Below are 40,784 nucleotides of genomic sequence, written 5' to 3' on the forward strand. Positions count from 1 at the left end.
AAGGCTGCGATCTTTTGATCTTGTCGTTAAAAATCAAAAGATCGCAGCCTTCGGCAGCTCCTACAGGGGGTTTGTGGAGTGTCAGATAAACAATTCAGAGGCCAGGCTGGCCGCCGACATTTCCTCGGCAAACGTCAGCAACAGCGGCGCCAGTTCATGCAAGCGCGCCCCCGGCATCCGCGCACTCGGCCCGGCAATACTCAGTACGCCGATCACGCGACCATCCGTTGGATGTTTCACCACCGCCGCAATCGCCGAAGTCCCCACCGCTGAACTTTCCTCGACACACGCATAGCCCTGCTCACGAGCCAGACGCAGGCGTTCCAGCAACTCGATATTGGAGCGCGGCGCATTCGGCCCAACGCCCACCGGCACCTCTGCTGCCTGACGCTCGACCAGCGATAACGCCTCGGCATCACTCATGCACGCCAGCCACGCATGCCCGGATGCGGTGTAAAACAGCGGTGCATCGCGGCCCATGTCCGGGTCATAACGCAGACCGTTGCGCGCGCCTTGAGCCTTGGCAATCCAGGTCTGCCGCTCGCCCTCGATCACTCCCAGGCGCACCAGCTCACCGGTTTCCTGCGCCAGTCGGTCAAGCACCGGCTGGACGATATCGGCACCGCTGCTCGACAGATATTGAAAACCCATCGCGACCAGTTTGGTCGACAGGTGATAGCGCAAGGTTTCCGGATTCTGTCGCACGTAACCGAGACGAATCAGCTCGGCGAGCAGACGGTGCGTCGCGCTTTTCGGGATATCCAGTTGCTCGGCCAGCGCCTGCATCGGCAGCCCGCGCGGATCACTGGTGAGGCTCTCCAGCACGCTGAAAACCCGTTCGATTTGACTGCCGGCCATGGGGAAATCCAATTTAAATTTCGCCGATTCTAGAAGACATCCGCAGTAAAGCGAAATCTGGAACCAGTTGTTCGATAACCGCCCGCTTTGTTGGGTTAAAGCTTGTAGGCCAATGGCAGCAATGGTTATTTTCTGGAATCAAATTCCAAAAAAAATCCAGCGCTGGAGCCTTGTTTGATGCCTGCCGAACTTCCCGCTATCGACTGCGACGTTTTGATCGTCGGCTCCGGCGCCGCCGGATTTTCGGCAGCCGTCACTGCTGCATGGCATGGCCTGAAGGTCATCGTCGTTGAAAAGGATGCGGTGTTCGGTGGCGCCACCGCGTGGTCGGGTGGTTGGGCGTGGGTGCCGTGCAATCCGCTGGCCCGACGCGCCGGCATCATCGAAGACGTCGAACAACCGCGTACGTATTTGCGCCATGAACTGGGCGAGCATTTTGACCCGGCGATGATCGACGCCTTCCTCGAAGCCGGGCCACGCATGGTGGCGTTTTTCGAGCAAAACACCGCCCTGCAATTCGCCGACGGCAACGGGATTGCCGACATCCATGGCGACACACCGGGCGCGGGCACCGGCGGACGATCGGTGATTGCCGCCCCCTACGACGGGCGCAAGGTCGGACGCTTGCTCAAGCGCCTTCGTACAACCATGCGCGAAACGTCCTTCATGGGCATGCCGATCATGGCGGGCGCGGACCTGTCCGCATTCCTTAATTTGACCCGTTCGCTGAAAGCCGCATGGCACGTGACGCGACGGTTCACCCGGCACCTGTTCGACTTAGCGCTACATGGCCGCGCGCTGCAACTGGTCAACGGCGTGGCGCTGGTCGCGCGATTGGCGAAATCGGCCGAGGACCTTGGCGTGTTGCTGTGGGAGTCGGCGCCGGTAACTGAATTGCTGCGCGACGAAAACCGCGTTTGCGGTGCAGTGATCAACAGCAAAAAAGGTCCGATCCGCGTTCACGCACGCAAAGCCGTAGTGCTCGCGGCAGGTGGTTTCGCCAACGACATCGAACGGCGCAAAGCCCTGTTCCCACGTACACCCACCGGCCACGAACATTGGGCGTTGCCGCCGCTGGCCGTGAATGGCGATGGCTTGCGTCTGGGCGAAAGCGTCGGCGCGCGGGTCAACAGCGACGTTGCGTCACCGGTCGCATGGGCACCGGTTTCGCAAGTGCCTCACGCCGACGGCAGCATTGGACATTTCCCACACATCATCGAGCGTGGCAAACCGGGCATCATCGGCGTGCTCAGCAACGGTCAGCGCTTCGTCAATGAAGCCAACGGTTACTTCGACTACGTCAGCGCGATGGTCAAAACGGCGCCGCCAGATGAAGAAGTCGCCTCATGGCTGATCTGCACTCATGCCTTTCAGCGCCGTTATGGCCTCGGCATGTCCCGGCCGTTTCCGGTTCCGTTGTCAGAATTCGTCCGCAGCGGCTATCTGAAAAGCGGTAACAGCGTTGAGGAGTTGGCCAGCGCTTGCGGTATCGATCCGAATGGTTTGCGCCAGACGGTGGATCACTACAACCGCCATGCCCGCCACGGCGAAGACCCTTTGTTCGGGCGCGGCAGCACCCCTTACAACCGCAAACAGGGCGATCCGGCGAACCTTCCCAACCCCTGCGTTGCCCCAATAGAAACCGGCCCGTTCTATGCCGTGAAAGTACAACCGGGATGCTTCGGCACCTTCGCCGGCCTCAAGGTCAACCCTCACGCGCAAGTCCTCGACGCCAACGAACAACCTATCGCCGGGCTGTATGCCGCGGGTGGCGACATGGCCAGCATCATGGGCGGCCACTACCCGGCGGGCGGAATCAACCTCGGCCCGGCGCTGACCTTCGGCTACATCGCCGCCCGGCACATTGCCGGCATTACTGCTTTCGAACAGGAGATCGACCATGCAGCACATCGTTAACGCCCAGGGTTTGAACATGCCGAAACTCGGCCTCGGTACATGGCCGATGCTGGGCGAGGAATGCACCCGCGCCGTGGAGCAAGCGCTGGAACTGGGTTATCGCCACATCGACACGGCAGCGGCCTACAACAATGAGGACGCCGTCGGACAAGCGTTGGCGAATACGCCGACGCCGCGCGAGCAGATTCACGTCACCACGAAAGTCTGGTGGGACCAGTTGCAACCCGATGCAATGCGTCACTCCATGGATCGCAGCCTCAAAGCGTTGCGCAGCGACTACGTCGACCTGTTCATGCTGCACTGGCCCACCACCGATTGGGACTTGCCGCGTACCCTCGCCACGTTGGCCTCGTTCAAGGAACAAGGTCTGGCGCGCAATATCGGTGTGGCGAATTTTCCGCTGCCGCTGCTGCGCAAAGTCGTCGAGGAATACGGCATTGATCTGTCCGCCATTCAGGTCGAGTACCACGTCCTGCTCGGACAAAACGCCCTGCTCGACTACGCTCGCCAACACAATCTGGCGCTGACGGCCTACACACCGCTGGCGCGCAACAAGGTTTCACACATTGCCGAGATCCAGCAGATCGCCGCCAAGCATGGCGTGCTGCCGACACAGGTCGCGCTGAAATGGCTGCTCGATCAAGACAATGTGGCGGCGATTCCCAAGGCAAGCAGCAAAGCCAATCAACTGGCCAATCTTGCGGCACTTGAGGTCGATCTCGACGATGAAGACCGTGCGCTGATTGCCAGTCTGTCGAAGCGCGAACGTCAGGTCAGCCCGGACTTCGCTCCGGTGTGGGATGCGTTTGATCAGTGAGTAGGAAAACAGCGTTCGCACGGTTCGAAACGTCAGTAGCAAGATCGGTCTTACGCGCTCTTACACATCTGCCCTGCAGAATTTGAGGCGTGCGGTTATTCATAGGCGAGGCGAAAACGCCCCATCAACCTATGAGAGAACCAACATGCTATGGAACAAGGCAAGACGCAGCGACAACGTCAACGACACGCGAGAGGGCAAGGACGCCCGCACCCTGACAGGGAAAAAAATCGGCGCAGGACTGGCCGCCGCTGCACTGACAGGTGTGGCGCTCTACTCGGGTTTCAACACCGCGCCACGGCCGCCTGCCAGTGACAATTACATCAGTCAGGAGATCGCGCCGGTCGACGACCCCCAACTCAGATTCATCGAATCAATACTGGGCGACACCGAAGACACCTGGAAACAGGTGTTTGCCAGCACCGGGCAACATTACCCCGCGCCCACATTGACCCTGTTCAGCGATGGCATTGGGTCCGGTTGCGGCTTCGCCAGTGCGTCAAGCGGCCCCTTCTATTGCCCCGACAACCAGCAGATTTATCTGGATCCGGCGTTTTTCGAACAAATGGCCGAGCGCTTTTCGGTGGTCGGTGACTTCGCTCAGGCTTACATCCTCGCCCACGAAGTCGGCCATCACGTTCAAATTGCCCTGGGTATTTCCGCACCGTTTGAACGCGCGATGGCCGCCGGGCAGCCCGTGACCGGCGGCTCAGGACTAGAGGTGCGCGCCGAACTGCAGGCCGATTGTTTGGCCGGTGTCTGGGCGCACCATGGGCAACAACGCCACGCGTGGCTGGAACCGGGCGACATCGACGAAGCACTGAACGCTGCCAGCGTGCTCGGCGACGATGCGCTGCAACGCGCGCGGCATCAGACGGTTCGCCCCGAGACCTTCAGCCATGGCACATCGCAGCAGCGCAGCGACTGGTTCACCGCAGGATTCGATAGCGGCCGCGTCGAAGCGTGCGATACCTTCAACGCCGCGCAGTTGTAACCTTGGCAATATCAGCATCAGCGTCAGAACCGGCATCGATCACGATGGTCTGACGACCGGACTGGCGCCGTTGTCGTGCACCAGCAACACTCATCACCACGTACAACAGAGGATTCCCACATGCTATGGAAAAAAGGCCGACGCAGTGACAACGTCGTCGACGCCCGTGGTGATGATGCCGGCGGTGGCGGCGGCATGCGCTTCGGCGGCGGCAAAGGTCTTAGCCTGGGAGCTATCCTGCTGATCGTCGGCATCGGCTGGATCACCGGGCAGGATCCGCTGCAAATTCTCGGGCAGCTCACCGGGCAATCCACACAGCAAGCGGCGCCGACCTCGCAAACCCGCCAGGCGCCACCGGCCAACGACGAACAGGCCGAGTTCGTCCGCTCGATCCTTGGCGACACCGAAGACACCTGGGGCACGATTTTCCAGCAGGCCGGTCGCCAATATAAAGATCCGACATTGGTGCTGTTCAGCAATCGGGTGAATTCCGCCTGCGGTCTGGCGACCTCCGCCACGGGCCCGTTCTATTGCCCGGCCGACCAGAAGGTCTATCTGGACATGGCGTTCTTCCAGGAGATGTCGCAACGCTTCAAGGCTGCCGGCGACTTCGCTCAGGCCTACGTGATCGCGCACGAAGTCGGACACCATGTGCAGACGCTTCTTGGCGTCTCGGCGAAAATTCAGACAGCCCGCCAGCAAGGTCGGCAGATGGAAGGCGCCGGCGGTTTGCTGGTTCGTCAGGAATTGCAGGCCGACTGCCTGGCCGGCGTCTGGGCCTACAGCGCGCAGAAGCGCCTGAACTGGCTGGAACCGGGCGACATCGAAGAGGCCTTGAACGCGGCCAACGCCATCGGTGATGATCGCTTGCAACAACAGGGTCAGGGCCGTGTGGTCCCGGACTCGTTTACCCACGGTACGTCGGCGCAAAGGGTGCGCTGGTTCAAAACCGGATTCGCGCAGGGCCAGGTCGGCCAGTGCGACACCTTCGCGGCGAAAAACCTGTAAATGCATAAATGGCTTCTGGCTTTACTGATCATTGGCAGCACCGCGCAAGCCGCCGGCGTCGACGCAATCAGCCCCGGTCGCCTGCAACTCAAGGCCGGGGAAATGGCGGTCGGCATCGGCCCGGCACCAGAGAAAATCGAGCGTGTGCTAATTGTCATTCATGGCCGACTGCGCAACGCCGAGACCTATCGCAAAAGCGCCGAAAGCGCGGCCGAACTGGCGGGACAAAGCGCCCACACTCTGGTGATCGCGCCACAGTTTCTCAATGAGAGTGATGTCGCCCTCTACTCGTTGCCCGCCACGGTGTTGCGCTGGCAAGGCAACGAATGGATGGGCGGTGGGTTATCCACAGGGCCGAATCCGTTGAGTTCCTATGCCGCGCTTGATGAGATCGTTGCGCGGATCAGCGATCGCAAACAGTTTCCCGAGGTGAAGCAAATTGTGATCTTCGGCCACTCCGGTGGCGGCCAAGTGGTGCAACGTTACGCGCTGCTCGCCAAGGATCAGCCGGCGCTGAAGGCCAACGGTATTCGTCTGCGTTACGTGGTCGCCAATCCTTCGTCGTACGCCTACTTCAATGAGCAGCGACCGGTGGCGTTTGATCACGCCAAGTGCCCAGGCTTCAATCGCTGGAAGTATGGTTTGGCGGACATGCCGGTTTATGCCGGTGGGCTAACGCCGCTGCAACTTGAGAGCAGTTACATCAAACGCGAGGTGATTTATCTGCTCGGGCAGCAGGACATCGACCCGCAGCATCCGGCGCTGGACAAGGGTTGTGAAGCCGAGGCGCAAGGTGCGTATCGTCTGGAACGCGGGAAATTGTACTTCGGCTATTTGCTGCGCCGGCATCCGGAGGGCGTCAATCAGCGGCTGGTGGAAGTGCCCGGGGTTGGGCATAACGGCGACGGCATGTTGACGTCGCCGGAGGGGCAGAAGGCGTTATTCGAATAAGTCCTGTATTGAATGATCTGCCGCCATCGCTGGCAAGCCAGCTCCCACAGTGGGTTGTGTCGCACACATTTTGCATCCACTGAAAATCCCTGTGGGAGCTGGCTTGCCAGCGATGAGGCCATATCAAACAACTGAAATGTCAGGTAAACAACATCTTGCGCAACTCGACACAATCTTTCGCATGCCAATCCGTCAACTCCGGCCAAGGATTATCCGGCAAATTCACCAACACCGTCCGCGCCCCCGCCGCTCGCCCGCAATCCAGATCAAAACGGTAATCGCCGACCATGACCATCTCGCTGGCCGGCACTTCCCAGGCCTCTGCCAACTTCAACAGTCCACCCGGATGCGGTTTAGGTGGCGCTTCGTCGCGGCCCAAAACGTCTTCGACGGCAAAGCAGTCAGCCAGACCAATCGCCTCCAGCGTCACATGCGCCAGCTCCCGCGCATTGCGGGTCAGAATGCCGAGGCGATAGCCGCGCGCGTGCAGATCACGCACCAGTTCCACCGCCCCGGCCGCCGGGATCGAACCCAGCGCCAGATCGCGCTCATGCTCAAGCAACCAGGCATGTTTCGCTGCGGCTTCATCTGCGGGTAACGCCGCGAGATAGGTCAGGATGTCGTCCTCCGGCGGAATCGCCAGCGCCACGCGAATCGCCGCAAAGTCATGCACAGCGACGGTCAGCGTGCCGTCCATGTCGAACACCCAGTGCTTCACATCGCTGAGGCTCATGCCCAATCCTTGCGATGACGAATCAGGCCTTCCTGCGTCACCGACGCGACCAGTTGCCCGGCACGGTTGTACACACTGCCACGGGAGAATCCACGGGAATTGCCGGCCCATGGGCTGTCCATCGCGTAGAGCAACCAGTCATCGGCGCGCAGATCGTTGTGGAACCACAGCGCGTGATCGAGGCTGGCGACCTGCATGTCTTTCTGCCACACCGATTTGCCGTGGGGCAGCATCGAGGTGGTCAGTAGACCGAAGTCCGAGGCGTAGGCCAGCAGGTATTTGTGCAGCGCCGGGATATCGGCCAAGGCGCCGTCGGCGCGGAACCACACATATTTCACCGGATCCGCCGGTTGCGGGTTGTACGGGTCTTTTTCGGTGACCGGGCGTACTTCGATCGGTTTCGGGCACAGCAGTTTTTCGCGCATGTGCTCGGGGATCAGGTGCGCGCGCTGCTGGGTCAGTTCCAGCTCCGAGGGCAGGTTTTCCGGGCCTACCACCACAGGCATCTGGCTCTGATGCTCGAACCCGGCTTCGTCGTACTGGAACGATGCACTGCAGGTGAAAATCGGATGGCCCTTCTGGATCGCCGTGACGCGGCGGGTGCTGAAACTGCCGCCATCGCGCACGCGATCAACCGAATAGACCACCGGCAACTTGGCATCGCCCGGGCGCAAAAAATAGCCATGCATCGAATGCACATGGCGCGCTTCTTCAACCGTCTGACTGGCCGCCGACAGCGACTGACCGAGCACCTGACCACCGAACAACTGACGGAAGCCCAGATCCTGGCTACGGCCACGGAACAGGTTCTCTTCGATCGGTTCCAGGGTCAGCAGGTCGACCAGATCTTCCAACACTTGGCTCATTCAGACTCTCCTCACACAACGCTATATGCCGCGCAGTCTTGGCTGCGGCGGCCGATTCAGATTCTGGCGCGGGCCAATGATATGGCGGCCATTGTAAACGTCCGTGTCGGCTTAGCCATGCAAGGTTTGCAGCCATTGTTCCCGGGTGATGCGGTACAGCAGATGCCGGCTCAACGGGTCGGCAGCGGCGAGCTTGGGGTGATCGAAATCGTCCTCTGGCGCGTGATGCATACCGATCGCCTGCATGACTTTCTCCGAGGGCAGATTGGCTTGCGCGGTGAAAGAGACGATTTCCTTCAGGGCCAACCGGTCAAAGCCGCAACGCAGAGCGGTCCACGCCGCTTCACTGGCATAGCCCAAGCCCCAATGCTCTTTGGCCAGACGCCAGCCGATTTCCACCGCCGGCGTGAATGGCGCATCAAAGCCGACCACGCCGAGCCCGGTGAAACCGATGAACTCACCGCTGTCCTTGCGCTCCAGCGCCCACAAGCCGAAACCGTGCTCGGCAAAATGACCGCGCACGCGACCAATCATCGATGCACTTTCCAGTCGACTCAGCGGCGCCGGAAAATAGCGCATCACCTGCGGATCGGCGCACATCGCCGCAAATGCCGGCAAATCTTCGTCCTGCCATTGACGCATCAGCAAGCGCGCGCTTTCGAGTTCCAGTATCGGCTCCATCATGCCCCTCCGTTTCCATGCCGCAAGTCTACATCGCTGGTAGGATCCTTCACTCTTTCCTACGTTCCCACATGAAATCGCCATGCCACTGCCGCTGATCTACCACGAAGACTACAGCCCCGAGTTTCCGGCGGATCACCGCTTCCCGATGGACAAGTTTCGTTTGCTGCGCGATCACTTGGTCGACAGTGGCTTAACCCGCGATGCCGATCTGCTGCGGCCCGAGATCTGCCCCAACGACATCCTCGCCCTCGCCCATGACCGTGCGTATATCGAACGCTACATGAGCGGCGAGTTGTCCCGCGAAGACCAGCGGCGTCTCGGCCTGCCGTGGAACGAAGCCTTGGCTCGGCGCACGGTGCGCGCGGTCGGCGGTTCGATTCTGGCGGCGGAAAAAGCCCTCGAACATGGCCTGGCTTGCCACTTGGCTGGCGGCACCCATCACGCGCATTACGCTTACCCGGCGGGTTTCTGCATCTTCAATGACCTGGCGATCATCAGCCATTACCTGCTGCAAAGTGGTCGGGTCAATCGCGTGCTGATCTTCGATTGCGATGTGCATCAGGGCGATGGCACGGCGCGAATTCTTCATGACACGCCGGAGGCGATTACCGTTTCCCTGCACTGCGAGAAGAATTTTCCTGCACGTAAAGCGCAAAGTGACTGGGACATACCGCTGCCCAAAGGCATGGGCGATGGCGATTATTTGAAGGTGGTCGACGACACGCTCAACTACCTGCTGCCGCTGTATCAACCGGATCTGGTGCTGTATGACGCCGGTGTCGACGTGCACAAGGACGACGCCCTCGGTTATCTGCAACTCACTGACGAAGGCGTCGCCGCCCGCGATGAAAGCGTGATGCACCATTGCCTGGGCCGCGACATCCCGGTGATGGGCGTGATCGGCGGCGGCTACAGCAAGGATCGCCACGCCCTCGCCCGCCGCCACGGCATCCTCCACCACAGCGCGCAACGGGTCTGGCAGTCACACGGTTGTCACTGAGTTGTGCTGCGTTACCCACAATCGCTGTGGAACTGCCTGTGGATAACCTGAGTGAAAGGGACTGCAGGCCATACTATTCATGGGCTGCAGGGCACTGATCATTTTTCAACCAACATTTCAAGCCAACCCTAATCCCTTGTAGGAGTGAGCCTGCTCGCGATAGCGGTGTATCAGTCAACGCTATGTTGAATGTGCTGACGCTATCGCGAGCAGGCTCACTCCTACAAAGGATCACGGCTGTTAGAATGCGCGCCTTATCCCGCCATACCGCAGCGCACGCCATGACCCAGAACTCCGCCTCCTCCCCCGCTCACGTCGCCATCATCGGCGGTGGCCCTGCCGGCCTGATGGCCGCTGAAGTGCTGAGCCAGGCTGGAATCCGCGTCGACCTGTACGACGGCATGCCCTCGGTAGGCCGCAAGTTCCTGCTGGCTGGCGTCGGCGGCATGAACATTACCCATTCCGAAGCGTACCCGGCGTTCCTCTCGCGCTACGCCGAACGCGCACCGCAGATCGCGCCGTTGCTGCGCGGTTTCGACGCCGATGCGCTGTGTAAATGGATTCACGACCTAGGTATCGAAACCTTTATCGGCAGCTCTGGCCGGGTTTTCCCTACTGATATGAAAGCCGCGCCGCTCCTGCGCGCCTGGCTCAAACGCCTGCGCGACAGCGGCGTAGTTATCCACACCCGCCATCGTTGGCTCGGTTGGGATGAACGTGGCGCACTACGCATCGACAGCCCGGAAGGTGAGATCACCGTCAAACCTGACGCCACCCTGCTCGCCCTCGGCGGTGGCAGTTGGTCGCGCCTCGGTTCCGACGGCGCGTGGATGTTGCCACTGGAACAGCGCGGTGTAGGACTGGCGCCGTTGCAGCCGAGTAATTGTGGCTTCGAGGTGCAGGCCTGGAGCGATTTGATGGTGAGCAAATTCGCCGGCGCGCCGCTGAAAAATATCGCCATCGGTTTATACGACGACATTCCGCGCTTGGGCGAATGCGTGATCACCGCGACCGGGATTGAGGGCAGTCTGATTTATGCGCTGTCGGCGCCGATTCGTGAGGCGATCAATCAACATGGCGCGGCGGTTATTCACATCGATCTGCTGCCCGGCCGGCCTGTGGATAAATTGCAAGCGGCGTTGAGCAAGCCACGCGGCTCGCGTTCGATGGCCAAGCATCTGCACAGTCAGGTGGGGATCGATGGGGTGAAAGCGGCGCTGTTGCGTGAACTCACTGATGCCGCAACCTTCGCCGATCCGGCGCTCCTGGCCCGGGCGATCAAGGCGTTACCGCTGACGTTGGTGAAAACCCGTCCATTGGACGAAGCGATCAGTAGCGCTGGCGGCGTGACGTTCGAGGCGATGGATGAGCGTTTGATGCTCAAGGCATTGCCGGGGGTGTTCTGCGCGGGCGAGATGCTCGATTGGGAAGCGCCGACGGGCGGCTATTTGCTGACGGGATGTTTTGCCAGCGGGCGGGCGGCAGGGCTGGGGATACTGCAATGGCTCAAACAGCCCTAACCCGGTAGGAACTGACGAGTGAAACGAGGCTGCGATCTTTTGATCTTCGGCAATCAAGATCATAAGATCGCAGCGTGCCGCAGCGCCTACAGGCGTTACGGCTTGCGCTTGCGCGGCCCAGTGTTAAACACCGGCACCTTGCGCACAGGCTTGACCGAAGGCTCCGGCGCCTGGGTCTCGCCGCTGTCGACCCACTTGCCCAGATTACGCTTGCCGCCACCGCCCGAAGCTTTTGGCTTCTTCGGTTTCTTCGGCTTCTTGATCACCTGGCCGCTGGCATCGGTGTCCGGCACGCGGTGCTCTGGTTCGAAGTCCGGCTCGTTCTGACGCTTCAGCGTCTGGCGCGTCAGCATTTCGATCGCCGACAACATGTTCACTTCATCCGCACACACCAGCGAGATCGCCTCACCGGTCGCGCCCGCACGGCCGGTACGACCGATACGGTGGATGTAATCTTCCGCCACAATCGGCAGATCGAAGTTGATCACCAACGGCAAATCTTCGATATCCAGACCCCGAGCCGCCACGTCGGTCGCGACCAGAATCTGCACTTCACTGAGCTTGAAACGATCCAGCGCGCGCTGACGGGTGGCCTGCGGTTTGTCGCCGTGGATACCGTCGGCATTCACACCGAGGCCCTGAAGTTTTTCCACCAGCGCATCGACACCGTTGCGAGTCTTGGCGAACACCAGCACCTGCTTCCACTTGTTCTTGCGCATCAGGTGCACGAACAGTTCGGCCTTGCGCTTCTTGTCGACCGTGACAATCCACTGCTTGACGGTGTTGGCGGCAACGTTGCGCGGGCTGACTTCGACGGTCAAAGGGTCGTCGAGCATTTGTCCGGCGAGCAAGCGGATGTCATCGGAGAAAGTCGCGGAGAACAGCAGCGTCTGACGTTTCTTCGGCAGTGCGCGATAGATGTTCGACAGCTCCTCGGAGAAACCCAGATCAAGCATGCGATCGGCTTCGTCGAGCACCAAGGTTTGCAGCTGATTGAATTTCAGCGCTTTCTGGCGGAAAAGGTCGAGCAGACGCCCCGGCGTCGCAACCAGCAGATCAACACCGCCGCGCAGCTTCATCATTTGCGGGTTGATGCTGACACCGCCGTACACCGCGTAGGTGCGCAGCGGCAGGTTTTCGGCGTACTGGCGCACGGCTTCGTGAACCTGTTCGGCCAGTTCGCGGGTCGGCACCAGAATCAGGGCGCGCACCGAATTGGCGGCGACTTTCGGCCCTTCCATGGCCAGCAACTGCAACAGCGGCAAGGCGAAACCGGCGGTCTTGCCGGTGCCGGTCTGGGCCGCTGCCATCAGGTCACGACCGGCCAGTACGGCCGGAATGGCTTGCGCCTGAACCGGCGTCGGGGTCTGGTAGCCGAGCTTCTCAAGGGAGCGCAGCAAGGGTTCGATCAGGCCAAGGGTGGCGAAAGTCATGGAAGTACCGTAGGAAAAAATAACGCAGGCATGCAATGCCGCGCAGTTTACCCTAATTCGTACGCGTTTCTGTGGGAACGGCGGTCGGCGCCACGACTGGCGGCTGAGCAGGCCGACGCCACTGCGGCAAGCCAATCAGCACCACGGCACTGATGATCACCAACATCGCCAGCGCCTCTTCGATCCCGATGGTCTCGCCGACAAACACGATACCCAGCAACACCGCCACCGCCGGGTTGACGTAGGCATAACTGGTCGCCGCCGCCGGACGCACGTGCTTGAGCAGGTACATGTAGGAATTGAAGGCGATGATCGAGCCGAAGAAAATCAGATAAGCCAGCGCCAGCCAGCCCTCAATCGGCGGCACGGCTTGCAGGCGTTCGCCACTCGCCGCACTGCCGATCAGCAGGACAACCCCGCCGACCAGCATTTCCACCGCGCTGGCCATCGCGCCCTGGGGCAACGGCAAATGTCTGCTCCATACCGAGCCGAACGCCCAGGTCGCCGCCGCGAAGATCAGCAATGCCGCGCCCAGCGGACTCGATTGCAGATTGGAGCCCATGTTGAGCATGGCGATGCCGACAATCCCCAATGCCACCCCGGCCCACTCCAGGCGAGTGTTCCGCGCGCCCCAGAAATAACCGAACAGCAAAGTAAACAACGGCACCGTCGCCACCGCCAATGCCGCGACACCCGAAGCCACGCCCGTGTGCTCGGCCACACTCACCGCGCCGTTACCGAAACTGAGCAACAAAATCCCGATGATCCCCGCCGCTTTCCACTGCGCCCAAGTCGGCGCCGGTGCCCCGCGCCAGCGCAGGAACGCGTACATCAACGTGCCGGCAATCACAAAGCGCACACCACCGAGCATCAACGGTGGCCAGTATTCGATGCCGAGGCGGATCACCAGATAGGTCGATCCCCAAATCACATACAACGCAAAAAACGCGGCGATCAGCGGCAAGGAAAAACGGCGCAAGGCAGGCATGGGGGGCTCAACAGTCAGAGTCTTGGGATTGGATATTCTAGAAAGGCTGGCAGGCAAAAATAAGTTACAAAACCCGTTTAACGCGCCGGTACACTTTTGATAAATCAGCACTGAACCCATGTAGGAGCCAGCCCTGCTGGCGATGGCGGTGAGTCAGTTGATCGTTCCCATGCTCCGCGTGGTAACGCAGCCCGGGACGCTCCGCGTCCCATCCAAAGCCGAACGCGGAGCGTCCGCTGAGGCATTCCCACGCAGAGCATGGGAACGATCAGTAGCGGGGATCAACGATAACGCTGCAAATGCTCGCTGACTTTCGCAGCAGGTACTTTCTGCAGTTTGCACAGCAGGTCGTGCGATAACTCACTGACGCCGTGCTTGTGCCGCAACTCATCAGCCAGATGCGCCATCAGGTTGGCCGCCATTTCGGCATCGGCCATGGCCCGGTGAGCCTGGCCGGTGTGCGGCAGGCGCGCGAAGGTGGTGAGGGTGCCGAGTTTGTGGTTCGGCGCTGCCGGCATCAAGCGTCGGGCCAGCAGCAACGAACAGGCAAAGTTCTGTAGACGCGTACGTTTGATTCGGCCCAGCTCAAAGTCCCAGAACTTCTGGTCGAATGAGGCGTTGTGCGCCAACAGCGGCGTGCAGCCGACAAACTCGTTGACCTCGTTCATCACCTGCTCGGCCGGCGGTGCGGTGCGCAGCATGGCGTTGCTGATGCCGGTGAGTTGTTCGATGAACGCAGGGACGCGCACGCCGGCGTTCATCAGGCTCTGGTAACGCTCGACGATGCGGCCGTTTTCCAGCATGACCACGGCGATTTCCGTGGCGCGGCAGCTGCTGTTCGGCGAGAGGCCGGTGGTTTCAAAGTCGATGACTGCAATGCGTTCCAAACCGGGTTCAACTCCGTTCAAATCAATTCTTGAGCAACAGCGCGCCTTCAATCGGCACGTAACGGCTGGCGGCGCGGATCAGCGAGTTGGCAGTCAGGCCGGGCACGCCATAGGCGACCGCTTGCACGCCGTGTTTGCTGATGATGCGTTCGAGTAGCATGTCGAAATCACCGTCACCGGAAGCCAGGACGACTTCGTCGACGTGGTCGGCGGCGTCCATGATGTCGAGGGTGATGCCCACGTCCCAGTCGCCCTTGGCCGAGCCATCGCTGCGCTGGATGTAGGGCTTTAGCTTCACGGTGAAGCCGAGGTTGCGCAGGATCTGCTGGAACTGCTGCTGCTTGCTGTCGCCACGATCGATCGCGTAGGCGTAGGCCTCGACGATCTGCCCGTCCTTGCTGATGTCCGCCCACAGTGCGGCGTAGTTGAAGTGGCAACCATAGGCCTGACGCACGGTGTAGTAGAGATTCTGCACGTCGGCGAACACTGCGATTTTTTTCACCGGAGTTCCTGTGGGCGCGCAAGCGCTCGAAGCGGGATCGGGCACGGGGCCCGAAAAAGGCGCTCAGTATGCCAGTCCGAAGGAAGGTTCCGCGAATAATCGGCCCGAAGCCCTCAGGGGCTCCGGACGAATGGTGAGTCAGACGAAGGAATCGTCATCATCGAGGAACGATGAGTTGTCATCGCTGTAGTCGGCGTCGGTGAATCCGCTCTGGTCATTGCCGGAGAAGCCGTTATCCGCGACACGCTGGTCATCGCCCCAACCGTTGTTGCTCTGGTCGGCAACCTGCGCCGGTTCTTCCTTGATCACTTCAACGATTTCTTCCGGCTGCTGATTGTGATGGAACAGGCTGCTGATGCCCTGCGCCAGCATCACGCCACCAGCTACACCGGCGGCGGTTTTCAGGGCGCCACCGAGAAAACTGCCGCCGGCCGCCGGGGCCGCTTGTTGCGCATAGTTGGGTGGGGCGGCGCCGAAATTCTGTTGTGGCGCGGGATTGCTGAAATTCTGCTGCGGTGCCGGTTCGCGCCAGCCGCCAGTCGACGCTGGAGCGGCACTCTGGGTCGGCGCCGGACGCGGGCTGCCGCCAAAGATGCTGGAGAGGAAACCGCCGCCACTGCTTGACGCCGGTGCGGCGTTTTGGGCCTTGGCCGATTGCAGCTCAGCCTGCAGACGCTGGACTTGCTGGGTCAGTTGCTTGTTCTGCTCGTCGAGGCTCTTGAGCGCAGCCTCTTGCACCAGGATCGCCTGGGTCATGAAATAACCCGCCGCCGGTTGGCGTGTCAGGTGTTCCTTGATCCGCGTTTCAGCCTGGGCGTCGCGCGGGGCTGCCTCCGTTTCGGCCTGTTGCAGCCGGGAAAACAGTCCATCGATCAGGGTTTGCTCTTCGCTGTTCATGGCGACCTCGTAGATTGCCGGGGATAACGTTGCCCTCGCCCACGTTGGTCGAGGTGCTCTCCTGTAATGGAGACAGCGACAAGATGTTTCAACGACCTTTACCGAATGTTTACGTTTGTGTCCCCGCGCACATCATCGGTTAAAGTGAGCCACTGTTTTCGACCTGCGATACCGACTGATGAATGCCTTCGAAGTACTGCGCGACTCTTTGTATTTTTTCAAACGCCATTTGGCCAGCATCGTGCAGCTGTGCCTGCCGCTGGTGGTCTTCGAAGCGCTGCTGCTGCAACTGGTCGATCACAACACCGACCCGGACAGTTTTTCTTCGGTCAGCGTGGTCGTCGGCCTGCTGGTCTATCCGCTGTACACCGCCGCACTGATCCTGTTTCTCGACGCCCGCACCCGTGGCGAAGCCCCACGCACGCTGGACTTGCTGGCGATGTCGGCGCGGCTGTGGCCGCGTTTCGCCCTGCTCACCGCACTCAATACCTTGCTGATCCTGCTCGGCCTGTCGCTGTATTTCCTGCCCGGTCTGATGCTGATGGTGATGCTCGCGTTCGGCGAATACCTGCTGGTGCTGCGCGGCCTCGGCCCGTTGCAGGCGATGAAGGAAAGCCTGCGCCTGACCCGTGGGCATTTCTGGCGGATCCTGCTGTGCATTCTCTGTGTGATGACGCCGTTGTGGTTGCTCAAAGGCGCAACGCTGGCGGTGTATCCCGAGCCGCAGAACCCGGCGATCGCCGTGCTGATCGACAGCGCTCACAGCTTCCTGCAACTGTTCACCAGTGTGGTTTTGTTCCGGCTTTTCATGCTGATCAGCGAATCGCCTGACAAACGTGACAGAGCGGTCTGACACCGCCGCACTTGGGTACGACGACCGCGCTCAGGTATGCTCGGGGCCACTTTCTGTAACGCTATAAGCCGAGCCATGACCCGTCTACTGCGCTACACCCTGCTGCTCGTTGTGCTCGCCATCATCGTGATCGGCGGGTTGATCTTCAGCCTCACTTGGCGCCCCGACGCCCGCGAAACCCTGGCAGTCAGCTGCAGCGGTAATCCGCCGACGCTGGTGCCCGGGCAGGCACTGAAAATCATGACCTGGAACGTGCAGTTCCTCGCCGGCAAGCGCTATGTGTTCTGGAATGACCTGGCGCAGGGCGATGATGAAGCGCCGACGCAGGAAGACATGGCGTTCAGCCTCGACGAAGTGGCACGAGTGATTCGCGATGAGCAGCCTGACCTGGTGTTGTTGCAGGAACTGGATGACGGCGCCAAGGCCAGTGATTATCAGGATCAGCTCAAGCTGTTGCAGGAACGCGTCGCCGACCTGTATCCGTGCAGCGCCAGTGCATTCGACTGGAAAGCCGATTTTGTCCCGCAACCGCATATTTTCGGCAGCGTCGGTCGACAACTGGCGACCCTCAGCCGCTACCGCATCGAACATGCTGAACGCCTGCAATTGCCAGTGGCGCCGGGCAATTTCATCAGCCGTCAGTTTCGGCCCAAAGATGCGTTGCTGGCGACCAAACTGCCGCTCAGCGATGGCGGGCAACTGACCGTATTCAATACCCATCTGGAGCGCGCCAGCCAGCCGGATGGCACCCTGCAGGGGCAATTGAACGCAGTGACCAAGGTGCTCGACAAGTATGAAAGCCAAGGTCTGCCGTGGCTGATCGGTGGTGACTTCAATCTGCTGCCGCTGGGTCAATATCGTCGCCTGCCCGCCGAACAGCGCACGCCCTACTCCGCCGACAGCGAATTGCATCTGCTCTGGGACAAATACCCGATGATCCCCACGAACAACGAAGCCAGCGGCATCGACCGTGCGCAGTGGCTGACCCACTACCCCAACGATCCCGGCCTCAATGGCCCGGATCGCACGGTCGATTACCTGTTCTACAGCCCGAAAATCAGACGCGTTGAAGCGATGGTGCGCCAGGACGATACCTTGCGCATTTCCGATCACTTGCCGGTGATTGCGCGGTTGCTGCTTCCCGCTGCCCCATGATCACCAATCTTCTGAATACCAGAGATCCCTGTGGGAGCTGGCTTGCCAGCGATAGCGGTGGATCAGTCAACATTGATATCGACTGTGCCGACCTCATCGCTGGCAAGCCAGCTCCCACAGGGATTAGTGGTGGCCATTGGATCAATGCACTTCTTCCAGATCATCATGCAGCAGGCCGAAGATCTGCCGTTTCATGTCGATGAACGAGCGTTCCATCACCATATCGAGTGAGCGCGGGCGTTCGATCGGCACGTCGAGAATCTGTTTGATCCGCCCCGGTTTGGCGCCCATCACGTAGACCCGGTCACCGAGCAGAATGGCTTCGTCGATGTCATGGGTCACGAACAACACAGTCTTCTTAGTGTTGCCCCAGACCCGCAGCAACAACTGCTGCATCTGCAAGCGTGTCTGGCTGTCCAACGCGCCGAACGGTTCGTCCATCAGCAGAATTTGCGGGTCGTTGGCCAGCGCCCGGGCGATCGCCACTCGCTGCATCATCCCGCCCGACAACTGTTTGGCGTAGTTGTCGGCGAACCCGGCGAGGCCAACTTCGTTGACGTAGTAATCGACAATCTCCTTGCGCCGCGCCGCCGGCATGCCGCGACGCTTGAGGCCGAACTCGACGTTCTGTCGCACGGTGAGCCACGGGAACAGCGTGTAACTCTGAAAGACCATGCCGCGATCAGCGCCAGGGCCCTGCACTTGCTGGCCGCCGACGTAGATCTCGCCGGAGGTCGGCTCGGCCAGGCCAGCCGTCAGATACAACAGACTCGACTTGCCGCAACCCGATGGCCCGACCAGCACGGCAAACTGCTGATCCGGCACCTCGAATGAAACCTCTTCCAGCGCAGTAAACGTACCGCCGTCAGGCTTCTTGTAACGCAGGCTGACTTTGTCCACCTGCAAGCGCGGCGCTGCTTGTGCGGGAGTCGCGACAGGTTCGATGAAACGATGATTGGCAGCAGTCACTGAGCCCATGCGGCAACCCTCAGTCGAAGAAAACGGAACAGTTGATCGGTGACCAGACCGAGCAGGCCAATGATCGCGATGGCGAGGAAAATCACGTCGACCTGAAAACCGCGCATGGCTTTCAGGCTCAGGTAACCCAAACCACTGGAAGCCGCGACCAGTTCAGCCACCACCAGATAGGTCCAGGCCCAGCCCATGGTCACGCGTAAGGTGTCGAGCACGCCCGGCACCGAGGCCGGCGCAATCACATGCAACACCGCATCACGGCGGCTAGAACCCAAGGTGTAAGAGGCGTTGATCAAATCCTTGGAAATGCCCTTCGACACGTCGGCGATCATCACAAGTTGCTGGAAGAACACACCGAAGATAATCACCGACACACGCTGCTCCAGACCGATGCCGATCCACAAGATGAACAGCGGCACGAACGAGGTCACCGGCAGATAACGAATGAAGTTCACCAGTGGTTCAAGGAATGCCTGGACGATGCGGAAGCTGCCCATCAGCAACCCCAACGGCACCGCCACCAGCGACGACACAATGAAACCGACCATCACCACTTCGACACTGGCCCAGACATGCGTGCCGAGGGTGCCGTCGCGGCTCAGGCGCACGGCGGCTTCAAGCACCGCGCCGGGTGTTGGCAGAAACATGCCCGGGACGATGCCGCCATAGGAAAGCCCGGCCCACAGGCCGACCAACAACACCCAGGCCAGCGCGCTGGCACTCCACACCACTGGCACCGGCAACGCGGTTTTCGGCGTGAGGCTGCGGCTCAGCCACGAATTGCGCTTGAACATTGCAGACCTCCTAGAGCGGGCTGACGAAACGGTTGTCGACCAGATCGTCGTTGCTGACGTTGTACGGTTTGCCCTGCAATTCGCTGGCGGTTTCGTTGGCCAGTTTGATCAGCGGCGCGCTGTCGCCCGGTTTGCCCGGCGAGCCCAAAAGTTTCTCGCTCATCGCCTGATCGTAGAAACGCACGCCTTGCGCGGCGGCGGCCAGTTCCTTCGGATCGGACAAGTAACCGCCGACGCCTTTGGCCATGATTTTGTAGGCATCTTCCGGGTGATCCTTGGTGTATTGCACGGCTTTGTACAGACCGGCGACCAGTGCCTTGACGTCTTCCGGTTGTTTCTCGATGACGCTGCAATTGAGCGCGACTACGTCGACGATCACGCCGGGAGTGCTGCTGCTGTCGATCAACACTTTGCCCTGCTGCTTGTCGCGCACCATCGACAGGTGCGGTTCCCAGGTCACGGCGGCGGGCACGCGACCGGCGATGAACGCGGTGGCGGCATCGTCAGCGGTCATGTTCTGCACGGTGATGTCGCTCATGCTCATGCCGTTCTTTTTCAGCAGGTACGAGAGCCAGAACTGTGAGGTTGAACCCTCGTTGACCGCCACGGATTTGCCCTTGAGTTCTTGCAGGCTCTTGACGTCCTTGCCGACCAGCACGCCATCGCCGCCGTGGCTGTCATCCAGCGCCGCGACTGCTTTGAAGCAGAACTGCGGGCGATACTTGAGCACCTCATCGATGGTCGACGCCGAGCCGGACAATTGCCCGGAGGCCTGCGCGGCCATGTACATCGACGCCTCTTCGACCACTGGCAATTCGACGGTCAGGCCGTTTTCCTTGAAGTAGCCCAGGTCCTGAGCCAGATAGAGGGTGCCGTAGCCGACCCACGTGGTATGGCCGATGGACAAGGTGCCAGCCTGGGCGCTGGTCGCGACCGTGGCGGCCAGAGCGGTGATTGCCAGAGGATGAGTGAGACGGAGACACAAGGACTTGATCATGGAGCACTCCCGACGCTGTTGATTTAGTTTTGTCATGGGCAGTACGGTCGCCGGCCGTTGTGCAGTTGCTGCCGTTGGTCTCTCGCGGACGCTTGGGCGGACAACATTCGGCTGGCGGGCAAGATCGATGGTGGCCCATGTGCGCGGTGAGGAAAATCAGGAAATTGTTGGCTGCAAATGATGAAAAAACTGGCTAGTGCGCACTGCCAAGGGGCGGGGTTGGCGGGGATGCTCGACGAGGGTGCAGATCGGCGATTTTCGGTGGATGGGCGAATGTCATCGCTGGCAAGCCAGCTCCCACAGGAATCTCAGTGGTACCCCGGTTTTTGTGAACACCGCTGAAAACTGTAGGAGTGAGCCTGCTCGCGATGGCGGTGTGTCAGACACGGATGTATTAACTGACAGACAGCTATCGCGAGCAGGCTCACTCCTACAGGGGATCTTCGGTGTGACATAGATCCAGTGTGGGAGCGAGCTTGCTCGCGAAGGGCGCGACTCGGTGTCAGCGCAACTGAAACCAGGTGGTTTTCAGTTGAGTGTATTTGTCGAACGAATGCAGTGACAGATCGCGGCCAAACCCCGATTGCTTGCCGCCGCCAAACGGCACCGTCACATCCAGCGCGTCAACGGTATTCACCGACACCGTACCCGCCCGAAGCTGCCGCGCCACGCGGTGCGCGCGGTTGAGGTCATCGGTCCACAGCGAGGCCGCCAGTCCGTAGACGCTGTCATTGGCCAGCCGCAGCGCCTCTTCCTCGCTGTCGAACGGCACCACCGCCAACACCGGGCCAAATACCTCTTCGCGAAACAGCGGCATCTCGGCTGTCACACCGGTAAAAATCGTCGGCTCAATAAAATTATCCGACCCATTAATTCGCCGCTGCTGCCCGCCACAAATCCGCGTCGCACCCGACTGCTCGGCACTGCGAATAAAACGCATGATGCTCGCCGTCTGCTGGCTATCAACAATCGCCCCGGCGCTGCTCTGCGGATCCAGCGGATCGCCCGGCAACCAGCGTTCAGCCTGCGCCTTCAGCCGTTCGACAAACTCATCATGAATCGAACGCTCCACCAGTAACCGCGAGTTGGCCGAGCAAACTTCGCCCTGATTGAAGAAGATCCCGAACGCGGCTTTTTCGGCCGCTAGATCGAGATCCTGACAGTCGGCGAACACCAGATTGGCGCTCTTGCCGCCGCACTCCAGCCACACCTGCTTGAGGTTCGACTGCGCGGAATACTCCATGAAATATTTGCCAACCTGAGTCGAGCCGGTGAACACCAGACAATCGACATCCGCATGCAAACCCAACGCCTTGCCGGTCTGTTCGCCAAGCCCCGGCAATACGTTCAGCACACCCGGCGGCAGCCCTGCCTCCAGCGCCAGCTCGGCCAGACGCAACGCCGAAAACGGTGACTGCTCGGCGGGTTTGAGGATCACTGAGTTGCCTGCCGCCAACGCTGGCGCAAGTTTCCACGCAGCCATGTCCAACGGGAAATTCCACGGCACTACTGCCGCAACCACACCGAGCGCTTCACGGGTAATCGTCGCCAGTACATTCGGCGCACTCGGCGCGACTTGATCGTAGAGCTTGTCGATCGCTTCGGCGTACCAACGGAACACGCCGGCAGCGCCGGGCACGTCGATGTTGTAGGCGTCCATCACCGGTTTGCCCATGTTCAGCGAATCAAGCAAGGCCAGTTCTTCACGATGGGTCATCAACAGATCGGCCAGACGCAGCAGCACTTGCTTGCGCTCGGCAGGTGCGCGTTGCGACCAGATGCCAGCCTCGAATACCTGCCGCGCATTACGCACGGCGCCGTCGACATCCGCCTCGCCACACGCGGCGACGTTGGCCAGACATTGCCCGGTCGCCGGGTTGATCGCGGCGAAGGTCTGCCCCGATTGCGCGGCGCAATGCTTGCCGTCGATCACGGCTTGATCGGGAAACTTCAATGCAACGGCGCGGCGCTGCCACTCTGCAAGCTCGAACACGACGGATGCTCCTGAGACGTTATTGTGAATCGATGGTCGCTCAGGCCCGCGCGGGCTAAAAATAGTAAAAATATCTTCGCAGGCAATAAAAACACTGGGCAACGACTTCCCCCAAACGCTGCGCAGGTGACTATGGTTGAAAGATAAAAACATCGTCGCGCAACGGACGTGGCGGCGCACAAATTGCTTTGAAGTCGAGTCCGCTCGTCCTGAGGTTTGCCGTGGCCGCCTACAATTTGCGTCAGTTGAAATACTTCATCACCACCGTCGAATGCGGCAGCGTTGCCGAAGCCTCGCGCAAGCTGTACATCGCGCAACCGGCGATCTCCACCGCGATCAAAGGCCTGGAAGACAGCTTCGGCGTGCAACTGCTGATCCGTCACCACGCCCAAGGTGTGTCGCTGACCCCAAGCGGTGCGCGGTTTTTTCGCAAGGCTCAAGAACTGCTGCGCATGGCCAAGGAGTTCGAACAGAACGCCCTCGCCGACAACGACGTGGTTTCAGGCCAGATCGATATCGGCTGCTTCGAAACGGTTGCGCCGTTGTATTTGCCGCAGTTGATTGCCGGGTTCTCGGCGTTGTATCCGGGAGTGAAAATCCGCATACGCGATGGTGAACAGCAAGAGCTTGTGCAAGGCCTGACCGCCGGTGCGTTTGATCTGGCCATCCTCTACGAACACGACCTCGATGCGACTATTCAGACCGAGCCGTTGATGCCGGCGCAACGGCCCTACGCGCTGCTGCCCGCCGACCACCGCTTCGCCGAATACAAGCAGGTTTCGCTGAGGGATTTATGCTTGGAACCGATGATTTTGCTGGACGTACAACCGAGTCGAACCTACTTCGTCAGCCTGTTTGAAGAGTTGGGCCTGACCCCGCGCATCGAATTCAGCTCGCCGTCAATCGAGATGGTGCGCGGGATGGTCGGTCAGGGGTTTGGTTTTTCGATTCTGGTGACCAAACCTCACTCGGAATGCACCTACGATGGCAAGAAAGTGGTGTGCGTGGACATCGTCGAGGACGTCACTGGTTCAGGCCTGGTGGCGGCGTGGCTCAAGCGCGGGCAGTTGACCAAACCGGCGCAGTTGTTTGCCGATTATTGCCGCGAACACCTGACGGCTAAAGCCGCGGGCTGATGCCCCAAGCCCGCGCAGACTTCAACTGCGGCGCTTGACTACTCGACGGTGGCAATCCGCCGGGCCCAGCACCTTACCCGCCCGGGAACGCACAGCAATGGTCTCGACCGGCTCCGCGTGATCATTGTCCAGAAGCACTGAATAGCTCTCGCCCTTGCTGAACAAGTAACGCTCACCCCACTGACGCATGCTGATCACGATGGGAAACACCGCACGCCCCATCTCGGTCAGCACGTATTCCTTGTACGCCGAGCCGTCGGACGCTGGCTGGATGTCGAATACACCCAGCTCGACCAGCCTCTTGAGTTTCACCGTGAGGATGTTCTTCGCCAGGCCCAGACGCTTCTGGAATTCACTGAAGCGACGCACATCATCAAACGCGTCACGGATGATCATTAACACCCAGCGATCGCCGATAGCCTCAAGCGTGCGGGCCACAGGACATTCGCTTTGTGCCAGTAGCTGCTGTCTGGCCATGTTTCTCCAATTTGAGGGAAGTGCGTTGGAAAAGAGTTCTAACGTCAGACGAAAATATTTTTAAAAACTAGTTGTAGATTAAAACCAGTTTTGCTAAAAATCAACGCATCGGTTTCGTTTAGAAACCAGTTATTCCCAAGGATGGAATGATGTCGCTGAACCCTCAACAGCCTTCGAAGATGGACGTCGAAGCCGAAAATACGGGCGCCGGAGCCGCCGCTTGCGCGTCTTTACAGAGACCAGGCCGTGCCGGTTTAAGTCGTTACCAGACATTTCTCTTCGCCATTACCTGCGCCATGGCCGTGGCCAATGTCTACTTCGCTCAACCGTTGCTGGAGTCGATGGCTGCCAGCCTTTCAGTCGCTCCGAGCACGATTGGTATCGTGGTCACAGCGACACAGGCTGGTTACGCAGTTGGTCTGCTGTTTATCGTGCCGCTGGGCGACTTGCTCAACAGAAAAGGCCTGATCCTCACGCAGATGTTGCTGAGTACCGTGGCGCTGTGCGCGGTCGGGCTGGCTCAGGACTGGGGCATGCTGCTCGGCGCGATGGTGCTGGTCGGTTTGATGGCGGTTGTGGTGCAAGTGGTGGTCGCCTACACCGCGACCCTCGCCAGCCCGGATCAGCGTGGCAAAGCCATCGGCACCGTGACCAGCGGTGTGGTGCTGGGCATTCTGCTCGCGCGCTTCGTTTCTGGCGCAGTCGCTGATCTTGCGGGCTGGCGCGGCGTTTACTTCGTGTCGGCGGCCTTGATGGTCGGCATGGCGCTGGTGCTGTATCGAACCATGCCGGCCTCGACCACGCCGCCCACCAAAGGCAGCTACTGGCGCCTGCTCGGCTCGGTGTTCCAGTTATATCTCAGCGAACCCACGTTGCGCGTCCGCGGCACGTTTGCTCTGCTGATCTTCGCCGCCTTCAGCGTGTTGTGGACCGCCATGGTCTTGCCACTGAGCGCGCCGCCATTGTCACTTTCACACACGCAGATCGGTCTGTTCGGTCTGGCCGGCGTGGCGGGTGCGCTGGCGGCGGCACGCGCCGGACGTCTGGCCGACCAGGGTCTGGGCAATCGCACCACTGGCATTGCCCTGGCCCTATTGACCCTGTCCTGGTTGCCGACTGCATTTGTTGAAAGCTCGTTGCTCGCCATGGTGGTCGGTGTGGTGCTGCTGGACTTCGCGGTGCAAGCGGTACACGTGACCAACCAGAGCCTGATTTTTGCCGCACGGCCCGATGCGCAAAGCCGTCTGGTGGGCGCCTATATGTGTTTCTACTCGGTGGGCAGTGGCGCCGGTGCAATTGCAGCCACTTACACCTATGCGCATTGGGGCTGGGTGGCTGTTTGTATATTAGGTGCAACTTTCAGCGGCATTGCGTTGCTCTACTGGATGTACCTCGAGCTGACCTCTCGATAACTTTTCCATCGCGACAAGTAACGTTCATAGCCGACACAGTGCGGCGTGAAACTGTGTGCCTGCCACACGAACTTTACTATTGATAGGGGCATGTATGGCGCTGCACACATTAACCATTAATGCGCACCAACTTGAATTTCAGTTACCGACTAACGCGCCCTTTACCGATATCGAATACGAAGCCGGCGGGAAGAATCTGATCCCGTTGGGCTGTCGGGTCGGGGCGTGCGGGGCCTGTCTGATCAAGGTGACGTCAGGTATCGAGGCGTTGAACCCTCGGGATGACGATGAAGAAGCATTTATCGAAGTACTGGGTTACAGCGGTGAAGAATACCGCCTGGCATGCCAGTGCCTACTAAGAGGTGAAGTGGCCATTGACATCATTGGCTGATGTAACGCTGTTGAAATCGTTGTGCAAGTAACACTGGAAGTTTGGTCATTGTTTCAACCGTTATCCATAAACTAAAAAGGACTTGATGATGCTTAACCGTGTAAAGAATGTTGGCTATGGTGATACCACACCTTTCCTCAATGCTGCCGGCTCGGTCAATCTGCGCGCCGAGATCGACAAGATCATCGACGTGCAAGTGGAGCAGTGGTACGCCACCGTTCCGCAGGCCGCGCACCTGGAAGGCAAGGACGTTAACAGCGAGTACTACAAGCGCCACCTGATCGAAACCGCATGGCGCATCCGTCTGCTGCGCGTTGCCGAAGCCAAGGCACTGGTCGAAGTGGCCAAGGTCAGCCCTGCCGCCGCGCAGATCTGGGCGCACTACGAACAGGAAGAGATGCTCCATGACGAACTGTTCATCGATGACCTGAAGCGTGTCGGTGTCAGCCGCGAAGAGTTCCTCGCCACCGAACCGTACCTGTCGACAAAGCTGCTGGCCGGTTTCTTCTCCTACCTGCTCGACCATGAAGGCCCGCTCGGCGTAATCGCCTATTCCTACCTGGTTGAATACGTCAACGTGAAGCTTGAGCCGCGCAAGCTCGAAGCACTCAAGGCATCGGTGGGCGAGACCAAGATTGTTGGCCAGGTGTCCCATTCGCATACCGACATCAACGATGACCACCCGGGTGAAGTCTGGGCAGCCCTGCGCTTCCTGATCAAAGGCGAGCAGGACATTGCCGCGCTGAAACGCTACCTCGAGGAGCACCAGAAAATCCTCGCGATGTACTTCAGCGAGCTGTACATCAACACCCTGGCCAAGCCGCAAGACAAGGCCGCTTAAGCCATGGAGCAGGCAATGAATTCGAACCAACCCGGTGTTTTGATCCTGAGCCACTGCGGCTTTTCTTTTCTCGAAGATCTGAAGGAGGAGCTGCAGCGCCGCCAGCTCCGGTGTTTCGTGCTGTCTTCATTGCCGCTTCCGGAACATGTACCGGCCCGCCTGGAACAGATTCACGCCTGGGCGGACCGGCTATTCACCACTGACAACCATCAGTTGAAGCCGGGGGATGTGCAAAACGCACTGGAGGCCCTGCGCAAGTCGGGCGAACAGGTGACTTGCTGCATCAGCGTATGGGAAGGCTATCGCCACTTGATGGCCACAGCCAATGCGTCGCTCGGTACTTATGACATTGATCCGGGGCAGGCGCTGGCTCTGCGCAACAAGCTCAATGTGCGTAACCGACTGGCTGAAGCGGGTCTGTCGCAAGCCCACGCATTTGCGCTGACGGCTGCGGTGCTGGAAACCTTGCAGACACAGGATCAGCGGTATTTCATCAAGCCAATTTACGGTATTGCTTCCTACGCAGCATTTGCGCTGCGCCAGGACACCACTTGGGATGCACTGGAGGCGCTGCGTCTGGCCTCTGCCGAGGACACGGTGTACGCCTCGGCATTCAACGATGGACTGACATTCATGGCGGAGAACTACATTCCCGGCCACGAGTTCAGCTTCGAGACTCTGTTAGTGGATGGTCAGGTACACGTCGTGGCCATCCATGAAAAACACGAAGTAACCGAGACCGCCGAAACGGTACTTGAAGACAGCTGCACCACGCCCCCTGCCAGCCTTGACCAGGCACAGATTGCTGCCGGCCTGGATTGGCTGAAACAGGTGCTCGATTGCATGCAACTGAAATGGGGCTGCTATCACATCGAAGCCCGTTTCACTGGCAAGCACTGGGATCTGATCGAAATCAATCCACGCGTGGGTGGCAGCCTGATCTCGCACAGTGTCGCGGCTGTGACGAACGGCCACAGCATGCTTTCGCTGTGGCTGGATCTGCTGCTGGCCAGTCAGGACGAGAGTCAGCCACGCCAGGCACTGCTCCAGCACCTGGCGGCGTTTGAATGGCATGCCGATGGAAGCTGCGAGCAAACCCTGGCGACCTTCTTTCGGGTGTACTTCGCCCAACCGGGAACCCTGAGTTCGGTGACGCTCAACGAGTTACCGCTGGATCCGGTGGTGCAGCACATCCTGCTGAAAGCCGGCGATGTCATTCCGGCCCATGCGCGTGAAGTGTTTCTGGGGCAATTATTGTGGACGTTCAAGCGCGCTGATCGCGTTGCCGAACTGCAACGCCTGGCGCACATCTCCGCCACCGCGCTGGATATCCGCTATGAGGCCGATAGCACCTGGAACATCGCTGACCAATCGCCTGGAACATTACCGCTGTCGATGCCACACCCCATGGATGAGGAAGAACAACATGTCGTTGCGAGCGCCTGTTTTGCTGATTGTGGACTACAACCTGAGCCGGATCGCCGACGTCCGCCACTTGCGTGACCACGCGCGCCAACAATGGGGCGCGCAGACCTGGCTCGTCAGGGCCAATCCACAGGCTCATGATCAAGGCATCAGCGACCGGGTGATCGATGCCGATCCACTGGCCGCCGATTTCATCAACCTCGCCTTGAATCAATTGGGCGATGACGCTGCGCGGATCAGCGCCGGCATCGTCTTTTCCGACAACGCGGTGGCCAGTGGTGCCGGGCTGCTGGAGCGTCTCGGCTTGGCGGTGGACTGTGCGCAACTGGCACTGGGCGCGTTCGACAAACTGGCATACCGCATCGCCGAAAATCGCCTGCGCCCGGCGCTGAACCAGTTGGGTGTGAACCTGCCGGATTTCGCGCAGATCGGCTGCATCGACGATGTGCGCCATTTTGCCGGCCGCCAGCAGCTCGGCTTCGTCATCAAGCCTGCGTGCGAAGGCAACAATCGCGGGGTCGTGATGGTCGCGCCGGGCGGTGATTGCGAGCAGGCGTTTGCCGAAGTCGCACCCTATCTGCACGGCGGTGTGTTGGCCGAAGCGTTCATCTCGTTCACCCGCGAATACTCATACGATGGCCTCGGCAAGCTGTGGTTCATCACCGAGAAAGTCAGCGCCACCGGCCGCTATCCGGTCGAAGTCGCACAGATCCTGCCAGCACGGCTGAGCGAACAGGAACAGTTGGCGATTCACGTGGCGGGCGAGCAGGTCAACCGTTTGGTCGGCCAGCGTATCGGCCCGTTTCATAACGAGATCAAGCTCAGCGACGACGGCAAGAACACCGCGGTGATTGAACCGAACCGGCGCCCCGGGGGCATGAAAATCTGGACTCTGGCGCAAGCCGTGTACGGGCTTGACCTGTATGCGGCCTGGGTCGATTCAGTGTTTGCCGGGCACGTTGCAGACGTGCTGCCTGCCGCTACCTGCAGTGCCGCCACGGTGATGTTCGGAGTGCCGCGCGACATCACGCTCGAAGTCGCTGAACTCGGTGACCTGGCAGGCCTGATCGCTGAAACGCTGGAGCTGGCGGCAGAGACCCTGAACCTGGCGCGCGCCGACATTGCCCTGCTCGAGAGCGCGTGGGTGGCCGGCGAGTCGCGGCTGATCCATGCGACACCGCGTGACAACAGCGATTTCGTCGCCCATGCCTGTGTCGCACTGCACAACCCGTCTGTGGATATCCGCGATCTGGTGCGAGCCCTGCGCGAGCAGTGGCTGCGGGTGCTTGATCGCTCTCTGAGCGTCGAGCTGCTGTTCAAAGTGGCGTCCTGACTTCCGTCTATAACGTTTCGAGAGTACGCGCATGAAAATTCTGATTCTGCATCGAGTGCCCTACCCGCGCATCGAGTACCACCGTGGCATCGATCATGATCTGCACGAGGTCACCTATCTGGGCAAACAGTCGGCGATCGATACGCTGCCACCGCAACTGCGCTGCACCCGGATCGTCCGGCCGGGGCTGTCTAGCGCTTACGATGAAGCTATGGCATGGCTGGCGAATGATCTGCAACGTTTTGACCGGATCATCTCGATGTCCGAATACGAACTGCTCGACGCCGCACGTCTGCGCGAAGCATTGAATGTCGAAGGCGCGTCGCTGGCGGCGGTCAATCTGGCGCGCAACAAGCTCGACATGAAGGCCGCCGTGCAGGCGCGAAAATTGCGCGTGCCACGCTTCATGGCACTGGAGCGCTATCTGGCATTGCAGGGCCACGTGCCATGGCGCGGGGCGACCGTGCTCAAGCCGCACAGTGGCGCGTCGAGTCTTGATGTCAGCATCCACCAGCAGCCGGCCTGTGCCTTCGATGAAATCCGCCACAAGGTCAGCCAGCTGTCGTTGCGCATCGAAGAGTTTCAGGTCGAAGAGTTCATCAGCGGCCCGATTCGGCATTTTGACGGTCTGGTGCAGGACGGACAAATCCTCACCCTGCTCTCCAGTGAATATGTCGGCACCTGTCTGGATTACATGGAGCGCGGTCAGCCGTTGGGCTCCTGGCATCTTGAAACCACGGCCACCATGAAGGCGTGGGTCAGCGCTGCGCTGGCAGCGGTGCAGATTCGCAACGGTGCATTCCATCTTGAAGCCATCATGGAAGGTGATGAGCCGGTGTTTCTTGAGGTCGGCAACCGGGTCGGCGGCGCTGATGTCGTCGCGACCTACGAGTTGGCCACCGGTATTCATCTGCCGTCGCTGGAGCTGCGTATCCATATTGAAGGCGCACTCGATCTCCAACACCTGAATCTTCAGGCACCCGACCTGGGTTTTGGCTGGTTTGTGTTCCCCGGACACATGTTGTCCGAGCGCAACTACCAAGGCCTTAACGGCGCAGAGGAACTGCGCACCAGTCCCGTCGTGGTGCAGTGGAACGAGCTGCAGCCGGGCGCGCTGCTGCCGGAACACGTGACTTATTCAGCGTTCGAGGCACCGCTGGCCGGGATCGTCAAGACCGCCGACCCGCAACAAACCCGCGCCTGGATGCAAACGCTGTTTGCCCGAGTGAGCCTTGCCGAACACCTGACATCCGTCGCGTGACACCGCCCACCCTTATCAAGGCGATTCCTTTATGAAACCACTGCACGTCGTATTGGCTGTACTGATCACGGCAATCTGGGGGGTTAATTTCTCGGTGATCAAACTGGGACTGGCCACCGTAGACCCGTTCATCCTCGCGGGGATTCGCTTCAGCCTTTGTGCGTTGCCGGCGATCTTTTTCATCCGCAAGCCGAATGTGCCGTGGCGTTACATCGTCGGTTACGGACTGGTGTTCGGCATCGGCCTGTGGGGCATCGTCAACCTCGGCATCAAGGCCGGGTTGTCGGCGGGGATTGCTTCGCTGGTTCTGCAATTCAGCGCATTCTTCACCATCCTCCTCGGCGGCTGGGTGTTCAAGGAAGCGCTGACGCGTTTTCAGGTGCTGGGCATGCTGATCGCGCTTGGCGGTTTGCTGTGCATCATCCTGATCAGCGACGGTTCGGTAAGTTTGCCCGGTGTGCTGCTGGTGCTGCTGGGTGCCGTGTCGTGGAGCATCGCCAATATCATCAACAAGAAGGCCAGCACCAAGGAGGTTTTTGCTTTCCTCGTCTGGTCGAGCGCCTTTGCGCCGATCCCGTTGTTTGCCCTCGACTACGCGGTTAACGGCAGCGCCGGCTACACCACGTTCGTCAGTCAGGTTGATACGACCGCCGTGCTGTCGATCCTGTTTCAGGTTTACCCCAACACGCTGTTCGCCTACTGGATCTGGAACTCGTTGCTCAAGACTTATCCGGTATCGACCGTCGCACCATTGTCGTTGCTGGTACCCATCTTCGGCATGCTCGGTTCGGTGGTGATCTTTCACGAAAGCGTGCCGGCGAGCAAAGTCCTCGCGGTGATTCTGATCGTGCTCGGCCTGGCGGTCGGTCTCTATGGCCAGCGTATTTTCAATGCTATGTTTGCGCGTCCTGCGCGCAGTTCAATATGAATCGACAGGGAGTCCGTATGGGTCTGGGAAGACGTGAATTCGTGGGGGCCGCCGTGGGCGCGACCCTGGCTGGAGGCAGCATGATTGCAAGTGTGGCAAATGCACAGGCGAGCAATTCGCCTGTTCACAAAGACGCGGTAACACCCCTGAACCCCAACGATTGGGCTTCAGTGCGGGCGCAGTTCAACCTGTCGCCGGAGTTTGTGCACCTCTCCAACTTTTTCCTCGCCTCCAACCCGAAACCGGTGCGCGATGCGATGGCCCGCCACCGCCAGGCCTTCGATGAAAACCCGTACACGTACCTCGAAGACAACATGTTTGCCAAACCGGAGGACATGGTCTGGCGCAAGGTCTGTACGGCCGCGGCCGAGTACACCGGCGGACGCCCCGAAGACATCGCCCTGACGACCAGCACCACCCAAGGCCTGGCGATGGTCTACAACGGTTTGAAACTCGCTGCGCACCAGGAAATTCTCACCACTCATCATGAGTGGTACACCCACGACGAGGCGATGCGCCTGGCGGTGGTCAAATGGGGCGGCAGCATTCGCCGGATCAATCTCTACGAAGGTCCCGAGGATGTCAGCACGGATGCCATCGTCACGCGCATTGAACAAGCCATCAGACCTGCCACCCGTATTCTCGCCATGACGTGGGTACATTCAGGCACCGGCGTGCGCTTGCCGGTGCGTGAGATCGGTGCTCTGGTAGCGGGCATCAATCGTGATCGCGCCGAAGCCGACCGGATCATCTATGTGATCGACGGCGTGCACGGCTTCGGCTGTTCCGAGGCGCAAGTGGCGAGTCTGGGCTGCGACTTTTTCAGCGCGGGCACTCACAAATGGATTTTGGGCCCACACGGCACGGGGCTGGTCTGGGCCCGTGAAGGTCAGTGGGCACAGATCACACCGACCATTCCGACCATCATGGCTGCCGAACCGGCCAACGCCTGGCGCCAGCAACGGGATCCACAGGGCCAGACGCAAGCGGCCTGGGTCAGCCCCGGTGGCTTCCTCGCGTTCGAAAACCAGTGGGCGATGATCGCAGCCTTCGAGTTCATTCAACAGATCGGCCGCAAGCGCATTGCCGAGCGCGTGTCTGAACTCAATGGCCAGCTGAAGGAAGGCCTGGCCAAGCTGCCCGCCGTTTACTTGCATACGCCACAGGCCGAGCAGTTCTCGGCCGGATTCGTCTGCTGTGATGTCAAGAATCGCGACCCCAGGGAGATCGTCGCTCGGCTCAAAGAGCAGAAGATCATCGCCAGCGCCACGCCCTACCGCCATTCGACGGTGCGCTTCTCCGCCGGGATCATCAACACGCCCGAAGACATCGACAAGACCCTCAAAGTCATGCGCTCGCTGGTCTGACACCCAGACCGAATCAACGTCTGCTTCATGCACTGGCTCACCGCCGGTGCAGTCGCGGGTGCCCGCCTTTTAATTGAACAATCGCCGCGTCTCCAAGGGCAAGGATCGATGACATGAATAAAAACCCCGCTGTCACTCATAGTGCCGCCAAAGAGCTGGCAATGTTCCTGTTCTGCTCGACGGTTTATCGGTTGTTTTCCGGGGCGTTGCTCGTCTCGTTGACGTGGACGATCCTCAACCAGAACGAGGGCGGATACTGGCCGCTGGCGCTAGCGATTTTCTGCTCGTTCATCCCCGCATTTATCACGCCGGCAATTATCAAACGCCTGGCGAATCGTATGAACGGCCGTCAGATGAGTAGCTGGTTTGTGTTCGGGCTGACCGCACTGGCGCTGGTTTCCGGAGTGTCGCGTGACTTTACAGTCGGTTTGCTGGTCACCAATCTGTTCGTATGGCTGATGATCATGTCACTCGAAGCCAGCCTGGACATGTGGTTCACCCAACTGCAACGGGGCATGGACGAAACCAGAGTGCGACGCATCAGCGGTGCAACCACTGCCACCAGTCAGGCGGCGCTGATGATCGGTCCATTGCTGGCGGCGGGATTGATGCCGATCCTGCCCGGAATGGGCTTTTCGCTGGTGCTCAGCAGCGGTTTTTTCATGGTCGCGGCAATTTGCTTCACCCGCGACAGTCTGCCGACGGTGGTTAAGGAAACAGACCGGGTCGTCGCACCGGCCAAACTGCCGCTGACGCTGTTTATTCCGATGGTCCTGATCTGGCCGATCCTCGGCGCATTCAACTTCATGCTGCCGGTGTATGTGTCGAACCATGGCTGGGCGCTGTTTGAGCTGGGCGTGCTGGATGCGGTATTCGGCATGGGCATGGCGCTGATCGGTGTGCTGGTGATCATTGCCAATACCGGACGCAACCTGATGGCGTACTTGTCTGGGCTGATCGCACTGGCGGTGATTTCCACCTCCATGTGGCTGCTGATGCCAGACACGCTATTGCTCAAGGCGCTGAGCCTGTTGATTCTCGGTATGGCGTTCGGTGGCGCACGGGTACATATCCGAGTGGCCATCGCCTGCCGCTACAGTGAAGCGGCTGTCGGCTTGTATGTCAGCCGGGCGAATGCCTTGGCCACGCCGGTGCTGCTGCTGATCCTCAGCCTGCAACTGGCAATGATCGAGAATGCCTGGCTACTGCCGTTCTTGTTGGTGACCTTGAGCGTCGGGCTGCTATTGCAAACCTCGGCGACGCGCTTTGCCCAAGGCCATTCGCGCGGCGAGGTTGTCAGCGTCTGAAACTGGCGCGGCGCGCAGTCCTGGGTCAGGTGCCCCGGGGCTTCGCCCGCGCAGTCGCCTCCGCCACCAACGGATCATCCGGCCAATAATGCTTCGGATAACGCCCCTTCAGATCCTTCTTCACCTCGGCATAGGTGCTGCGCCAGAAGTTGGCCAGATCCTGCGTGACCTGCACCGGCCGCCGCGCTGGCGACAGCAGATGCAGCTTGACCACCTGCCGCCCACCGGCGATCCGTGGCGTATCCGCCAGCCCGAACAGCTCCTGCAAACGCACCGCAAGAATCGGCGGAAACTCGCTGTAATCGAGGCGAATCGACGACCCCGACGGCACGCTCAGATGATGCGGCGCCAGCTCATCGAGCTTCTGCGGCAACGGCCAGGGCAGCAGATTACGCACGATGCTCGACAGGTCCAGATTGGCAAAGTGACTGAGCCGCGAGACCTTGCCCAGATAGGGCATCAGCCAATCTTCGAGGGTGTTGAGCAGGGTTGCGTCGCTGACGTCCGGCCATTGGCTGTCAGCTTGCGAACCCAATTCAAGCTGTCGCAACAACGCCACCCGCGCCTGCCACTGACGCAATTCCGGCGTCCACGGCAGCAACTCCAGCCCCTTGCGCCGCACCAGATTCACCAATGCCTGACTGCGCGCATTTTCATCGAGACCGGTCAACGGCTCGCGGCTGAGAATCAGCTCGCCGACCTTGCGCTGCCGCTCGGCACGCAGCACGCCTTCACGTTCGTCCCAGTCCAGTTGATCGACGTTGCGCACCTGTTCGGCCAGCACCGAATCGAACAGCGCCGGATCGAAATCCGCCGCCAGATAAATCCGCTCTTCGCGCTGGCCCTGACGGCTGCCGAGGTCGGCGATGACGATCCACGGCTCTTTCATCAGGCTGTCGGCTTCGGCGAACAGCGCCGCGCGACCGTTGGCCAGACGATATTCTGCGCCACCAGCACGCCGCTGTTGCGCGACACGATCCGGATAGGCCAGCGCCAGCAAGGCACCGAGCCAGCGCGGATGATCGGGATCGCTGACCGGCTCGCTGGCCTTGCCGCGCAAATATCCGCGATATTGCCGCGCCAGTTGTTTAGCGCGCTGCACCCCGCCCTGCGCACCACGGGTGGCGCGCTCTTCGCCGGACAGCAGCACCAGCCGACTGTGCAAATCCGCGCCGGCGCCACGCAAGATATCGCGCTCGCCGAGCAACGCAGCGACGTCGCACGCCATGTTCGCCAAGCCCAGCGCCTGACCACGCAGCAATAAATGACCGATGCGCGGATGCGCTGGCAATTCAGCCATAGCCTGACCATGAGCGGTCAGCGCCTCGCCTTCCAGCGCGCCAAGTCGCTGCAACAAATCCTGCGCCTGGGCATAAGCCGCCGCTGGCGGAACGTCGAGCCAGACCAGCTCGCCCGGTGTCACGCCCCAACGGCCCAGTTGCAACGCCAGACTGGCGAGATCCGCCGAAAGAATTTCTGCACTGCCATAAGCGGCGAGTTGCTCGTGCTGATCCTGCGACCACAGGCGATAACAAACACCCGGCTCCAGTCGCCCCGCCCGGCCCGCACGTTGGGTGGCGCTGGCCTTGGAAATCCGCTGAGTATCGAGACGCGTCATGCCGCTGCCGGGATCGAAACGCGGCACCCGCGCCAGACCGGCGTCGATCACCACGCGCACGCCGTTGATGGTCAGGCTGGTCTCGGCGATGTTGGTCGCCAGCACCACTTTGCGCTGACCGGCCGGCGCCGGATCGATCGCCGCACGTTGCGCATTAAGGTCGAGTTCGCCATGCAAAGGGCAGAGCAACACGTCGCTGCGCTCACCCATCGCATCGGCCAATTGTTGATGGACGCGACGGATTTCCGCCTGCCCCGGCAGAAACACCAACAGACTGCCGGTTTCATCGTGCAGCGCTTCAAGCACGGTTTGCGTGACCCGCTGATCAATGTATTCGCCGGGCTGAAACGGCCGGCCCCAGCGCATCGTCACCGGATACATCCGCCCTTCGCTGCGCAGGATCGGCGCGTCATCCAGCAACCCGGCCAGACGCTCGCCTTCGAGGGTGGCGGACATCAGCAAAATCTTCAGCGGCTGTTCAGCTCGAAACAGCTCACGACCGTTCAGACTTAACGCCAACGCCAGATCGGCATCGAGGCTGCGTTCGTGGAATTCGTCGAAGATCAGCAGACCCACGCCTTCCAGCGCCGGGTCGTCCTGCAAGCGCCGGGTGAGAATGCCTTCGGTGACCACTTCGATGCGCGTGTTGGGGCCAACCTTGCTGTCGAGGCGAATGCGATAACCGACGGTTTCACCGACCTTATCGCCCAACTCGCTGGCCAGCCGCTCTGCGGCTGCCCGCGCGGCGAGACGGCGCGGTTCAAGCATCAGAATGGTCTGCCCGGCCAGCCAGGCTTCATTGAGCAAGGCCAGCGGCACGCGGGTGGTTTTACCAGCGCCGGGCGGTGCTTCGAGCACGGCTTCGTGGCGAGTCGCCAAGGCTTCACGCAGGGCGGGTAAAACTTCATCGATCGGCAAAGAATTCATGCTGGCTCCCAAACAGAGGCGCGAGTATAACGGCGAACTGCCGGGCGTTCGTCAGGGTCTTAATTCCAGACGACTACGCTTCGTTTTCAAATGACTCAGGAGATTTCCCCATGCGCTTACCTTTTCGCCTGATCGGCGGTGTACTGGTCGCCACCCTGCTCACGCAAATCACGGCGTGCGGTTCGATTTTCTATCCGGACCGTCGCGGTCAGATCGACGGCAAGGTCGACCCGGCGATTGCCGTGCTCGATGCCGTGGGCCTGCTGTTCTACATCATTCCCGGGCTGATCGCGTTTGCCGTCGACTTCGCCACCGGCGCGATCTACTTCGAACCGGGCCACACCGCGCAGATCGATCCGGCCAAGCTCAAGCAAGCCATCGGCCCGGACGGTCAGGTCGATAATCACAAGCTGCAGGCTATTCTCGAAAGCGAGCTGGGCAAGGATTTCCCTCTGGATGATCCGCGCCTGATTCAACACAAGGGCAGCACCCAGCAACTGGCGATGTTCGGCCTGCAACCTGCAGCCTAAAAAGGAAACGCAATGACCTCCAGCCCCGAACACGCTCGCCTGCTACGGCTGGCGACCCGCGCCTCGGTGGCGGTCGCCTGCACACTGATCGTCGCCAAAGCCATCGCCTGGTGGCTGAGCGGTTCGGTGAGCATGCTCGCCGGCCTCACCGATTCGGCGCTGGATGGCATCACCTCGATGCTCAATCTGCTCGCGGTGCATTACGCGCTGCGCCCGGCGGATGACGATCACCGTTACGGCCACGGCAAGGCGGAATCGCTCGCGGGCATGGCGCAGGCGTTGTTCATTGGTGGCAGTGCGCTGTTGATCGCGTTTCAGGCGTACGAACGGCTGCACGATCCGCAGCCGCTTGGCGCGCCGTGGCTGAGCATCGGTGTGATCGTGTTCTCGCTACTACTGACGGCGGCGCTGCTGGTGTTGCAGCATCGGGTGATCAAGCAAACCGGCTCCAACGCCGTGCGCGCGGACTCGCTGCACTACCGCTCGGACATGTTGCTCAACGGCAGCATTCTGATTGCGCTGATTTTGGCCGGGTTTGGCTTCGATCAACTGGATGCGTGGTTCGGTCTGGGGATTGCTGCGTACATTCTGTGGAGCGCAATCCAGATCGCACGGGAAAGTTTTTCGGTGTTGATGGATGAAGAACTGCCGACGGACGTCAGCCAGCACATGCTCGAACTGGCCTGCAGTGTTCCGGGGGTGTTGGGCGCCCATGACTTACGCACGCGGATCTCCGGCAACCACTGGTTTGTGCAGTTGCACCTGGAATTGCCGGGAGAATTGACCCTGTCAGTGGCCCACGGCATCAGCGATCAAGCCGCCGATGCCATTCACCAAGCCTACCCGCGAGCCGAAGTGCTGGTGCACGCCGATCCGATAAAAGCAGCTACAAGTCGCGAGCCGCAAGCTTCAAGCTTGTAGCTCGACACTTGCAGCTCGCAGCTGCTTCTACTGGACCTGGTAACCGCGACTGCTCAGGCAATTGCCCTGGGCCTGTCGATACGCCTGAACCACTTCGGGCGCCGGTTGATAAGTCGCGGTGCGCGGGTCGAAACCGCTTTGCTGCACCGCGTACTGGTAGCACTGGTAACCGTCCTGCTGCACTTGCTCCGGCGACTGACCGTTGGCCGGATAGGCTTCGACGTCATAGCCCTGGGATTGCGGCTGCGGTTGTTGCTGCACCGGCGGCTCGACGACCACGTAATCCTGCGTCGCTTCCTGATAGGCGTAGTAGGAACCGGCGGCGAGGAACAGCAGCGAACCCCCGATCCACACTTCACGGGCGTAGTCCGGCAGATACTGAGTACGAATCCCGCGCGGCGGCTGCACGACGATATAGCGCGGCCCTTGCGGGCGATACCAGTAACCGCCGGAATAGAAGTAATCCTGGCCGCGATACGGCACACGATAGTCGCGATCCGGGAAGCGGTCGATCACATGCCCCGGCCGATATTGCGGGCCCGGGCCCCAACCGTTGCCGTGTCCATCGGGACGCCCCGGCCAGCGATTATCGTTAGGTCGATTGTTGGTTTGCCAATGCTGGTTGTTGTAGCCGTTCTGCGGACGCTCGTCGCGGTAGTAACCCTGACGCGGCTCCTGAGTCTGGCGTACGGCGTCCGGTCGAGGCTGGATCGGCAGGCTGTTGGCCGGCAGTTGCGGCGGCGGTGGCGGCTGGCGTACCGGGTTAGGGTTGTAGGCCGGGCGATTCTGATCGCGGTTCTGCCATTGGCCATTATTGTTGCCGTTGTGCTCGAACTGACGACTGTTGTCGCCACGAATGATGTCGTTGTTTTGCGGACGTGGCTGATTCTGCTGCGGCTGATTATTCTGCGGGCGCGGCTGATTATTGCCGCCGCCATGCCCCTGATTATTGCCTTGATGATCCGGGCCGCGGCCACCGCCATCCGGCCCTCGATTCTGCGGCTCGTCGGCCAGCGCTTGCGCACTGACACTCACACACAGCAAACCAACACCGGCCAGACGCCAAATGCGCGACTTCATGCTTTTTCTCACTGCGGGGCCTGTAAATGTAAGAGGACTTTTCACTAAGACCGGGAATACACACACCGGGTTCTGCAACAGGTTATCAGTCGCGCAACTTATTTATTGAGCGCCCGGCATGAAATCGCAGGCAAGAAAAAAGGGAGACCCGTCGGCCTCCCTTCTAGAGAACTTCGTCCTGGCTCGACGCTTTTGACGTCGGCTCACCTCACGCCGTCTTCTGGACAGTGTGCAGCTCGGGGGCCGGCACAACCCCGGTGGGGGTGGCGGCCGCGGCAGGCCGGATAGGGCGGGCCGCGTGGACTGTGTTACCGAGCAGTGATTCTGGTGATAAGAATAGGCCTGAGGCCGCGACAGAGGATTGCGAAGATTGCTGAAATAAACACCACTTGCGCAATTTTTAACCCTGGATAGATAATCCGCCGCAATAGTTACAACCAAGGACAGATTGATGAGCAAACTCGACCGTTACGACCTGAGTATTTTGGCGGAATTGCAGCGCGACGCCCGCATCTCCAACCAGGAGTTGGCCGAGCGCATCGGTCTGTCGCCCTCCCCGTGCTCGCGCCGGGTCAAGCAATTGGAAGACGACGGCTATATCTCGCGCCAGGTCGCTTTGCTCGATCGCAAGATGCTCGGGCTGAGCCTGACGGCGTATGTGCTGATCGGCATGGACCGCCACACGCCGGAGCGTTTCGAGAATTTCGAAGCGGCGATTCGCACGCTGCCGCAGGTGCTGGAGTGCAGTCTGGTGACGGGTGTGGATGCGGATTACCAGTTGAAAGTGGTGGTGCCGGACATGGATCACTATCAGAAGCTGTTGCTGGGGCATCTCACCCGCATCGAAGGCGTGACCAGCGTACGCTCGAGTTTTGTGCTGAATCAGGTACTCAACAGCACCGAGCTGCCCCTCACCCACTTGCGCAACTGATACCGCCCTCTGTAGGAGCTGCCGAAGGCTGCGATCTTTTGATCTTGCTCTAAAAAGATCAAAAGATCGCAGCCTTC

General features: G+C 60.3%; 38 protein-coding genes. 22 read left to right on the plus strand and 16 right to left on the minus strand.

Features of this window, described 5'->3' with window-relative positions:
* Positions 1–81: 81 nt before the first annotated feature.
* Positions 82–858, minus strand: a complete 777-nt coding sequence (locus EJA71_RS24285; protein WP_158960097.1) for an IclR family transcriptional regulator — start codon at positions 856–858, stop codon at positions 82–84.
* 177 nt (positions 859–1,035) lie between these two features.
* Here EJA71_RS24285 and EJA71_RS24290 point away from each other — a divergent pair, with 177 nt between their 5' ends.
* The 5 genes from EJA71_RS24290 (at position 1,036) to EJA71_RS24310 (ending at position 6,545) form a co-directional block, all read left to right on the plus strand.
* Complete coding sequence (locus EJA71_RS24290; RefSeq protein WP_158960099.1) at positions 1,036–2,775, plus strand: FAD-dependent oxidoreductase; 1,740 nt, start codon at positions 1,036–1,038, stop codon at positions 2,773–2,775.
* The gene (locus EJA71_RS24295) at positions 2,759–3,592 is read left to right on the plus strand and encodes an aldo/keto reductase (RefSeq protein WP_158960100.1); all 834 of its coding nucleotides are present in this window, start codon (positions 2,759–2,761) and stop codon (positions 3,590–3,592) included. The genes EJA71_RS24290 and EJA71_RS24295 overlap by 17 nt, the downstream gene beginning before the upstream one ends.
* Positions 3,593–3,737: 145 nt before the next feature.
* Entirely contained in the window at positions 3,738–4,586 is an 849-nt protein-coding gene (locus EJA71_RS24300) for a neutral zinc metallopeptidase (protein WP_158960102.1), read from the plus strand.
* Positions 4,587–4,706: 120 nt separating this feature from the next.
* Complete coding sequence (locus EJA71_RS24305; protein ID WP_158960104.1) at positions 4,707–5,594, plus strand: neutral zinc metallopeptidase; 888 nt, start codon at positions 4,707–4,709, stop codon at positions 5,592–5,594.
* On the plus strand, positions 5,595–6,545 hold the full coding sequence (locus EJA71_RS24310) for an alpha/beta fold hydrolase (protein ID WP_158960106.1): 951 nt from the start codon (positions 5,595–5,597) through the stop codon (positions 6,543–6,545).
* 139 nt (positions 6,546–6,684) lie between these two features.
* On the opposite strand, the gene EJA71_RS24315 is transcribed toward EJA71_RS24310, so the two are convergent.
* From EJA71_RS24315 to EJA71_RS24325, 3 genes are all read right to left on the minus strand, one after another.
* Complete coding sequence (locus EJA71_RS24315) at positions 6,685–7,278, minus strand: HAD family hydrolase (protein WP_158960108.1); 594 nt, start codon at positions 7,276–7,278, stop codon at positions 6,685–6,687.
* Complete coding sequence (gene tesB / locus EJA71_RS24320) at positions 7,275–8,144, minus strand: acyl-CoA thioesterase II (protein WP_003228466.1); 870 nt, start codon at positions 8,142–8,144, stop codon at positions 7,275–7,277. The genes EJA71_RS24315 and tesB overlap by 4 nt, the downstream gene beginning before the upstream one ends.
* A 111-nt stretch (positions 8,145–8,255) precedes the next feature.
* Positions 8,256–8,825: a GNAT family N-acetyltransferase gene (locus EJA71_RS24325; protein ID WP_158960110.1), complete on the minus strand. Its 570-nt coding sequence runs from the start codon at positions 8,823–8,825 to the stop codon at positions 8,256–8,258.
* Positions 8,826–8,907: 82 nt separating this feature from the next.
* Here EJA71_RS24325 and EJA71_RS24330 point away from each other — a divergent pair, with 82 nt between their 5' ends.
* Both EJA71_RS24330 and EJA71_RS24335 read left to right on the plus strand, forming a co-directional pair.
* On the plus strand, positions 8,908–9,828 hold the full coding sequence (locus EJA71_RS24330; protein ID WP_158960112.1) for a histone deacetylase: 921 nt from the start codon (positions 8,908–8,910) through the stop codon (positions 9,826–9,828).
* Between the two features lie 281 nt (positions 9,829–10,109).
* On the plus strand, positions 10,110–11,348 hold the full coding sequence (locus EJA71_RS24335) for a TIGR03862 family flavoprotein (RefSeq protein WP_158960114.1): 1,239 nt from the start codon (positions 10,110–10,112) through the stop codon (positions 11,346–11,348).
* Between the two features lie 95 nt (positions 11,349–11,443).
* Here EJA71_RS24335 and EJA71_RS24340 read toward each other — a convergent pair whose 3' ends face one another.
* The 5 genes from EJA71_RS24340 to EJA71_RS24360 form a co-directional block, all read right to left on the minus strand.
* Positions 11,444–12,781: a DEAD/DEAH box helicase gene (locus tag EJA71_RS24340; protein WP_007909704.1), complete on the minus strand. Its 1,338-nt coding sequence runs from the start codon at positions 12,779–12,781 to the stop codon at positions 11,444–11,446.
* A 52-nt stretch (positions 12,782–12,833) separates the two neighbouring features.
* The gene (yedA, locus tag EJA71_RS24345) at positions 12,834–13,769 is read right to left on the minus strand and encodes a drug/metabolite exporter YedA (protein WP_158960116.1); all 936 of its coding nucleotides are present in this window, start codon (positions 13,767–13,769) and stop codon (positions 12,834–12,836) included.
* 281 nt (positions 13,770–14,050) lie between these two features.
* Positions 14,051–14,656: a PolC-type DNA polymerase III gene (locus tag EJA71_RS24350; protein ID WP_158960118.1), complete on the minus strand. Its 606-nt coding sequence runs from the start codon at positions 14,654–14,656 to the stop codon at positions 14,051–14,053.
* A gap of 22 nt (positions 14,657–14,678) precedes the next feature.
* Positions 14,679–15,158 (minus strand): NYN domain-containing protein, encoded by a 480-nt coding sequence (locus tag EJA71_RS24355; protein ID WP_016986151.1) that lies wholly within the window; start codon positions 15,156–15,158, stop codon positions 14,679–14,681.
* A gap of 138 nt (positions 15,159–15,296) precedes the next feature.
* The gene (locus EJA71_RS24360; protein ID WP_158960120.1) at positions 15,297–16,055 is read right to left on the minus strand and encodes a DUF2076 domain-containing protein; all 759 of its coding nucleotides are present in this window, start codon (positions 16,053–16,055) and stop codon (positions 15,297–15,299) included.
* A 178-nt stretch (positions 16,056–16,233) separates the two neighbouring features.
* Between EJA71_RS24360 and EJA71_RS24365 the strand changes: the two genes are divergently transcribed.
* Together EJA71_RS24365 and EJA71_RS24370 are read left to right on the plus strand one after the other, a co-directional pair.
* Positions 16,234–16,908 (plus strand): YciC family protein, encoded by a 675-nt coding sequence (locus EJA71_RS24365; protein WP_158960122.1) that lies wholly within the window; start codon positions 16,234–16,236, stop codon positions 16,906–16,908.
* Positions 16,909–16,983: 75 nt separating this feature from the next.
* Positions 16,984–18,063 (plus strand): endonuclease/exonuclease/phosphatase family protein, encoded by a 1,080-nt coding sequence (locus EJA71_RS24370; RefSeq protein ID WP_158960123.1) that lies wholly within the window; start codon positions 16,984–16,986, stop codon positions 18,061–18,063.
* Positions 18,064–18,204: 141 nt separating this feature from the next.
* Here the strand turns inward: EJA71_RS24370 and EJA71_RS24375 are convergent, their stop codons facing one another.
* The 4 genes from EJA71_RS24375 to EJA71_RS24390 all read right to left on the minus strand — a co-directional run bounded on the left by EJA71_RS24375 (position 18,205) and on the right by EJA71_RS24390 (position 22,822).
* The gene (locus tag EJA71_RS24375; RefSeq protein WP_158960125.1) at positions 18,205–19,041 is read right to left on the minus strand and encodes an ABC transporter ATP-binding protein; all 837 of its coding nucleotides are present in this window, start codon (positions 19,039–19,041) and stop codon (positions 18,205–18,207) included.
* Positions 19,029–19,832, minus strand: a complete 804-nt coding sequence (locus EJA71_RS24380; RefSeq protein WP_158960127.1) for an ABC transporter permease — start codon at positions 19,830–19,832, stop codon at positions 19,029–19,031. Before EJA71_RS24380 ends, EJA71_RS24375 begins: the two co-directional genes overlap by 13 nt.
* 10 nt (positions 19,833–19,842) lie before the next feature.
* Positions 19,843–20,829, minus strand: a complete 987-nt coding sequence (locus EJA71_RS24385) for an ABC transporter substrate-binding protein (RefSeq protein WP_158960129.1) — start codon at positions 20,827–20,829, stop codon at positions 19,843–19,845.
* Between the two features lie 502 nt (positions 20,830–21,331).
* A complete protein-coding gene (locus EJA71_RS24390) occupies positions 21,332–22,822 on the minus strand; it encodes an aldehyde dehydrogenase (protein WP_158960131.1) in 1,491 nt (496 codons plus the stop codon).
* A 221-nt stretch (positions 22,823–23,043) separates the two neighbouring features.
* Between EJA71_RS24390 and EJA71_RS24395 the strand changes: the two genes are divergently transcribed.
* Positions 23,044–23,958 (plus strand): LysR family transcriptional regulator, encoded by a 915-nt coding sequence (locus tag EJA71_RS24395; protein WP_158960133.1) that lies wholly within the window; start codon positions 23,044–23,046, stop codon positions 23,956–23,958.
* Positions 23,959–23,979: 21 nt separating this feature from the next.
* On the opposite strand, the gene EJA71_RS24400 is transcribed toward EJA71_RS24395, so the two are convergent.
* Entirely contained in the window at positions 23,980–24,435 is a 456-nt protein-coding gene (locus EJA71_RS24400) for a helix-turn-helix domain-containing protein (RefSeq protein ID WP_158960134.1), read from the minus strand.
* 149 nt (positions 24,436–24,584) lie between these two features.
* Here EJA71_RS24400 and EJA71_RS24405 point away from each other — a divergent pair, with 149 nt between their 5' ends.
* The 9 genes from EJA71_RS24405 to EJA71_RS24445 all read left to right on the plus strand — a co-directional run bounded on the left by EJA71_RS24405 (position 24,585) and on the right by EJA71_RS24445 (position 34,700).
* A complete protein-coding gene (locus tag EJA71_RS24405; RefSeq protein WP_256671798.1) occupies positions 24,585–25,847 on the plus strand; it encodes an MFS transporter in 1,263 nt (420 codons plus the stop codon).
* Positions 25,848–25,941: 94 nt separating this feature from the next.
* Positions 25,942–26,238, plus strand: coding sequence for a 2Fe-2S iron-sulfur cluster-binding protein (locus EJA71_RS24410; protein ID WP_158960136.1), 297 nt, complete (start codon positions 25,942–25,944; stop codon positions 26,236–26,238).
* An 88-nt stretch (positions 26,239–26,326) separates the two neighbouring features.
* Positions 26,327–27,079 carry a hypothetical protein gene (locus EJA71_RS24415; RefSeq protein ID WP_053124111.1) on the plus strand — a complete coding sequence of 251 codons (753 nt, stop codon included), beginning with the start codon at positions 26,327–26,329 and terminating at the stop codon, positions 27,077–27,079.
* 15 nt (positions 27,080–27,094) lie between these two features.
* Positions 27,095–28,582: an acetyl-CoA carboxylase biotin carboxylase subunit family protein gene (locus EJA71_RS24420; RefSeq protein ID WP_158960138.1), complete on the plus strand. Its 1,488-nt coding sequence runs from the start codon at positions 27,095–27,097 to the stop codon at positions 28,580–28,582.
* Positions 28,506–29,837: an acetyl-CoA carboxylase biotin carboxylase subunit family protein gene (locus tag EJA71_RS24425; protein ID WP_158960139.1), complete on the plus strand. Its 1,332-nt coding sequence runs from the start codon at positions 28,506–28,508 to the stop codon at positions 29,835–29,837. The genes EJA71_RS24420 and EJA71_RS24425 overlap by 77 nt, the downstream gene beginning before the upstream one ends.
* Positions 29,838–29,868: 31 nt before the next feature.
* Positions 29,869–31,098: an acetyl-CoA carboxylase biotin carboxylase subunit family protein gene (locus tag EJA71_RS24430; protein ID WP_158960141.1), complete on the plus strand. Its 1,230-nt coding sequence runs from the start codon at positions 29,869–29,871 to the stop codon at positions 31,096–31,098.
* A gap of 31 nt (positions 31,099–31,129) precedes the next feature.
* Positions 31,130–32,026 (plus strand): EamA family transporter, encoded by an 897-nt coding sequence (locus EJA71_RS24435; protein ID WP_158960143.1) that lies wholly within the window; start codon positions 31,130–31,132, stop codon positions 32,024–32,026.
* 80 nt (positions 32,027–32,106) lie between these two features.
* Positions 32,107–33,393 carry an aminotransferase class V-fold PLP-dependent enzyme gene (locus EJA71_RS24440; protein ID WP_158960145.1) on the plus strand — a complete coding sequence of 429 codons (1,287 nt, stop codon included), beginning with the start codon at positions 32,107–32,109 and terminating at the stop codon, positions 33,391–33,393.
* 113 nt (positions 33,394–33,506) lie between these two features.
* On the plus strand, positions 33,507–34,700 hold the full coding sequence (locus tag EJA71_RS24445) for a hypothetical protein (RefSeq protein ID WP_158960147.1): 1,194 nt from the start codon (positions 33,507–33,509) through the stop codon (positions 34,698–34,700).
* 25 nt (positions 34,701–34,725) lie between these two features.
* Here EJA71_RS24445 and hrpB read toward each other — a convergent pair whose 3' ends face one another.
* Entirely contained in the window at positions 34,726–37,245 is a 2,520-nt protein-coding gene (gene hrpB / locus EJA71_RS24450; protein WP_158960149.1) for an ATP-dependent helicase HrpB, read from the minus strand.
* A 110-nt stretch (positions 37,246–37,355) separates the two neighbouring features.
* Between hrpB and EJA71_RS24455 the strand changes: the two genes are divergently transcribed.
* Complete coding sequence (locus EJA71_RS24455) at positions 37,356–37,775, plus strand: hypothetical protein (RefSeq protein WP_008081098.1); 420 nt, start codon at positions 37,356–37,358, stop codon at positions 37,773–37,775.
* A 12-nt stretch (positions 37,776–37,787) separates the two neighbouring features.
* Positions 37,788–38,696, plus strand: coding sequence for a cation diffusion facilitator family transporter (locus EJA71_RS24460; RefSeq protein ID WP_158960151.1), 909 nt, complete (start codon positions 37,788–37,790; stop codon positions 38,694–38,696).
* 27 nt (positions 38,697–38,723) lie between these two features.
* Here the strand turns inward: EJA71_RS24460 and EJA71_RS24465 are convergent, their stop codons facing one another.
* Positions 38,724–39,776, minus strand: coding sequence for a DUF6515 family protein (locus EJA71_RS24465; RefSeq protein ID WP_158960153.1), 1,053 nt, complete (start codon positions 39,774–39,776; stop codon positions 38,724–38,726).
* Between the two features lie 451 nt (positions 39,777–40,227).
* Between EJA71_RS24465 and EJA71_RS24470 the strand changes: the two genes are divergently transcribed.
* Positions 40,228–40,707, plus strand: a complete 480-nt coding sequence (locus EJA71_RS24470; RefSeq protein WP_008081091.1) for an Lrp/AsnC family transcriptional regulator — start codon at positions 40,228–40,230, stop codon at positions 40,705–40,707.
* Positions 40,708–40,784: the final 77 nt, after the last annotated feature.

This window comes from Pseudomonas sp. PB106 (assembly GCF_009764645.1).
GTDB lineage: Bacteria > Pseudomonadota > Gammaproteobacteria > Pseudomonadales > Pseudomonadaceae > Aquipseudomonas.

What these genes read in the sequence shown, in the direction of transcription:
- EJA71_RS24325 (WP_158960110.1), bottom strand. Translation starts at nt 8,825, where the DNA reads ATGGAGCCGATACTGGAACTCGAAAGCGCGCGCTTGCTGATGCGTCAA.
- EJA71_RS24465 (WP_158960153.1), bottom strand. Translation starts at nt 39,776, where the DNA reads ATGAAGTCGCGCATTTGGCGTCTGGCCGGTGTTGGTTTGCTGTGTGTG.
- EJA71_RS24460 (WP_158960151.1), top strand. Translation starts at nt 37,788, where the DNA reads ATGACCTCCAGCCCCGAACACGCTCGCCTGCTACGGCTGGCGACCCGC.
- EJA71_RS24380 (WP_158960127.1), bottom strand. Translation starts at nt 19,832, where the DNA reads ATGTTCAAGCGCAATTCGTGGCTGAGCCGCAGCCTCACGCCGAAAACC.
- EJA71_RS24445 (WP_158960147.1), top strand. Translation starts at nt 33,507, where the DNA reads ATGAATAAAAACCCCGCTGTCACTCATAGTGCCGCCAAAGAGCTGGCA.
- EJA71_RS24415 (WP_053124111.1), top strand. Translation starts at nt 26,327, where the DNA reads ATGCTTAACCGTGTAAAGAATGTTGGCTATGGTGATACCACACCTTTC.
- EJA71_RS24305 (WP_158960104.1), top strand. Translation starts at nt 4,707, where the DNA reads ATGCTATGGAAAAAAGGCCGACGCAGTGACAACGTCGTCGACGCCCGT.
- EJA71_RS24330 (WP_158960112.1), top strand. Translation starts at nt 8,908, where the DNA reads ATGCCACTGCCGCTGATCTACCACGAAGACTACAGCCCCGAGTTTCCG.
- EJA71_RS24370 (WP_158960123.1), top strand. Translation starts at nt 16,984, where the DNA reads ATGACCCGTCTACTGCGCTACACCCTGCTGCTCGTTGTGCTCGCCATC.
- EJA71_RS24405 (WP_256671798.1), top strand. Translation starts at nt 24,585, where the DNA reads ATGTCGCTGAACCCTCAACAGCCTTCGAAGATGGACGTCGAAGCCGAA.
- EJA71_RS24285 (WP_158960097.1), bottom strand. Translation starts at nt 858, where the DNA reads ATGGCCGGCAGTCAAATCGAACGGGTTTTCAGCGTGCTGGAGAGCCTC.
- EJA71_RS24335 (WP_158960114.1), top strand. Translation starts at nt 10,110, where the DNA reads ATGACCCAGAACTCCGCCTCCTCCCCCGCTCACGTCGCCATCATCGGC.
- EJA71_RS24310 (WP_158960106.1), top strand. Translation starts at nt 5,595, where the DNA reads ATGCATAAATGGCTTCTGGCTTTACTGATCATTGGCAGCACCGCGCAA.
- EJA71_RS24365 (WP_158960122.1), top strand. Translation starts at nt 16,234, where the DNA reads ATGAATGCCTTCGAAGTACTGCGCGACTCTTTGTATTTTTTCAAACGC.
- EJA71_RS24385 (WP_158960129.1), bottom strand. Translation starts at nt 20,829, where the DNA reads ATGATCAAGTCCTTGTGTCTCCGTCTCACTCATCCTCTGGCAATCACC.
- hrpB (WP_158960149.1), bottom strand. Translation starts at nt 37,245, where the DNA reads ATGAATTCTTTGCCGATCGATGAAGTTTTACCCGCCCTGCGTGAAGCC.
- EJA71_RS24295 (WP_158960100.1), top strand. Translation starts at nt 2,759, where the DNA reads ATGCAGCACATCGTTAACGCCCAGGGTTTGAACATGCCGAAACTCGGC.
- yedA (WP_158960116.1), bottom strand. Translation starts at nt 13,769, where the DNA reads ATGCCTGCCTTGCGCCGTTTTTCCTTGCCGCTGATCGCCGCGTTTTTT.
- EJA71_RS24455 (WP_008081098.1), top strand. Translation starts at nt 37,356, where the DNA reads ATGCGCTTACCTTTTCGCCTGATCGGCGGTGTACTGGTCGCCACCCTG.
- EJA71_RS24410 (WP_158960136.1), top strand. Translation starts at nt 25,942, where the DNA reads ATGGCGCTGCACACATTAACCATTAATGCGCACCAACTTGAATTTCAG.
- EJA71_RS24430 (WP_158960141.1), top strand. Translation starts at nt 29,869, where the DNA reads ATGAAAATTCTGATTCTGCATCGAGTGCCCTACCCGCGCATCGAGTAC.
- EJA71_RS24315 (WP_158960108.1), bottom strand. Translation starts at nt 7,278, where the DNA reads ATGAGCCTCAGCGATGTGAAGCACTGGGTGTTCGACATGGACGGCACG.
- EJA71_RS24360 (WP_158960120.1), bottom strand. Translation starts at nt 16,055, where the DNA reads ATGAACAGCGAAGAGCAAACCCTGATCGATGGACTGTTTTCCCGGCTG.
- EJA71_RS24340 (WP_007909704.1), bottom strand. Translation starts at nt 12,781, where the DNA reads ATGACTTTCGCCACCCTTGGCCTGATCGAACCCTTGCTGCGCTCCCTT.
- tesB (WP_003228466.1), bottom strand. Translation starts at nt 8,144, where the DNA reads ATGAGCCAAGTGTTGGAAGATCTGGTCGACCTGCTGACCCTGGAACCG.
- EJA71_RS24420 (WP_158960138.1), top strand. Translation starts at nt 27,095, where the DNA reads ATGAATTCGAACCAACCCGGTGTTTTGATCCTGAGCCACTGCGGCTTT.
- EJA71_RS24470 (WP_008081091.1), top strand. Translation starts at nt 40,228, where the DNA reads ATGAGCAAACTCGACCGTTACGACCTGAGTATTTTGGCGGAATTGCAG.
- EJA71_RS24425 (WP_158960139.1), top strand. Translation starts at nt 28,506, where the DNA reads ATGTCGTTGCGAGCGCCTGTTTTGCTGATTGTGGACTACAACCTGAGC.
- EJA71_RS24290 (WP_158960099.1), top strand. Translation starts at nt 1,036, where the DNA reads ATGCCTGCCGAACTTCCCGCTATCGACTGCGACGTTTTGATCGTCGGC.
- EJA71_RS24435 (WP_158960143.1), top strand. Translation starts at nt 31,130, where the DNA reads ATGAAACCACTGCACGTCGTATTGGCTGTACTGATCACGGCAATCTGG.
- EJA71_RS24440 (WP_158960145.1), top strand. Translation starts at nt 32,107, where the DNA reads ATGATTGCAAGTGTGGCAAATGCACAGGCGAGCAATTCGCCTGTTCAC.
- EJA71_RS24400 (WP_158960134.1), bottom strand. Translation starts at nt 24,435, where the DNA reads ATGGCCAGACAGCAGCTACTGGCACAAAGCGAATGTCCTGTGGCCCGC.
- EJA71_RS24375 (WP_158960125.1), bottom strand. Translation starts at nt 19,041, where the DNA reads ATGGGCTCAGTGACTGCTGCCAATCATCGTTTCATCGAACCTGTCGCG.
- EJA71_RS24300 (WP_158960102.1), top strand. Translation starts at nt 3,738, where the DNA reads ATGCTATGGAACAAGGCAAGACGCAGCGACAACGTCAACGACACGCGA.